The sequence below is a fragment of the uncultured Lactobacillus sp. genome, from assembly GCF_946477725.1.
Classification (GTDB): Bacteria; Bacillota; Bacilli; order Lactobacillales; family Lactobacillaceae; genus Lactobacillus.
In genome coordinates, this window is the sequence record NZ_CAMKZC010000001.1 from 172,374 (window position 1) to 230,044 (window position 57,671).

The following is a 57,671-nucleotide window of genomic DNA, read 5'->3' on the forward strand; positions in this document are numbered from 1 at the left end:
TCACAATCTTATGTTGCTAACAAGTTGCGCCTTTTAAAGTTAACACCGAAGGTACAAAGTTATTTGGCCAGTGGTGAAATTTCGCCACGTCATGGTCGCTGTTTGGTGGGACTAAGTGAGAAAGATCAGGGCCGTGTCTTAGATGAAATACTTGCAAATAACCTGAATGTTAGCGATACCGAAAAAATCGTTAAAAATGTTGAGCAGTATTTTGCAGGCAAAAAAGTTAAGGATAAAGAAAAAGAGCAGGCAGAACAAACAAGACGAGCAGCCAATCGTATCCCTAAAGATTTAAAAGTACAAATTAATACAATTAAAAAGGCAATTAAACTTGCTCAACAGTCTGGCATCAAGGTTAAGTTCAAAGAAAATAATGATCCTGATGATTATATGATTACGATTGAATTGAAAAGAAAGTAGGAAGGCATGGAAAATATGGTGAGTGTAATTTCAGTTGCTAACCAAAAAGGTGGCGTCGGTAAAACGACAACAACTATAAATTTAGCGGCTTCGATTGCGGAACGCGGTTATCAAGTCTTAATTGTCGATATTGATCCGCAGGGTAATGCGACCTCTGGCCTGGGGATTGAAAAATCTGCTATTGATCAAGATATTTACAGCGTTTTGATTAATGATGTTCCCCTTAAAGATACGATTTTCCATACTTCAACTAAGCGGCTGGATTTAGTTCCGGCGACTATCAATTTGTCTGGAGCCGAAACAGAACTAATCAGTATGATGGCCAGAGAAACACGCTTGAAGTCAGCTTTAGATTCAATTAGCGACAATTATGATTTTATTTTTATTGATTGTCCGCCTTCATTAGGACAATTATCTATCAATGCTTTTACGGCATCTGATTCAATTTTAATTCCCGTTCAAAGTGAGTACTATGCTATGGAGGGGCTTAGTCAGCTGCTTAATACCATCCGCTTAGTGCAAAAACACTTTAATAAAGATTTAGGTGTTGAGGGCGTTTTGCTGACCATGCTGGATGCGCGGACTAATTTAGGTGCAGAAGTAGTAAAAGAAGTACGTTCTTATTTTTCTGATAAGGTTTATAAAACTATTATTCCGAGAATTACTAAGCTAGCTGAAGCACCTAGTTATGGAGAAGCAATTACTGAATATGCTCCTAATTCACGTGGTGCTGAAGTTTATGATGATTTAGCTAAGGAGGTGTTAAAGAATCATGGTAAGAAACTCAAGAAATAAAGATACTAAAAAACATGGTGGTTTAGGTCGGGGAATTGAAGCCTTGTTTGAAGACGAACCGCAAATTGAAGATAATGAAGAAGAAATTCAGGATTTAAATTTAAGCGATATCAGACCTAATCCTTATCAACCACGTAAAAACTTTGATGACAAGTCTCTTAAAGAATTGGCTGATTCGATTAAAGAAAATGGTGTTTTTCAGCCAATTATTGTGCGTAAGTCGGTGAAAGGCTATGAAATTATTGCTGGTGAGCGCAGATTTCGTGCTTCAAAACTAGCAAAAAAGACTACTATACCTGCCATTGTCCGTGACTTTAGCGAAAGCCAGATGATGGAAGTTGCCGTTTTAGAGAATCTGCAACGTGAGGACTTAACGCCTCTTGAAGAAGCTCAGGCATACGAAATGTTGCAAAAAAACCTGGGCTTGACCCAAGAAGAAGTTTCAAAAAGAATGGGTAAGTCCCGTCCTTATATTGCTAATTACTTGCGTCTTCTGACACTTCCTAATAAAACTAAGCACTTGTTACAGCACGGTGAACTGTCAATGGGACAAGCCAGAACGCTTTTAGGCTTAAAGAATAAGGACAAAATTGATGAAGTAGCTAAGCAGGTCGTTAAGGAAGGGATGCCGGTACGCAAAGTTGAGGCACTGGTAGCCAACCTTAATTCTAAGAAGCCGCGCAAAAAAGCAGTGCACAAATCGCCCTTTATTCGTGCTACTGAACATCAATTAGCTGATAAGCTGGGTTCAACTGTTAATATTTCCGCCAGCAAAAAAGGTAGTGGTCATTTGTCAATTGGCTTCTCTTCAACAGAAGAGCTGAACAGAATACTCGATGTGCTGGGAGTCGACCTTGATGAATAAAGAAATTGCTTATGGTTTGGCAGATACGGTATTGATGAAAAAACCACATGCTTGTAAAACTAATGACTGGGAAGTTCTGCGTTTAGGAGCTGATATCAGGTTAAAGTGCATGGGGTGTGGCCATATCGTAATGATGCCGCGTTCAAAGTTCGCGCATAACTTAAAAAAAGTTTTAACTAAGGCTAATGATCCGGTTAATATTAAAAATACGCTTTATGTGCCTAAAAAAGAAATAGCACGGCCGGATATTAATCAAGAAAATAACTGATTTTGTTAAAGAAAGAGGATAAAAATGTCATTAACTGCTGGGATTGTTGGATTGCCTAACGTTGGCAAGTCAACTTTGTTTAACGCAATTACTAAAGCGGGTGCGGAAATGGCCAACTACCCGTTTGCAACGATTGAGCCTAATGTCGGAATGGTTGAAGTTCCGGACAAGAGACTGGCTCGAATTCAGGAACTGATTCCGGCTAAGAAAATTGTTCACACTACTTTTGAGTTTACCGATATTGCTGGATTAGTTAAGGGCGCTTCAAAAGGTGAAGGTCTGGGTAATAAATTCTTGGAAAATATTAGGCAAACGGATGCAATTATCCATGTTGTTAGGGCCTTTGAAGATGATAATATTACTTCCGTCACTGGTAAAGTAGATCCGGAAGAAGATATCAACACTATCAACTTGGAATTGGCAATTGCGGATCTTGATGCCGTTAATCGCCGCATTAATAAGGTAAAAAAGATTGCTCAGCAAAATGACAAAGAGGCTAAAGCAGAGTTCAATGTTTTGCAAAAAATCAAGCCGGTTTTAGAAGAAGGCAAAGCTGTCCGTTCAATCAGTTTTAATGACGATGAGCAAAAAATTGTTAAGGGCTTGTTCTTGTTAACGGATAAGCCCGTCATCTATGTAGCTAACATCGCTGAAAGTTCAATGGCTGATCCGGAAAAAGACCAGTACTATCAAATAGTTAAAAAACATGCGGAAAGTGAAAATGCGGAATGTTTAGGTATATCTGCTGCAACTGAAGAAGAGATTGCCGGCTTGGATGATGATGAAAAAGCTGAGTTCTTAGAAGCAGAAGGTGTAACAGAGTCAGGTCTTGACCGTTTAATCCGTGCAGCCTACCACATTTTAGGCTTGAGGACTTTCTTTACGGCTGGTGGCCCTGAAACACGGGCATGGACTTTTCATAAGGGAATGAAGGCTCCGCAAGTTGCGGGAGTTATTCACTCTGATTTTGAGCGGGGATTTATTCGCGCTGAGGTAGTTTCATTTACTGACCTTGATCAATATGAAACTATGCAAAAGGTTAAAGAAGCTGGGAAGCTACGTCTTGAAGGCAAGGATTATGAAGTTCAAGATGGGGACATTATTGAATTTAGATTTAACGTTTAGGAAAAAATAATGGCAGAAAAGAAAACTGAAGAACAAGCTAAGATAGATACTAATAAGCAGGAAAAGTTAAAAGAAAAAGTAATTAATCAGAATAAGGATGATGAAGTCAAGCAAATGCAGCCTGCTGAGTTGCGTAAGCAACTCAGTAACAAGAACTCTGACTATGTTTTTCGTTTGCAAAAAGAACTAGAAACACAGGGTAAAATGAGTCATGAAGATGCACAAAAAAGAGTGGATGAGCTTTTAAATGACTTGGTAATTGCACAACGTCATGGTCAACCAGCCAGCACGTATTATAATATGTCGCCTAAGCTTAAGGCTGCTGACATGTTAAAGCCCAAAAAGAAAAAGGCTTCAGATATTCCATTTTGGCAATACGCTACGGATAATGCCTTGTTTTATGTTGCTATTTTCTTTGGTCTCTTTGGACTAATTGGTTTGTTCCAAAAGAATGACAAATATAATTCACAGATGGGTGTATTAACATTATTAATTGTCGGTGCTTCACTAGGCGTTTTCATGACTAAATATAATGATTGGGTTTTACCTAATGGCAGTAAAAATCGTAAAATTCCGTGGTCAAAATTAATCTGGGGTTTTGTTTTACTGATGGGAATGCTCTTTATCTGCTTTGGCGTATTAGGTCTTCCTGCATTACAAGTGATCAACCCGGCTTTGCCAGGAGTATATAACTTAATTATTGCTGCGGTAGCGTATGGCATTCGCTGGTTGTTCCGCCGGCATTATGAAATTATTGGTTCCGCCTTTTCGCCAGCTGATAAGAGCAAATAGATGCTTTTTGTCAAGAAAAGCGCTATACTTAGATAACTATATGTTTTAAAGGATAAATAGATTTATTATGAATCTATTTATCCTTTTTAAACTGAATACACGTAAAAGAACGCATTAATAAATTAGAAAGAGGTATTTAATGATTAACACTCTGCGAAAGTCAATCAGGCAGTATAAAAAACTGTCTTTGCTGTCGCCATTATTTGTTACTGGTGAAGTTATCATTGAAATGTTAATACCGTATTTAGTTGGTATATTAATAGACAATGGCATTATGAAGGGAAATATGTCATATATCACTAAAACTGGTGTTATTTTACTGGTGTTAACAGTTGTTTCACTTGTTTTAGGTTCTGGTGCCAGTTATGCCTCTGCTCACGCTGCTTCTGGTTTTGCAGCTAACTTGCGTAAAGATATGTTCTATCATGTGCAAGATTATTCATTTGAAAATATTGACAGGTTTTCCAGTGCAAGTCTAGTTACGAGGATGACTACTGATGTTAATAACATTCAAATGTCCTATCAAATGCTGATTAGAATAGCAGTCCGGGCACCAATGATGTTGCTAGTCTCAATTATCATGTCAATAATAGTTAGTCCACAATTGTCACTTGTTTTTGTCGTGATTGCACCAGTTTTCGTAATCCTTTTAGGCTTGGTAATTAAAAGTGCCAGCAAATATTTTCCTAAAATCTTCCGCGGTTATGACCGCATGAACCAGGTTGTGAGGGAAAATGTTCGCGGCATTCGCGAAGTTAAGACTTATGTGCAAGAAGAAGCGCAAACTGTCAAGTTTAAAAAATCAGCTGGTTTTATTTATAGACTTTTTGCTACAGCTCAGAAGATCATGTCTCTTAACTCAATGATTGTCATGGCTGTTTTGAATATTTCTAATTTAGCTATTTGCTGGTTTGGTGCTAAGGAAATTGTGGGTGGCAGTTTACAGACTGGTCAATTAATTTCAATGTTCTCTTATTCCAATTCTGTCTTAGGCAGCTTGAATATGCTGGCTATGATCATTACTCAGCTGGTAGTTTCAGGAGCCAGTGGTCACAGGGTTGCTGCGGTTATTAATGAAAAGCCCTCAATTGAGAATCCACGTAAACCGTTAAAGCATGTGAATAATGGAGAAGTAATTTTTGATCATGTCAACTTTAAGTATGACCCAGATGATAAGGAACTGGCTTTAAGTGATATTAACTTAAATATCAGGCCAGGTGAAACAATCGGCATAATTGGTCGTACGGGGTCATCAAAATCTACATTAGTTTCTATGATTCCGCGGCTTTACGATACCGATTCCGGAGCGGTGCGTGTATCGGGACATAACGTTAAGTCCTATGACTTAAAGACGTTGCGTGATAATGTTGCCATGGTTTTACAAAATAATGTCCTGTTTTCAGGCACTATCAAGGAAAACCTCAAATGGGGCAATGAAAATGCAACAGATGAAGAAATTATCGCTGCCTCAAAAATTGCTCACGCTGATGACTTTATTCGTGAAATGCCAGATCAATACGACACCATGGTTGAACAGGGCGGAAATAACGTTTCTGGTGGGCAAAAGCAAAGGATCACTATTGCAAGGGCATTGCTCAAAAAGCCGAAAATCTTGATACTTGATGACTCTACTTCAGCAGTAGATACACAGACTGAGCGTCAAATTCGGGAAGCCTTGGCAAAGGATATGCCCGATACCACCAAAATTATTATTTCTCAAAGAATTGTGTCAATTAAAGATGCAGACAGGATAATTGTAATGGATGAAGGCAAAATTCAGGATATCGGGACACATGAAGAGCTATTGCAGCGTAATGATTTATACAACTCAATTGCTAAGTTTCAAGAAGAACAGAAGAAGTAGGTGATTAATTTGGATAAAGCAGTAGAAAATAAAAATAGCCAAAATACTGGTAAGCGTTCCACAATTTTATGGCGTCTGCTTAAATTAGTTGCCAGTACAAGTCCTTGGATGCTGATTGCTTCAACGGTTGCAATAATTTTAACAGCTGCAGCAAACGTTTTAGGTTCACTATTTATTGAACGTTTGATTAATGTTTACATTATTCCCTTAACTAAAGAAGCCCAGCCAAATTTTGGTCCGCTTTTACATGCAATTGCAGTTATGTTTGGTTGCTATGCCATAGGCTTTATTTCTAATTATCTTTTTGCTGTGTTAATGGCAGTTTTAGCCCAGAAAGTACAATATAGAGTGCGGCTTGAAATGTTTGAGCATATGGAAAAGCTGCCAATTTCCTATTTTGACGAAAATGATTATGGCGACATCATGAGTTGCTATACTAATGATATTGATACCTTGCAACAAATGATTTCACAATCAATTCCGCAGTTTATGAATTCTGCGTTGAACCTCATTTTTGTTTTGGGTGCCATGCTGGCTTTAAGTTGGCAATTAACTATCTTTACCTTGATTGTTTTTGCACTCTCTATTATAATCGTCCGTTTTTTAACCGTTCGCTCCGCTCATTATTTTCAATTGCAACAAAAAGAATTGGGTCAAGTTAATGGTTACAATGAAGAAATGCTTAATGGTCTTAAGGTAATAAAGGTCTTTAGCCATGAACCTGAAGTTGAAGAAGACTTTGATGCCTATAATGAATCTTTAAAAGTAGCCTCTGGTAAAGCTCATACGTATGCCACAATTTTGTTCCCTATTATGGGTAACATGGGCAATTTGCTATACGTCTTAATTGCTATTTTAGGTGGAGCAGTTGCTATTAACCGTATTGCCCCACTTTCATTAGGTGTCATTGGTGCTTTCTTGCAATTATCTAAGCAATTTGCAATGCCAATAGCCCAGATTTCACAACAATTAAATTCTATTGTAATGGCTTTAGCGGGCGCAGAAAGAATCTTTAAGTTAGAGGATCAACCCGTTGAAATTGATGATGGTGATGTCACTATTACCAAGGATGAAAATGTTAAGGGTGCCTGGCATTGGAACGTACCACAAAAAGATGGCTCTGTTAAGAAAGTCACAGTTAAAGGACATATCGTCTTTGATCATGTTAATTTTGGCTATACGCCGAATAAACAAATTTTGTACGACATTTCTATTGACGCTAAGCCAGGTATGAAAGTAGCCTTAGTTGGTGAAACCGGTGCTGGTAAAACGACGATTTCTAATATGATTAATCGTTTTTACGAAATTAATTCTGGTACGATTACTTATGATGGTATTCCCATTAGTAGAATTAAGAAGGATGATTTGCGTCAGTCTCTGTCAATTGTTTTACAAGACACGCATATGTTTACCGGTACGGTGATGGACAATATTCGTTTTGGCAATACCGATGCCAGTGATGATGATGTATATCAGGCAGCACACTTATCTCATGCTGATGAATTTATTCATCATTTGGATGAAGGTTATAAAACAATCATTGATGGCAATGGCGGAGACTTATCTCAAGGACAAATGCAGCTGCTTAGTATTGCACGAGCAATGATAGCAGATGAACCAGTGATGATTTTGGATGAAGCCACTTCAAGTATTGATACCCAAACGGAAAAACTGGTACAAGCTGGTATGGATAACTTGCTTGCTGGTCGTACTAGCTTTGTCATAGCTCACCGCTTGTCTACGATTGTTAATTCAGACCTAATTCTGGTGCTTGATCATGGCCATATTATAGAGGCCGGCAATCACGAACAACTTCTAAAGAAGAAGGGTTATTACTACGAGTTATATACTGGTAAAAAAGAAATAGAATAGATGTACTTAAAATATTCCTGGTCCTATAGACTGGGAATTTTTTTGCTTTAAATAATGGTGTAAGCAATAATTACTTTTTAATCATTAGTTTGTGTTATGGTAAAATAAATGAATTTTATTAGGTTTAACACTATTAATATAATTTGGCTATAATTCAAATTTTAAAAGATAATAAAGGAATTAAGCTATGAATCAAATTATCCAGATTTTAAGCCAGCGCAAAGGTGATTTGGGAGTTGCTTTATTGCAACACCTGCAAATATCGTTAGTTTCGTTGCTGATTGCAATGGTGATTGCCATGCCTTTAGCCTTTTGGGCTGTAAAACACACTAAAATAGCAGAGGTATTATTGCAAGTTGCCAGCATTTTACAGACCATTCCGTCACTAGCACTGCTAGGTTTATTAATTCCACTCGTTGGGATTGGAACAGTGCCTGCCGTGATCGCTTTAGTGGTATATGCACTATTACCGATTTTTCAGAACACATACCTGGGATTAACTGAAATTGATCCGGCACTAGAAGAAGCTGCTGACGCATTCGGTATGTCACGCATGCAAAAATTACTTAAGGTGGAGTTGCCTTTAGCTATGCCGACAATTATTTCTGGTATTAGAACGGCCTTAGTTTTAATTATCGGTACTGCCACCATGGCAGCTTTAATTGGTGCTGGAGGCTTGGGCAGTTTTATCTTATTAGGAATTGACCGCAACAATACCGGACTAATTGTAATTGGTGCCGTTTGCTCTGGCGTTTTGGCGATTACGTTAAGCGCGCTCATTAAGTGGCTGGAACATGCATCAGTTAAAACAGCTTTGGGAATATTAGGAGTTAGTGTCATCTTCTTAGCAGGAAGTGGAATTTATCAAGCTGTTGCCAGTCAGAAAGAAACAGTTACAATTGCCGGCAAGTTAGGTTCTGAACCAGAAATTTTGATTAACATGTATAAAGAGTTAATTGAACAAGACGATCCACACGTTCAAGTGACGTTGAAACCTAATTTTGGTAAAACTACCTTTTTATATACTGCTTTGAAAAACAATAAAATAGATATTTATCCAGAATTTACGGGAACTGTTTTAGAAACCTTCGCGAAATCTCCGGTTAAAACTGCCGGTTTGTCTGAAAAAGAAACCTATGAAAAAGCAAAGAAATTAATGAATAAACAGGATAAGCTTACTTTGCTTAAGCCTATGACGTACGATAATACATATGCCCTAGCAGTTAAAACTTCGTTTAAAAAGAAAAATCGTTTAAGAAAAATCAGTGATTTGGCTAATATCACCAATCAGCTAAAAGGAGGAATGACATTAGAATTTATTGATCGTGGTGATGGGTTCAAGGGTATTAAGAAATTATACAAGATTGATTTCCCTGTTAAGTCAATGGAGCCGGCCTTGCGTTACCAGGCAATTAATCAGAATAAAGTTAACATTGTTGATGCCTATTCAACTGATAGTGAATTGCGCCAATATCATTTGACTATTTTAAAAGATGACAAGCATAATTTTCCCATTTATCAGGGCGCTCCTTTGATGACCAATGATTTTGCCCGCAAGCATCCGCAAATTATCCGCAGCTTGAATAAGCTGGCTGGCAAGATTTCCGAAAAGCAGATGCAGGAAATGAACTATGAAGTTAATATTAAAAATATGGATCCTGGACAAGTAGCACATCATTTTTTAGTAAAACAGCATTTGCTTAAGGAGAAGTAAGATGACTTCAGCGATTAAATTTGAGCATGTAAATAAAACTTTTGTTAATAAAGTAGTGGTTAACGATCTTAATTTGGATATTCAGCAAGGCGAACTTTTCGTTTTGGTAGGAAATTCAGGCAGTGGAAAAACTACCTCGATTAAAATGATTAACCGTTTGGAAGATCCTAGTACGGGCCAGATTTTTGTCAATGAGCGGCCTACGACTGATTATAACGTTCAAAAATTGCGCTGGAAAATTGGCTATGTTTTGCAACAAATTGCTCTTTTTCCCAACATGACTGTTGCTAAAAATATTACTTTGATTCCGGAAATTCAAGATGCTAAAGCTGATCTTACGGAAATGGCGGCAAATTTATTGGAAAAAGTGGGACTAAATCCCCAAGAGTATGCTCACCGTTATCCTCATGAACTGTCTGGTGGTGAACAACAAAGAATTGGCATTTTACGCGCGATTGCGTCAAAGCCTCCGATTGTTTTAATGGATGAACCCTTTAGCGCCCTGGATCCACTTTCCCGCGCAAATTTACAAGAACTAGTTATTAATTTGCACAAGCAGCTGCATAATACAATTTTATTTGTGACGCATGATATGAATGAAGCCCTGCACTTAGCTGACAGGATTGGCGTTATGAAGGATGGCAAATTATTACAGGTCGATCAGCCACAAGAAATCTTACGCCATCCGGCAAACAATTTTGTCAGGGACTTTTTTAAAGGCAGCTTAGGGAACAATTTATATGAAACACCATTAAAGCAAGCAGCCTTATTTAATGAATTTAAGCAAACTAGTTCTAATTCGCTGGCAGCAATGCCTGTAATTAATATTAATGAGAAAATTGCTGTTTTGCTGGAATTATTGAATCATCAAAATGAAGTTGCCGTACAAAATAATAATGGAGAATATTTAGGCTTCATTGATCGCCAGTGGCTGATTAAATATTTGAACAATATTAATAGTTTAAAATAGGAAATAAGCTGGGAACTGTCCAGCTTTTTTAATAAAACGATAAAATTATGCTTGAATATTAGTAGTTTATTACAAAATTGACTAAAATATTAGACATAGATTCTGCTAAACTATATTTAGTGGAATAATGAAATAAACCGAAAATAATCAATAGATAAAAGAAGGGAAATTAGCCCTATGAAAATTTTAGTTGTTGACGATGATAAAGAAATCGTCGAGCTGTTAAGTATTTATCTTAAAAATGAAGGTTATACTCCAGTTGTTGCCTATAGCGGCAAAGAAGCAATTACGAAATTAACTACGACGCCAGATATTGCATTAATGATCTTGGACATCATGATGCCTAATATGAGCGGAATTGATGTTATCAAAGAAGTACGCAAAGATTCTGATATCCCAATTATTATCGTATCAGCCAAGACTGGTGATATGGATAAAATTCAAGGCTTGATTACTGGAGCAGATGACTATGTTTCTAAGCCGTTTAATCCTTTAGAAGTAATGGCACGAGTTCGTTCACTTTTGCGTCGTAGTCAAAAGCAGGTTAAGGATGATGAACCAGATATTTTAGAAGTGGGACCACTGATTATTAACCGTGATTCACATGAAGTTAAGACAATTGATGGTAAAGACATTCAGTTGACTGCCTTAGAATTTGGCATTTTATACTTGCTTGCCAGTCACCCTAACCGGGTATTTTCAGCGGATGAGATTTTTGAACGGGTTTGGCAACAGGAATCCATAGTTTCTGCTAAAACCGTTATGGTTCATGTTTCACACCTGCGTGACAAAATTCAATCGGCAACGGGTGGTGAAGATGTTATTCAGACCGTCTGGGGAGTAGGCTATAAAGTTGAGGCTTAACTAGATGAAAAAAGAAAGGGTCAAGCTGACAGCCGCGGAAAAAAGTGAGCTGTTTGCTGAAGGCGTTATAACGGTAGTTTTAGAGCTACTATTGAACCTGTCAGTGATTATTTTGATCAACTTGACAATTTTACAAGATAAAAACCTGGTTAACGGGATTTATTTTCTAAAAAAGACCATTACTTTTGCTGGCGGCCGCCACTTATGGTCCTGGCAGAATACCTTTATTATTTTCATGGGTATTGGTGATTTAATCGTTCTGTACTGGCGCTTAATTCGGCGCTATCATCAAATGCAGTTAAGACATGTTATTTCTGAACTGCATTATATTGCTAAGGGACATTTTGACCATACAATTTCTTTTAAAGTCAAAACTGATTTGCAAAAAGTAATTGATTCAATTAATTCGTTAGTGGATAGTACAGTAAATGCGATTAATGAAGAAAAAGCGATTGAAAAGTCAAAGGACGAACTGATTAGCAATGTTTCTCATGATATCAGAACGCCTTTAACTTCTATCATCGGCTATTTGGGTTTACTGAAATCGGGGGTGTCAAATCCAGCAGATCAACAAAGATACCTTAATATTGCATATATGAAGGCTGAACAAATGAAATCGCTTGCTCATGATTTGCTTGAGTATACAACGTTAAAATCAACTAGTACCAAATTAAATTTGTCTTCTTTACATATTTTTTCTATGTTAGAGCAGGTTGCCGCGGGGTTTGAATTCGAGGGTCAGGAAAAAGGGATAGTATTTAATATAGAAGCAAGACCTAAGAATTTAACCATTCAAGCTGATGCGGAAAAGCTGGTACGTGTTTATAATAATCTCATCACTAATGCGCTCAAGTACGGTACAGGTGCAACACAAATTAATTTAATTGCTAATTTAGTTAATAACAATGAAGTTGAGTTACGAGTGGAAAACAACGGTGCTCAAATTCCCGAAGATTCGTTGAAAAAAATATTTGAACGTTTTTACAGAGTCGAAGGCTCCCGTAATACCCAAACGGGTGGTACGGGGCTAGGTCTATCAATTACCAAAAGTATTGTTGATCTTCATCAGGGCAAAATCCGCTGTGAATCTGACAAAGATTGGACCCGTTTCATTATTTGCCTGCCTTTAAACTTAAAGAGTGAAAAAACTCCAGCATAGCTGTGGTATAATTTTGACTGAGATAATAAATAGAGGAGTATAGCATGAGTATTTCTTTAAATACCTGTATTTTAATTTTAAAAGAACACCATCTGCTTAAATCGAGTGCTGTCCAAGATACTATATCTTCTAAGATGGAATATGTGTCGTATGACTCGCGTGACGTTCATACCAATACATTGTTCTTCTGTAAAGGTGCTGGTTTTCGCCCCACTTATTTGTCAATGGCAAAGGCGAATGGTGCTAATTGTTATGTAGCAGAGCAACCCTATCCGGAAGGTAAGGGAATGCATGCACTGATTGTGCGCAATGTTTCCAAAGCGATGGCGTTATTGTCTGCGGCATTTTTCCGTTTCCCGCAAGACGATTTATATTTAATAGCTATTACTGGTACTAAAGGCAAGACTACAACGGCCTACTTTTTAAAAGGGATGTTAGATCAGGTAAACGGTGGTAAAACGGCGTTAATTTCATCAGTCAACACAGTTGTGGGACCTAAAAAAGATGATACTTTTAAGTCAAGCTTGACTACACCTGAATCACTTGATTTGTTCCGTGATATGCGAATAGCTGTAGACAACGGAATGACGCATATGGTTATGGAAGTTTCCAGTCAGGCCTATAAGAAGAATAGGGTATTTGGACTGACCTATGATCTGGGCTTTTTCTTAAATATTACACCTGATCATATCGGACCCAATGAGCATCCCAATTTCGCTGATTATTTACATTGTAAGTTGCAGCTGCTGGTTAATGCCCGTAAATGTATTATTAACGCTCAGACTGATCATTTTCCTGAAGTTTATGCTGCGGCCATGACTACTACAGATCCAGACAGTATTTACTTATTTGCTGACGAGAAATTTACTAATCCGGATCTGAAGCAGACCATCGATTTTCGTTTTTCGACCCAAGAGCTTGATATGTCACGGACTAGGTTTCAGGTGTTGTGTGTTACCAGCAAAGCCAAGCAGCTCAAAATAGCTGGCGATTACCAGTTAAAGATGTTAGGTGATTTTAACGAATCTAACGGTACTGCCGCAGTAATTGGTGCAGGACTGGCCGGAATGAATTATGACGATGCTGCTAAAGGTATCAGTCAAGTTACCGTCCCTGGAAGAATGCAAACAGAAGTTACCAAGAAGCACGGAGTAGTGGTTGTAGACTTCGCACATAATGAAGCTTCAATGATGGCTCTTATGGGCTTTATGCAACGCGAATTTAATAATCCCAAAATTATTGTCGTTGTGGGGGCACCTGGTGACAAAGGAGTTTCTCGTCGTCCCGGTTTTAGTAACAGTCTAAATGCCTACGCTGCTAAAGCCTTTCTGACAACAGATGATCCTGGCTTTGAAGATCCCATGGATATAGCACAGGAAATTGATGCCGGCATTGATCATTCTAAAGTTGATGTCACAATAGAGTTGGACCGTAAGAAGGCTATCCATGATGCAATCGGTATGTCCAAGCAGGGTGATGTTGTTCTGATCTGTGGTAAAGGTGAAGATAGTTATCAAAAGATCCGGGGAGTAGATACTCCTTATCCGTCTGATATTACAGTTGCACAACAGGTAATTGATGAACTTGAAGGGCAAAAAGAACATTTTAACGGTTAGAAAAGCAGGTATTAATGAAACATTTTTTTAGTATTATTGGCGGTATGGGTACGATTGCAACGGAAAGCTATGTCCGCATGATTAATCACCGTCTAAAGATTACCAAAGATCAGGACTATCTGAATTATATTTTGGTTAATGATGCCCAAATTCCTGACCGCACGGCTTATATCAAAGACCATAGCCAACCTAATTTTTTCAATGCTTTGCGTGATGATGTGCTCCAGCAAGCAACGTTAAAGCCCGATTTTTTCGTGATGCCCTGTAATACTGCACATTATTTTTATGATGACTTGGCTAAACTAACTGATATTCCTTTTTTACATATGATGCGTATTGCTGTTCATAAATTTGCAAGTGACTTTCCGCAGGAAAAAAAGATCGGTTTGATTGCTACAGAAGGTTCGATTTATGATCATCTGTACGAAGACGAAATTGAACAAGTTGGTCGTGAGGTAGAATTGGGTGGTCCTGAGATTCAACCACTGGTTACTGAGCTGATTTATTCCAACATTAAAGAAAAAGGCGTAGTTGATGGCAAACTTTATCACCGGATATTACGCACCATGCATGATCAATATGGTTGTAATGTAATTTTACTTGGCTGCACTGAATTATCTTTAGCTCAGGAAAAGGCGCCAGAACATCCATATAATGTTATTGATCCGCAAGTTATTATTGCTGATGTGGCAATTGAATTAGAACTAAAAATTCGTGCAGGAATGGATCCTAAGACTGCTATAGAGAAATATATGTATTAAATAAAGCGTAGGTTTAATGCAAATTAAAATAGACTAGTAATCAATTTGAATTATTAGTCTATTTATTTTTCCAAAAAATATTGACAATGTTTCTATTTGGTAGTAGTGTATTAGAAAAGTAATACAGTTGAAAATGGGAGGGTTAAAATGTTATATCTTTTGTATATAGTTATTGGCATACTGATAATTCTGACTACTAATTTAGCAGTAACAGCAATTTTGAGCATTAGAGATGCTTATCGCAATCATCTTAAAGATCAGTTGTCATTTGGCACTGCCTTTAAGAAATATTTTGGTAAAAACAACAATATCCCTCTTCATCTGTCTGATTGGAGACTATAAAAAATTATTTTATTTAAGTTTCTGCTTATCGTATATATAATTTTATAAAACAACAAATTGCTATTGCCGATATAGGATATCTATATTATACTGGAATAAGTTGAATACGGTTTCTTCGGGGCAGGGTGTAATTCCCTACCGACGGTGACAATTAATAATTGAAGTCCGTGACCCGCGTTTTGCGGTGGAACTAGTGTGATTCTAGTACCGACAGTTAAAGTCTGGATGGGAGAAGAACAAACAAGATTAGACAGAAAACTCGCGTCGTTATTAAGCTTCGCTGAAATCTTATTTGATGAATATAAATTAAGCCTCGTTGATAAAAGCAACGAGGCTTTTTAATGCTTAGGAAGTGAAATTAGTGCAGGACAAGGATTATATGGAAATGGCAGTTCAAGAAGCCTTGAAAGCTCAGGGAATGACTTGGACAAATCCTTTAGTTGGCGCAGTTTTGGTTAAAGACAATCAGGTTTTAGCAACCGGCTACCACCATCAATTTGGTAAGGAACACGCAGAAGTAAATACACTCTCACACTTAGCTGATCCCCAGCAGGCGCAAGGAGCCACCTTGTACGTCACGCTAGAGCCTTGCAGCCATTATGGCAAGCAACCTCCTTGTTGCAAAAAGGTCGCTGAAGCCGGAATCAAAAAAGTTGTTATTGGTCAGGTTGACCCTCATCAAATTGTAGCTGGCAAGGGTATTGAATATCTAGAAAGCCATGGGGTGCAAACTGAGATCATCGGTGGTACAGAAAATTTAAACGTTGCTTATAGCTTTTTTTATCACAAAAAGAGGCCTTTTGTGACGCTTAAATATGCAATGTCCATTGATGGCAAAATTAATGCCGCCGGGAAAACTAGAACAATTTTGACTGGGGATGCAGCTCAGGTGGATGTGCAAAAGTTGCGCTTGCAAAACCAAGCAATTTTAATTGGGGCAAATACTTTGCGAATAGACAATCCACTTTTAACGGTCAGAATTAAGAACTTACCCCAGCCACCTATTCGAATAGTGCTGACTAAAGATGCTAATCAATTAGATTTTAACAGTCGCATTTTTAAGACGCATGGTGAAATCTGGCTATTAAGTAGAACTGAACTGACTCAAAAAGTAGCTGAAAATGTTCGCTGCTATACTGCAGCTAAATGGACACCTTCAAAAATTGTGCAGCTTTTAGCCGACCACGAAATTCAATCATTATTAGTTGAGGGCGGCAGCAATGTCCAGAGTCAATTTGTAGCAGCAAATTTGGCTGACGAAATAGTGACATACATTGCTCCTTTAGTTTTAGGCGGTACTGCATTACCTGCTGTGTTTGGCCAGACTTTAGCAGAAAAGAGTGATTATCAACTTTTAGATGTTAAGAGATTCAATCAAGATGTCAGAATTCGCGTGAGGAGAAAAGAATGTTTACAGGAATAATTCAGACTACGGGAACGATAACTCGTTTGGAAATTAGTGAGCAACATGCAAGACTGGGTATTTGCGCTCCTAAATTAGTGCAAAAAGATTTGCCTTTAGGGGCAAGCATTGCCGTTAATGGTATTTGTTTAACCGTTACCGCTTGGAGCGATAATGACTTTGCAGTAGACGTGATGCCGGAAACAATGAAAAGAACTAATTTGGGCAATTTGCAAAAAGGTAGTTTAGTAAATTTAGAGCCTTCATTGTCTTTAAACGGAAAGCTTGATGGTCATATTGTTGCGGGGCATGTTGATACTACAGCAGAATTAATAAAACGGGATGAAAATGAGAATTCTCTAGAATTAGAATTTGCAGTACCACATAAGTATGATCCTTTTATTGTTGAAAAAGGCTCAATTGCCATTGATGGCATTAGTTTAACCGTGACAATGGCGCAAAATGATCATTTTGGAGTGAGCTTAATACCTTATACCATACAAAATACTACTTTGGCTCACTATCAAGTGCATGACAAAGTCAATATTGAAGTGGATATGATTGGTCGGTACGCTGTCAAACAAATTCAAGCTTGGAAAAAGGAATTTTAATGGAGGAAAAAAATGACGGAACAACTGAATGAAAAAATGCAAAAGGTGTTACAACATATGTTGACTGGAGGGTTGGTCATTGTGGCTGATTCGCCGCAACGTGAGTCTGAGGGGGATATGATTGGTTTGGCTGAAAAGGTAACGCCTCAAGCAGTTAATATGATGATTACTAAGGCACGCGGACTATTATGTGTGCCGATGAGTAAGGCATACGCTGACCGCTTGCAACTAAAACCAATTGAAACTGGTTCGAACGATACTTTTGGCACGGCTTTTACCCTTAGTGTTGACTCCACTGAAACCACTACGGGAATTTCAGCTTTTGACCGTGCTAAAACTATTAAAAAATTGGCTGATCCTAATAGCCAGTGGGCTGACTTTTATCATCCAGGTCATGTTTTTCCTTTGGTAGCTAAAGAAGGCGGTGTACTAGAACGGACAGGTCATACTGAAGCTGCTTTGGATCTGGCTAGATTGGCAGGAGTTGCACCTGTAGGCTTTATTTGCGAGTGCATTAAAAAAGACGGAACGATGGCCAGACGTAAAGACCTAAAGGCTTTAGCAGAAGGACTTGGTATTCCTTATTTAACTATTGAAGAGTTAATTGCATACCGCAAGAATATGGCAAATAAAGATTTGGCGATTGAATCATTTACAAAGGTTGATTTTCCTACCAAGTACGGTCACTTCCAGCTTGAAGGCTTCAGGGATAAAAAGCATCCTGAAAAGCAACCGACTTTGTTAATTAGTAAGGGTGAAGTAAAAAAAGGTGAGCCTCTTTTATTGCGACTTCACAGTGAATGTTTGACTGGGGATGTTTTTGGTTCTAAACGCTGTGATTGTGGCGCTCAGCTTGCCACAGCGTTAACTAAAATTGAAGAAAATGGTTCAGGAGCGGTTTTATACTTGCGTCAAGAAGGTAGGGGAATTGGTCTAGAAAACAAGTTACGTGCTTATAAGCTGCAAGACGAAGGTATGAATACAGTTGAAGCTAACCAGCACCTTGGTTTGCCGGTTGACGCACGCCGCTATAATGTTGCTGCTGAAATTTTAAGGCAAAAAGGCGTGAGCGAAGTTGAATTAATGACTAATAATCCGGATAAAGTAACGCAACTAGAAAACTATGGTATTAAAGTTGTCAAAAGAATACCTGTTGAAGTAGGCATGACCGCCGAAAATAAGAATTACTTGGCAACTAAAAAGCATGAAATGAATCATATTTTAAACGAGGTAGATTAACATGAAAGAAATTATTGGCAACATTGCTCAGGGACAGGATAAAAAGATTGGTATTGTCGTTGCTCAGTTTAATGGTGTGGTAACCGATCGTCTCCTTTCTGGAGCAGTGGCACAATTAAAAAAATCGGGCGTGAAAGATGAAAATATTGTGATTGTGAGAGTACCCGGTGCCTTTGAAATTGCTCGTACAGTCAACTGCCTGGCAAAGAGTGGCAAAGTCGATGGCATTATTGCTTTAGGAGCTGTAATTAGAGGCGAAACGGCTCACTTTACCTATGTTTGTGAAGGTACTACTTCTCAGCTAGCAGCTGCATCAGCCAATGGACCAGTTCCAGTCATGTTTGGTGTACTTATGACCGATACGGTTGCACAAGCAACTGATCGTGCCGGAGGTAAAGCAGGCAATAAAGGAGCTGAGTGTGCTACAGATGTCTTAGAAGTATTAAATATAGAAGAACAGATAAAGCAGCTATAATTTTTTAAGTGCACAATCCTAAATAAAGAAATAGCAAGTCATTTTTAGAAATAGAAGTGGCTTGTTTTTGGTCTTAGTAGTTTTAGCGGCCTGCTGTTTGCTTTTATTATTAGTTGATTGATCTTAAAATTATTAAGTCTAATTTTAAAAACATATATGCATATATTATCCGATAACAGTAAAATTGTTATTTTAATTTATTATTAATGTTGATTTTATGGCTATTTTAAGCACTCTTATGAAAATAATTCTATTTGCAATGTTATTAAATGAAGTATATACTGAAATTGTAATAATATACATACTTTTTTAGTAGCAAAATTAGATTGATTTTATCATTGGGGTGGAAAATGAATAAAGGATTGAACCATAACAAGAGAACTGAAGCGCTGCTTTTTAGCAGTTTAACGGCTGCGGCGCTGGGTTTAACAATTTTAAATACTAATGTGGTTAAGGCTGATAGCAATTCAGGGACACAAGACACTGCACAAAACTTTGATAAGAATGATAGTCGTGTTAAAACTCGAATAGCAAACAATACTGTCTCTCAAGGAAGTAATCAGGGCGTTACTACTGATAATGCGAATACCACTGCACCAGAAGGAAATGCCAATGGTGCTACAGATAATGCAGATGAAACTCAAAATGGGAGTGTAGACTCGCTGCAGGGTACCAATAAAGAATCAAATTCTCAAACTTCTGCTGGTAATGATCAACCAGAGACAGACAGCACTAAGAATGAAAATAAAATTAGTACAAAAACTACAAAAGAAGGTAAGTGGGGTAATGCTGACGAAAGTTATGATAGTGAAACTAACGTATTAACTGTGAGTGGGAGTCATGATAAGAAAAACCCGACCATTGTAAGTAATGCTGGTCTCGTAGCTGGATTTCTAGGTCAAGATGGACAAGACCCTGAGTGTGCGCATGTAAAAAAGGTAATCTTTGACGGTTACTTTAAAGTTGTTGGCAATACCAGGTCAGTTTTTCTTCGTCTTAGAGGCCTAACTGATATTGAAGGTTTAGAAAACGTTGATACTTCGGAAGCAACCACCATGTATGCCTGGTTTGCCCAATGCAGTAGTCTTAAACACGTAGATCTTTCTCATTTTAATACCTCAAATGTTAAAAACATGAATTCTATGTTTGAAGCCTGTACCAATCTCGAAGATCTTGACCTAAGTAAATTTAATACTTCCCAAGTCACAGATATGTCATATATGTTTGCTGGTTGTGAAAGTCTCAAAGAATTGGATTTGCAGAGTTTTGATACTTCCCAAGTCACAGATATGTCATTTATGTTTGCAGAGTGTAAGGGTCTTGAAAAATTAAATGTTACCAGCTTTGACACCTCTAAGGTTAAAAATATGGAGTATATGTTTAATTGTTGTGCAAGTTTACCTACCGTTGACGTACATAATTTTAATACCAGTAATGTGACAAATATGGCGGCAATGTTCTGTATGTATTATTTTCATATTAGCGGTACTGGCCAAGTCTTTGGTTGGGATTCTAAACTTACGTCCCTTGATCTTTCCAACTTTGATACTAGTAATGTGACCGATATGGGTGGAATGTTTTTCAAATGTACAAAGCTAAAAGACCTAAACATTTCTAACTTTGATACCTCTAAAGTTACAACTATGAATAGTATGTTCCAAGCATGTAATAAGTTAACATCCTTAGATCTTAGCAACTTTAATACCGCAAATGTTAAGGACATGTATGGCATGTTTCGAGATACGAATAGTTTAATCAGTTTGAACGTGTCAAGTTTTGATACAAAAAATGTAACTAATATGGGGGAAATGTTCTATCTCTACGCTGATACTTACCATGGCGAGAAGTATCCTGAACTTTCGAACTTACGGACTCTAGATATCAGCAATTTTAGAATTAGCGATAAAACTAATGTTGGCTACATGTTAAATGGTCAAGTAGGATTGCTAGTTTTGAAATTAGGAGACAATGTCAAAAACTTTTCACAAATGGGTCTTGATACACCAGGAATTTGGCTCAATGTTGGTGGTGGATCATTGCAAAAACCTGACGCCTCAGATCATTGGCCATCAGATGAATTGATGAAAAATTGGAATGGTAAAAAAGAAACATATGTGCGCCAAGCTACAATAACAGCTCACTATCAAGATGAAAACGGCAAGAAGCTTGCAGATGATGAGTCTTTCACTGGTACATACAGCACTAATTACGAGTTTAAAAAAGATTTTACAGGATATACTTTAATAGCCACGCAGGGGAAAGTTTCAGGAACCATTGGAAAAGACCTGGATGACGTTACATTTGTCTACAAAAAGGATGATTCCGGCTCAAACGGTTCCGGCTCAAACGGTTCCGGCTCAAACAGTTCAGGTTCAAACGGTTCCGGTTCAAACAGTTCCGGCTCAAACAGTTCAGGTTCAAATGGTTCCGGCTCAAACGGTTCCGGCTCAAACAATTCAGGTTCAAATAATTCCGGCTCAAACGGTCATGGAACAAATTCAGGGATAAATGATAATAATACTGTAGCAAGAGTTGAAGTTCATTATCAGGATGAGAACGACAATGAAATTGCTCCGTCTAAGATTTTAACTGGCGTTGTTGGTGAAGGCTACATTACTAAGGCTTTGAATATTACAGGTTATACTCTTAAACTTAGACCTGTTAATGCTACCGGCTTCTTTAGCAGCCAGCCACAAACTGTTACTTATGTTTATTCGAGAAATGGTGTTATTCGAACTGTTCGTCATAATTCCTATCTATATGACCAAAATGGTGGCCGTAAAGCTGGCGAATACTTTATTGGCAAGAAAATTAAAACCTATGGCAGTAGGCTTATTCAGAATAAGAAATATTACGAACTTGGAAACGATACTTTTGTGAAGGCTAATAATGTTACAGGTATCAAACGCAAACTTAAGCACAATGCTTATATCTACACCAAGAAAGCTAATAAGAAAGTAAAGCGTTCTGGTCGTAAAGTATTGAAAAAGAAACAAACGATCAGAACATATGGTGGAGCTATTAAAATGCATCATAAGTTGTACTACATTGTTGGTAAGAATCGTTATATTAAAAAAGCTAATTTTTAGCAATTGAAAAATAATAATTAGAAAAGTTCTATCATCGTAAAATGACTTGATAGAACTTTTTTATATTTTGCTAAATTGCTGTATAAGGAAGAAAAAATTTAATTAAAGCTGTTGCTTTTGCCTATGCGGTACTTTTGCACGTTAATACCAAGAGTGATAAAAACTAGTAATAACGAAATTCCGCTAGCAAGGAGCGTAAGAGCAGGTCGCTGTAGCATATTGGCAATTGCCGAAACTCCGACTGTAAAAAAGATATTTAGCAGTGAACTGCCTAACTGCAAAAAACTTGATTGAGCAGACTGGACATTTTTACTGGTCCGTTTAATTCTAACTTTGCTGCACCAATTACCGATTGGTAAAGTTTCTGCATAAATTAACACTGTACTAATGAACATGGTAGCGATTGTTTGTTTTAAAAAGAAAATGCCTAATGCTATTGTGGTGGTTAGAGTTAAGGTGCAAAGTAACCAGAAGTAGTTGTCAAAGCGAATAAGCACAGCTCCTAATAAGAGGCCACTGACTACAGCAAGTAGCAGCCAGTATACTTGACTGTATGTAGGATCAATTGCTTTCCAGAAGTAAATCATCAGTCCGTTAAATACAGATTGGAGAGCACCATTAAACATGGCCACAATAATTGTTGCGCGTAAGCCTTTATTAGTAATAATATTGTGCCAAACTTTGACCAAATGAGTTATGGTTTTAAAATTGTTTTTATCTTTAATAAAATGCCTTTGGTGCAAAGCTAGAGCTAGGAAAATGTTAATGAAAAAGCTGCTGCTTGCTACCAAGAAAAAATATAAATAATTGCGTGTAGTCAAAATCAATACTGCTATTGCAGCTACACTGGCTATATTACCGATCAGACCAGCAATAGAATTGTGGTTAATAGTTTTTTCGAGCAAATTATCAGTCAGAAGAGATTTTAAATTTCCCGTAAATGATAGTCCTTCAACTAAACTGAACATTGTAATGCAAAGGTCAACCAGAATATATAAGGGGACAAAGTATTTTTGGGGAAAAGTAAACGGCAGTAATAAAAATAAACACAGAAAGATATATACCCAAATTAACATGCGGCGCTTGTCGACATTATCAAGTTTTGATCCGATAAATAAGACGCTCAAAATAAGTGCTAAGGAACTAATACTTGATATCAAGCCATTCACAACGATATTATCTGAACATTCGCGGATAATTAGTGCGCCGCCTATTCCAACTAGAATACTGCCAAAATTCGATAGCAGATTGATTAGTGGTAATAATATTTGATTGCGCTTGAGAAATTTATTACTGTCCATTTTTATCACGCTTTCATGTAATATAATAAAAAGCGTAACATGTAGCACTTTTGCCAGTAGCAGAAGTGACACAAAAGGTCATTTTCATTAGTTAAAATGGCCTTTTTCACTATACAAATTCATAGACCTAAATTTAATTGTTAACTTTATTAAGGCCATTAAGATTAATGCGCTTTATACTGTCAAAGCCATAAAATACATAGTGTTGTTCAACTTTTTAGAGTAATATATAAATATTAAGAAAAATAATAACGGATATGATAAGAATTTTTATATGGTTACTATTACTGGCTTGCAAGGTGTGCCCATGATATCTGAAACTTGTGACTTGTCCCGAATATTAGCTGAAACGGTCAAAAAAGAACATTTCAAGATTGCTGCTGGCGACATTATTTGTGTAGCGTCTAAAATTTGCTCAATGGCGGAGGGCAATATTGTGGATTTAAGCCACGTAGCACCAACTTCTGTGGCAAAAAGAATTCATCAACGCATACCCAGAAAGGATGCCAGATTAATTCAAGTGATTATTGACCAAACCGCTGACCCATCTGGCAGTAAATTAGAAGTAAGTGGAAATCATATTGGTGCTTGGCTTCCCAACGGTTTGTTTTTAACTAGTGGCGGTGTTGACAAGGGTAAAAATAATACAGCGATAACTTTACCTAAGAATTGTGATTTAACAGCTAAACGCATCAGCAATACTTTTTACCAAGAATTAGGTGTAAAAACTAGTGTAATCATTACTGACAGTGACGGTAGGGCAGATAAAAAAGGTGCTAATCAGGTAGCAGTTGGCTTATACGGATTAAATGGCTTAAGGATAAATAAAGAAGCTGGTACAGCTGAAACGCTTTGTGATTTGCTGGCAGCTGCTGCTGGTTTAGTAATGGGTCAACGAGATGTCAATATGCCTTTAGTTTGTATTCATGGACTTGAATATGACCAAAATACTGATTCTGGTATTGGCGATGTTGTGAATTATAGTTTATAAGACTTTTTAGTTCATAAATATTAATGTAAATATGCCAGTTTGAATTAAGAGTAGGAGAAAAAATAAATGAAGATTATTTGCTACGGCGTAATCAAAATGGAAGAATCCCGGATTGAAAATTGGGCTCAAAAAAATAATGTTGAAGTAAAAATTGTCCATGCGGATTTATGTGCTGAAAATGCGGAACTGGCTGAAGGTTTTGACGGCGTAAGCTCTGAAGGCAATCTTCCTGTAGGTGCTAGTGTATATGAAAAATTTAAGCAGTATGGCATTACGCAACTAGCCATTCGGCAAGTTGGGGTTGATAACCAGGATTTAGCTGCAGCAAAAAAGAATGGCATTAAGATTACTAACGTTGCAGCTTATTCACCAAGAGCTATTGCAGAGCTTGGCGTAACTGACGCAATGTACTTATTGCGTAAAATTGGTATTTACCAAGACAGAATGGCACATGGTGATTTCACTTATGATGAAAGTACAATTAGCACAGAAATTTTCAACTGTACTGTTGGCATAATTGGAGCTGGTCACATTGGTGGTGCCAGTGCCCATCTTTATAGCGCATTAGGAGCTAAAGTTTTAGCTTGTGATCCGGTTTATGACGCATCTTTAGAACCATATCTTACTTATACTGACTTTGATACGATTCTTGCTGAATCCGATATTATTTCTTTGCATACCCCGTTATTAGCAAGTACCGAAAACATGATTGACAAAACTGCTTTTGATAAAATGAAGAAAAAGCCTATTTTGGTTAACGTAGCTCGTGGGGGCTTGGTTGACACACAAGCTTTAATTGTGGCACTAAAAAATGGACAAATTTCTGCCGCTGCTCTTGATACCTTAGCCGATGAAACTGATTTTTATAATAAGAAGGATATGTTGAACTCATTGCCGGCAGATTACAAGGAATTAAAAGCAATGCCTCAAGTTTTGATTACACCGCACATTGCCTTTTTCACTAAACTAGCCGTTAAAAACAGTATTGAGATTGCTTTGAACGATGCCAAAACAATTATTTCCGGTGGAGAAGTAAAGAGCGTGGTTAACTTGTAAAGACAAAAGTTAATTTAGGACAAAATACTCCAATAAATAGTTAATAATAGGTTAGAAATATATAAAAAGCTTTGGGAATGCAATTCTCAAAGCTTTTTATATTTTATTTGCTTTTGTCAGGTAAATGGCAATAAATACAGCAACTAAAATTTAGCAGGTACAATAAGAGGCTCATGTTTTTTACTAGTATCCTCACCGCTTAAACTCTTAAGTAAAATTTCTGCAGCACTTGCTCCCATTAAATATGGATTTTGTGAAATTAGCCTTGCTTCGGGCAAAATAGTTTGTACTAATTTAGTATCTGAGAATCCCGTAATTAAAACCTCGTCACTATTTAAAAAGCCATCAGCGAAAAGCATTGGTAAAAAGGCAAGCAACCAACGCTCCTTGAAACTAAAAATCAAGGTTTTCTTGTTTTGAGCTTTTTGCTTCAACAAGAAAGATTCAATTTTATTTTTAATCGCCATATAATTATATGATTCTTCGTCAAGCTCAATTAAATGAATTTGATCAGGATCTGCAATTGAGCACACACCACTGTACCTGTCTCTTCTAGTAGAAGCGATTTTAACTTCAGAAGACAAAATTAAGATGTCATCGCAGCCTTGCTTCAAAAAATATTTAGTCGCGTCCTTTGAAACTGTAATATTATTGGAAATAACCTGTGGCCAACGTTTAGTAGCCAGTCGTCTGTCTAAAATTACTGTAGGGATGTTGTGAATAAATTCGGATTGAATTGTTTTGATATTACTACCCAAGGGTTGAAACAGCAGCCCATCAAAGAAACTACTGCTGACGGTTTTAATTAATTCTCGTTCCCGCTGCTGTTCGGCATTAGTGTCTAATAAAAAGGCTTCATAACCTTTAACTCTGAGAATGTTAGATGCCCCTTTAAACAATTCAGTTGAAAAATAATCGTCTATATTGGAAACAACTACGGCAATTGTCTTACTTTGATTGGTAGCCATTTGACGAGCTGCCAGATTAGGAATGTAATTTAAGTCTTTAATTGCTTGCTCTATCGCTTTTGCTTTTTCTTCAGAGAGCCTGCCTTTAGCCTTGTTATTTAAATATCTTGATACGGATGCAACGGAAACCTGTGCTAATTCAGCTACGTTACGAATTGTTGCTTTTTTCATAATCACTATTCTTTTTTCTTGTTTTAAAAGTAGTATATCATTTTACTGCCATTAAAATGAAATATTGCATAAATTATTGCGTATATAATTTTATTTGAAAAGCGCTTGCAAAGATAAACTAAATGTTTTATATTAAGAGGGTAACCGGTTACCTTAAAAAGTAATAAGCTGATATTATTTAGATGAAATAATCAGTTAGTAAAGGGGTAAGTGTAATGAGTTCTACAGTAATAGCAATCTTGCTATTAATAACTTTTGCTCTATTTATATGGTACATCTTAAAAGGTGGGAACTTGATGATTGGCTTCTTCGTGATGGCAATCTTATGGTGCATCATTGGTTTAGTACCATTTAATGAAGCAATCAATAAAGTTTTCGCGCAACCAGCGCTCAGTTATGGTCCAACTATTATTTATATCGTATTTGGTTCATGGTTTGGTCGCGTACTGGTTGATAGTGGGATTGCGCCTGCAATATCAGAAGCTACTAAGTCAATTGGTAAAAAGAAACCACTTCTGGCAGCAATTTTAGTTGTTTTAGTTACAGCGTTTATTTTTGTAAGTGCATACGGTGTTGGTTCAGTAATAGCAATCGGTGTTATTCTGTTACCAATTCTATTATCATTGGGGTTGCCGCGAGATGTTGCCTTGGCAGCATTCTCTATGGCTATTGGGGCACCAATGTATATCAACGTTGTTCTTTATAACCAGATGAAGGCCTTCGTGCCAAAAGCAGCTTATGATAGTAAGTACCTTACTTTTGGTATATGTGCTGCAATAGTACAACTGCTAGCAATCATTGTCTTTTTATTCTTTAATCGTAAAAAGATTGATCCAGCAATAGCAGATGATAATCTTAAATTAATTGGTGCTGAAAATAATGAAACTGGTACTGTTAAAGTGCCTAAAATAGCGTACATTGTTCCTATTATTCCAGTCTTAATGAACATGGCATTTAAATGGGATGCAGTACCTGCATTAACTTTAGCAAGTATTATTGCTATTTTCTTAACAGGTCAATTTAAAGATTACAAGAAGGGTCTTAAGTTTTTAAATGATTCAATTTCTCATGCAATCAGTGATATTGCAGGATTGATTATGTTTTTAATGGCTCTGGAAAGTTTTACTGGCGCAGCAACTATTAATGCCGAAAGATTTCGCCCAATATTGGCAGCTGTTTTGCCTCATCAACACTTAATCCTTTGTCTTGCTTTGGGTATTTTGGCTCCACTGGCTTTGTTCCGCGGTCCTTTACATGTCTGGGGAGCCGGAGCTGCCACTGCTGCAGTTTTGTACAGCACTGGATTATTCAGTGATGCCTTCTTATTACCACTTTTATATGTTCCAACTTTGATGGCAGTATCAGTAGATATTACCCAATCCTGGAATGTTTGGGGCTTGGACTACATGAAGGTAAAATCAAAGGACTTCTTAAAATATGGTGTACCTGTGATGTGGGTAGTATCAATTATAAATGAAGTTCTTGTTTATCACTTTTTCGGATGAGTTTGAAAAACAAAGAGAGGAAATATTATGTCTGAAGTAATAACTATTGGTGAACCACTTGTTATACTGTGTTCAAAAGATGCAGATGTTTCTTTAGTAGACACTGAAAATTTTCACAAAGTAATGGGTGGAGCTGAATTAAATGTTGCTATTGGCGTGAGAAGATTGGGACACTCTGTTGAGTATGTTACACGCGTAGGAGAAGATCCTTTTGGCAAATACGTTCAAAAAACTATTGCTGCTCACAATGTGGGGACTAAGTATGTTAGTTATGACGATAAGTATTTTACAGGACATCAATTAAAGCAGTTAGTAACACATGGTGATCCTGCGACTTTTAATTACCGCCGTGATTCTGCTGCTTGTCACCTGGAAGCCAGCCAAATTGCTGATATCGATTTAAGCGATGTTAAAATTGCTCATATGTCTGGAATTTTTCCCGCAATCTCTGATACTGCAGAAGAAACTTTCCGTGCTTTTTATAAAAAGCTAATTGCCGCTAAAAAATTAATTACCTTTGATCCTAATTTGCGTCCCCCTTTATGGAAGAGCAAAGAGTATATGATCAAGACAATCAATGAACTGGCGGGCATGGCTGATATTGTTTTACCGGGTATCAGTGAAGGCAAGACATTAATGGGCTCGGAAGATCCTGAAGAAATAGCTGACTTTTACTTGAAAGGTGAAAGAACTACAACGGTAATGGTTAAGCTTGGGGATAAAGGTGTTTTCGTTAAAAATGCTAAAGGCGAAAAATACACTGTTCCTAGTTTTAAGCCTGATAAAGTTCTTGATACTGTCGGTGCTGGAGATGGATTTGCTCTAGGTTTGATTACTGCTTTACTTGAAGGAAAAAGCTTGAAGGCAGGAGCTATTCGCGGTAATGCTGTAGGCTGTTTGCAGGTGCAAACCTTAGGTGATAATGACGGTTATCCAACAAAGGAACAATTACAAGAATTTTATCAAAAACAGGGTGTTTCTGAAGATGAAGCTGCAAGTCGCAATTGATCGAGTCTCTTTAACCACAGCAGTTCAATTGGCGCGAAAACTTGATGGTATTGCTGATATTGTTGAATTTGGTACCTCAATAATAAAAGATTACGGCTTTTATGAGATTAAAGCTGCAAATGTAAATTTAAAACACAGTTTACTTTTATTAGATACTAAAACAAACGATGAAGGTCAATACGAATTTGAACAAGGATTTAAAGCAGGGGCGGATATTCTAACTGTAATGGGAACGGCTGGTCCGGAAACTCTTGCCAGCGTTTATGAAATTGCAGAGCAAAAAAATAGGGAAGTGCTTATTGATTTAATGGGCATGAGCAATAATTCTATCTTAGAGATTGCCAAATTTCCTAATGCAATTTATAACTTGCATAATTCTCATGATGCTGGTAAAAACGCAAATTTGCTTAATTTAGTCTCTGATTTTAGGAAAAAATTCCCGCCAGTTAAAAACATAGCAGTTGCCGGTAGTATTGATTTAGAGCAAGCAAAAAAATTAGCCATGCAAAATGAAGTACAAGAGGTTATTGTAGGAAGTAAGATTGTTCAATCTAATAATCCCGTTAATGAGGCCAGCAAGTTTAAGGAGATTATCAATTTATGTTAGATTCTAAACATTTAATTAAACCCGTTTTAGCAGAGATAAGCACAGTCCTGGATAAGATTAACGAGGCAGAAATTGATCAAGCCGCAACTTTAATTACTAAGGATAAAAGAATATTTGTTTTAGGTTCAGGCCGCTCCGGTTTTATGGCCAAAAGTTTTGCCATGAGATTAATGCATATTGGTTACCAGGTTTTTGTCATCGGAGAAACAATTACGCCTTCAATTCAACCACACGATGTTTTGGTTTCTGTCTCTGGTTCTGGAAAGACCAGCAGTGTGCTGGAATTAGCAGAAAAAGCAGCTAAAAATGGAGTTGAAGTAATTGCTGTGTCGAGTAATGCTAGCTCACCTCTGGCAAAATTAGCGAAGCAGGTGATAGTAGTGCCTGGAGCAACTAAAAATGGGGATGGGGTTGAATCTATTCAACTTTTAAGTTCCCTGTTTGATCAAAGTGTGCACATTGTGCTAGATATTCTTTGTCTTAAGTTGAGTATCAGGGATAAAGTTTCTAATGGCGCTGCTAAAAAACAGCACAGTAATATGGAATGATAGGAGAGATAAAATGCTTTTAAAATATGAATCAATAAAAAGAATTCAAGAAGCCAGAGTCGTAGCAGTAGTTAGAGGTAATAATGAAGAAAATTCCTACCAAACTGCTAAAGCATGTATAAAAGGACATATTACTGCTATTGAATTAGCATTTACTTCTCCTAGTGCAGATATAACAATCAAAAGGTTGACAGAGGAATACGGCAGTGACAAAGATGTGATTATTGGTGCAGGTACGGTGCTGGACCCAGCAACAGCAAGGCTAGCTATTATAGCAGGAGCTAAATTTGTGGTTAGTCCGTCTTTTAATAAAGATACGGCTAAGATGTGTAATTTATACCAAATTCCCTATATTCCTGGGTGTTTTACTTCAACTGAAATTCAAGAAGCTTTGACATATGGGGCAGACGTAATAAAAGTTTTCCCAGGTTCAGTTGCTGGCAAAACTATGATTAATGAAATCCACGGGCCATTTCCAAATGTGAATGTTATGCCAACGGGTGGTGTTTCATTAGCAAACATGAATGAATGGTTTGAAAAGGGAGCTTTCGTTATTGGAGTAGGCGGTAGTTTAGTCGGACCAGGTAAAAAGGATGATTACGAAGCCGTTACGGAAAATGCTAAAAAATTTAATGAGAAGTATGTAGATTTTAAGAACAAATAGGAGCAAATCATGACTTTAATAATTAATACATTGGTTTATGAAAAAGAGATTCAAAGTGGTATTAGCCAACTGGACTTAGTGGATAGAATTGCCGATTTAGGTGCAGACGGAATTGAACTTAGACGTGAATATTTCAAAGATGTAGATGCAGAAATTAAAGAACTGGCACCAGCTATTAAAGAAAAAGGCTTATTATTAAACTATAGTGTACCTGATAATATTTTTGATGATAATGGTAATTTCAATCAGAACTTAAACAAGTATTATAAAGAAGCCCAAGAGCTTGGTGCACAGAAAATCAAGTTTAGTACCGGCAATTTCTATAAATACCATGGCGATTTAGCAGAAGATCTTGCCACTTTACCTTTAGCTACTATTCAAACAACTATCGAGAATGACCAGACACCAATAAGTGGTAACCCAGATACAATATTTGATTTTCTGACTGCTGTCAGAAAAGCTGGTTTCAATTCAATTTTTGCTACATTTGATTTAGGTAATCTTGCCTTTACCGGCTTTGATCCAAATTTGGCCGCAAAGAAGCTCGCACCGTTTGTAGCTTATATTCACTTGAAGAATCCTATGCTTAATGCAGAAGGCAAAATGCAAAATACTGAGTCATTAGACCGTGGGATGTTTAACTGGAAAGCGGTTATTAGATACCTGCCTAAAGATGCACAATGTGCGTTTGAATTCGCAATGCCAGATGATGAAGTTATTGGCAAAGAAATGGAAAAGTTCCATGATTATTTCAATGGTAAAAGGTAACATTTAAGGATTTTGAAGTTAATTTAGCAGAATCTTTACCCCAAAATTTTAAAAGTTTATACATTCATTGATTATAAGTTTGAAAAAATATTTTTATAAATTGGTAAATCGTTGTTTTAATTCGAAACAAGATTTACCTTTTTTATTTGACTAATAACAAAGTGAAAATTGTTTTATATACATTCTTGCAGATTTAAACACACATACACAACAATATTTATATTTTGATTGATGCTCACAGAATAAAATTCTATGAGCATTTTTGTTGTTCAATTCTTTGCACTAACAGTGTTGAATTAATTTGGAGTTCTTTTTATAACACCGCTTTCATATAATTTAAATATAGAAAGGAGTAAGCAAAATGACTCTAATTTCTAGGCAAATTAACATTGCAACGAACTTATTAAATAACCCACAAACTTATAAAGTTAAGGATTTATCTGCTAGATATAAAGTTTCGATTAGAACTTTAAGAAACGATCTAAAGAAAATAGCAGAATGGATAAATAAGCAGCCTGGTTGTAAATATAATTCGAAGCCTGGTAAGGGAATATGGATAAGTTTTGCTAGTGATTTTAATCGAACAAATGCAATTAACTCATTGCAATCTTTTTCAAGTGAGGAAGTAATTTCGCAGTATTTAAGTCCAACCCAAAGAAAATGGAAGATTTTGACCAGTTTGGTTTTCGCTGAGAAATTTATAACCGGTAAAACAATGACTAAAATGCTTGGCGTGTCTGCTAATACCTTTTTAGCAGACATAAACAATGCCAAGTCAGAAGCTAAAAGATTTAATTTGCTTTTAGAAGGAAAAAATTATTACGGTTACTTCTTAACTGGAGATGAAATTAATATTCGTGCGTTAATGGAATATATCTTACAAAAGCAAATTGATAGATATTCATTTGGTGCCAATAATTTGATTGATTTGATTTCTAAAATAAGCACAAGTTCAGTTGGTAATACGAATTTACCTAAAAGCATAAATAAGTTAATTAATTATATTTCTTTAATATTGAGTGACATCTTAAACCTAAAAGATGCTTTTAATACTGGCATAGATTTGAGTATTGCCAAGTCAATGATTAACCGGTTAACAATCATTATTTTAGAAAATCATCGTCACCGGAGTTTAAAACTTCCAAGCTATGATAAAAGACTTAATCAGGCTCAAAAGCATTATGCTCAGATCTACAAATTTGTAAGTGAAATTTTTGGCATTAAGCCAACAAAAGACGAAGAAAAATACTTTATTTTTGGAGTAAAAGTCTTGGAAAAAGATGTGGAAACTAGTAAGGCTGTAAGGGAGATTATATCTTATGTATCACAAAAAATGGTTTTGCCTTTGGATGATGATATACAGTTACAAGACTCGTTAACTCAACATTTGATGAGTGAATTGAATAGTAATTATCAACATTTTAATGACTATACTCCTTTTACGGCAGAGGTAAAGAGTCGGTTTAGCACTTTGTTTGACACAGTTAAAGCAGCATTAGACAAATATATTTCTAAAAGTCCACTCATTAACAGTGATACTTTTGTTACTTTGGTTTCTCTTCATTTCTTGGTTTCAATTAGTGATATGCAAAAAGTACCACAAGTCAGTGCACTTTACGTTTGTTCGACTGGTTTAGGAGCAACAAAACTTTTAAAAAAAGTAATTCAAAGCAGAATTCCGTATATTACAAGTGCCGGCTTTGCTTCGGCGATAAATTACCGCACAAAAATATATGAAACAAAACCTGATCTGGTAATTAGTATTTTCCCTTTAAAAAAATAGCGTCAACTAAAATCATACAGGTTAATCCAATTCCTAATGAGCAGGATATGTTGAAAATTGAACGGGAAGTTTCTTTTTTGCTCAAACAAAACGCTGTTAAAAATGACAATGATTTGAAGAATGTTATTAAGGAAGAACAAAGTATTAATAATGTAGAGAAAATACTATCTTTAAGTATAGAAGCCTATATCAATGTTAGTGAATATTTAGGAGATCGCATCAGTAAAAAATATGAAAAAGCTTTTATGATTCATGTGCAATTAGCAACGGAACGGATTTACTTTGATAAGCAGTATGATTCTAAACCAACTGATAAACAAATAAATAAATTTTCAAAATCTGACATCAGCCGACTGCACAAAATTTACTTAGATTTGGGCTTACACATTAATATTAATGAAATAATAGCAATTTTACGTTATACGTTGTTGAAATAAAGAAACGGTAATTTAGATGAAAGTAGAGTTATATAAAGAATTCCAAAAATATATTGCAAAAAGTAATTATAAAGATGAATTAAGGCAGGTAATGGTATATGTAGTTTCGTTAATACATCAAAATAAACTGCATCCGAGCGACTTAGAAACCCAAATTTTAGGTAATCATTTATTTGAAATGGTTAATAGAGCAAAGAATGGGGAAAAATTAGAAAAAGTAGATAAGAAAATTTTTGCTAAGGTATCTCAGCAATCTTTGGAAATGTCTCAGCAAGTTATGGATTTTATTGATAATAACATCGGCAAAATAGCTGAATCAGAAAAGTATGTTTTATCAATTCATTTTGAGAATATGAAATTAGATTAAAGGAGAAATTAATATGTTGAAAATTGTAGTTGCTGACAGAATGGGAAAAGGAAGTAATGTTGCAAAAGGTATTGAAAAAGCGGGGGCCAAGGCTGTTTTAGTTCCTGGAATTGGTGCAGACATGAAATTAGGAGATGTCATGAATAAAGAGAAAGCTGATTTCGGCATTTCTTTTTGTGGTAGTGGCGGAGCCGGCGCTTTGATTGCCAATAATAAATACGGTTATCCAGAAAGACATGGTATGAGATCAATTACTCAAGGGGTTACTGCTATTAATGACGGTAAAAAGGTTCTTGGTTTTGGCTTTATGGATAAAGAAGAATTAGGAGAAAAACTTGTTGAGGCAATCAATAAAAAATATCCCAACAAGTTTTAGGTGTTCAAATGAAAAATATAATTCAAGCAGAGGATAGAAACATTGTAGTGAATGGAAAGGCTAAGAGTAAGAAAGAAGCATTTGCTAATGCAATAAACAAAATAGCCAGAAATTTAAGTGCAACAGAAGATAATTTGATTTTTAAGATAGAGCCAAAATCTTTTGAGGTGGAAAATTTTAAGGAAATTGATGAAAAAGAACATTTTTTGTTTTTCTTTTTCCCCAGAATACGCAAGTCCTATGAGGTTCAACTTAGAGTTTTGGTTCATGTAGAGTACGTTTGCGTTAATGAAGTAGCTTGTCAGAAAGTGGCAACGACTGATAACCCACTTTTTAACAGAGAAACTAAAGGAGTATAAAAATGCATTTTTTAATAATTTTAATTGAATCCTTAATCATTGGTACTCTTGTAGGGTTAGCGGTTGGAGTAGGGGCAGCCAGAATGTTTAATGCTCCAACTGTCCAAGCTTTAGGAGCATTTAGAACACTAGGTGAAATGAATGCCAGTGAAGGTGACCCCGCATCTCACTTTTCGTTTGGATTAGGTTTCTTCTTTAACGCCTGGGCTTCAACTGTGGCAGCAGGATCCTTTACACAGGATGTTACTCACCGAGTGATACCAAATTGGGCTGCTGCACTTTTAATGTTGAAAAACCACGATGAAAAACAGATGCATGATGCCAAAAAAATGGGTATAGCCGGTGCAATAGTGGGAGCTTTAATCGTTGCTTTTCTTAACCTAACGAGTTCTGCTTTGCCACAATCACTTCAAATTACGGCGGTAAAAGTTTTAGTTCCGGCTGCTACATTATTAATTAACACTGTTATGCCTGTTATCTTTTGGCTGGCAGCAATTGATGGTGGGAAAAGATCTGGAATTTTTGGAACAATCTTTGGTGGTATTGCCCAACTAATTATGGGTAATGCTGTCCCAGGAGTGGTTTTGGGAATTTTAGTCGGTAAAGGAGTAGATGAAAGTGGTTGGAATAAAATTACTAAAATTATTCTGATTACTACAATTGTCTTATTTATTTTGAGTGCATTTTTCAGAGGAATCGATTTGACATTGATCAAGCAACTGAATATGGGAGTTCCTGCTTGGTTAAAGCAGATTCACTCAGTTTTTGGCGGCTAAAGCTTAATTGAAAAGAGGCAAAGACATGGATAAAAGTGATGAAACTTTAAAAGAACAAGAATTAGATTTAAAGAATACCAAAAGTTTTTGGTATGCCGATTGGAGTTTCCCAATTATTGTTGGCTTGATGTCAGCTGGAGTATTCGCTGGGACTTCAATGTATTTTAACTATGGCACTGGTGCGTTTAATGAAGTTGCATTTGTTGCTATGCTGAAGGCAGGAATGACTGGCGGATCATATGGTGCCTGTGCAGCATTTGGAGCCAGCTTCCTTTTTGCCAGAGTTTTAGAAGGTTCGTTAGACGGAATCTTAGATTTAGGTGGCTCAATTTTAACTGGTGTTGGTTTAGGTATTCCAGCTATTTTACTCAGTATGAATATTAAAGAACCGATTAAGAGTTTCCCTTTGGCTTTATTAACAGGTGCAATTATTGGCGTTTTAATTGGTTTTGTTATTTATGCTATTAGACATTTTACCTTAAAACAATCTAATTCAACTTTTGGCGCTGACATTATGATGGGTGCAGGTAATGATACAGGAAGATTTTTAGGCCCATTAATCTTAATTTCTGCCTGTCAAGCATCAATTCCTATTGGTTTGGGAGCAGTTATTGGTGCGGTTATATTTTATGCGTGGAAGAAGCCAATCACTGGCGGTGCAATTATCGGAGCTATGATTGCCGGATTGTTCTTCCCTGTGAAAGTTTAGTTGAGGTGAAAGATGATAGATTTATATTTGAAAAATGGTAAAAGTGTTGCTGATGGTTCTCCAATCGAAATTGGCGTTTTAGGTAAAAAAATTGTTGCTGTCGGCCATTGCCTAGATGGAGTTGAAGCTGCTAAAGTAATTGATCTTCAAGGAAAGTATGTTTCTGCAGGGTGGATAGATGATCATGTTCATTGTTATGAAAAATTGACGCTTTATTATGATGATCCTGATGAAGACGGTTATAAATCTGGAGTTACTACTGTGATTGATGCCGGTTCTACCGGCGCAGAAAATATTGGTGATTTTTACAATATAACCCGAAATAAAATTACTAATGTTTATGCAATGATTAACGTCGGTCAAACAGGCATACTGGCACAGAATGAACTGGGCGACATTAATACTGTACAAAAAGACCCTTTGATGGAAGCAATTCAAAAATACAGTGATTTTATTGTTGGTATCAAAGTAAGAGAAAGTCATTCTGTAGTTATTGATAATGGTGTAGTGCCTTTACAAAAAGCTAAAACATTCCAAAAAAATTTAGGTGGCAATTTCCCGATTATGGTACACGTTGGTGCAAATCCACCACAATTAAAAGAAGTTTTAGACTTAATGGACGATAACGATATTTTAACTCATGGCTATAACGGTAAACCAAATGGGATACTTGATGAATCGGACAATATTCGTCAATTTGTCTGGGAAGCCTATCGCAGAGGCGTAACCTTTGATGTTGGTCATGGTACTGACAGCTTTAACTTCCATACTTTTGATATTGCAAATGCTGCTGGCTTAGTTCCATATTCTATTAGTACTGATATCTATAACCGCAACCGTGTAAATGGCCCCGTGTATAACATGGCCACTACTTTGGACAAGTTTTTAATGTATGGTTATTCACTTAACGATGTAATTAATAAAGTAACTGCGGCTCCGGCGAATAATTTTAACTTGATTAACAAAGGACAGTTGAAGCCGGGATATGATGCTGATCTGACGATTTTTAAATTAGAAAAAAATAAAGAGGTTACACTTACAGATTCAAATCATAATCACCGTCAATTTAAGCAACATATTTGTCCTAAAATGGTTGTCGTTATGGGTAAAACTTATCAGATTGGAGAATAAAATGGATTATTATCAGAAATTGAACTTAAAGCATGTAATAAATGCCAGCGGTAAGATGACAATTTTAGGCGTTTCAAAAACAAGTAATGCAGGGATTGAAGCCCAAGAATTTGGTGACAAACATTTTTTTGAAATGTCAGATTTAGTTAAAAAGAGCGGAAAATACGTGGCTAAATTGATTGGAGCAGAAGACGCAGTCATTGTGAACTCAGCATCTGCTGGGATCGCTTTAGCAATTGCAGGAGTTATTGGCCAGGGAAGCCAGTACCATGTTTATCATCCGTATTCAACTAGGTTTAAAGCCAGGAATATTGTCATACCCAAAGGACAAAATGTAGATTATGGTGCTCCAGAAGAAGAAATGATTACTTTGGGTGGAGGCAATGTAGTTGAAGCTGGCTACGCTAATATGTGCTCACCAGAACATGTGGAAATGATGATTGATGAAGATACTGCAGCTATTTTCTATGTGAAAAGTCATCACGCAGTACAAAAGAGCATGCTTACTGTTAAGCAGGCAGTTGAAATTGCTCATAAACATAACTTACCTTTAATTTTAGATGCTGCAGCAGAAGAAGATCTGAAAAAATATCTGGCACTAAACGTAGATATCATTCTTTTTAGTGGTGCAAAAGCAATTGAAGGACCAGCTTCAGGATTAGTATTTGGTAAAGCAAAATACATCGACTGGATTCGAATGCAAAGTTCAGGAATCGGTAGAGCGATGAAAATTGGTAAAGACAATCTTTTGGGATTGGTAGGAGCAATTGAAGAATATGTCAGCGCAGGCCCAGAGGTTGGCACACATATGCGTAAGCGTCTTGCACCATTTTTAAAAAAGTTGAGCGCAATTCCTGGACTTACGGTCAAAGAAGCACAAGATCAAGCAGGAAGAGAAATTTATCGTGCCGATATTAAAATGAATGCTGATGCATCAAAAAGTGCAATTCAAGTAGTTAAAGATTTGAAAAATAATGATCCCGCTATTTATACTCGAGAATATCGTGCCAACGAAGGAATAATTGAATTTGACATCAGAGCGCTTGATTCAGAGGAAATGGATTTAATAGTTGAAAGATTAAAGGAGATTATGAAATAAATGGAATTAGTACCAAATTATTATAAAGGAAGAGTAGCATTAAATGTTTTGGCCGGAAGTGTTGCCAATGCAAAGGATATATATGAAGCGGCTGACGGTCATGTTGTTTGTGGCGTTTTAACTAAAAACTATCCTGATAATGACAGCTGTATTGCTGATTTGAAAAAATATCAAATCGCAGTAAATAATGCAATTTCGGTTGGATTAGGAGCAGGTGACCCTAACCAAAGTAAAATGGTTAGTGAAGTATCGCAAGTAATTCAACCACAACATGTCAATCAGGTTTTTACGGGAGTTGGTTATTCACGAGCTATGTTAAGACAAAATCAAACTATTATTAATGGTTTAGTTTCACCAACAGGTAAAGTTGGCTACGTCAATATTGCAACAGGCCCGCTAAGCTCTAAAGAAATGGCAACAGAAGTGCCGGTTACCACGGCTATTGCCTTGTTAAAGGACATGGGCGGTAGTTCATTTAAGTTCTTTCCAATGAAAGGCTTAGCACATAAGGCAGAATATGAATATATTGCCAAAGCCTGTGCTGCAAATGATTTTAGTCTTGAGCCAACTGGTGGTATAGATTTGGAAAACTTTGAGGCCATCTTGGATATTGCTTTAGAAGCCGGAGTAACTAGAATATTACCACATGTATACTCATCAATTATTGACAAAGATACCGGACTTACTAAGCCAGATGATGTAACAAAATTGTTTGAAATTGTTAAAAGAAAACTTGCATAAAAGTAGGCACTAAGATGAAGCGAAAACTAGGAATATCGATATACCCAGATCATAGCGATTTCGCCAGTGATAAGGCCTATATCAAAAAAGCAAGTGAATTTGGATTTTCCAGAATTTTTATGAGTTTGCTTGAAATTACCGGCGAGAAGAAAGAAGTAATTGCTAAATATCAAAAGTTAACTAAGTTGGCAAAGGAACTTAATTATGAAGTGATTTTGGATGTTTCGCCAACAATATTTAACCTTTTGGGAATCTCATATGATGACCTTTCATTTTTTGTAGAACTTGGTGTAGATGGTTTACGTCTAGATGATGGATTTGATGGCAAAAAAGAGGCATTACTTAGTTATAATCCGCAAGGTTTAATCATTGAATTAAACATGAGTAATGATGTTGCCTATGTGGATAATATTCTGACTTATCAAGCTAATAAACCTTTTATTTATGGCTGTCACAATTTTTATCCTCAAAAAGGAACAGGTCTACCTTATGATTTCTTTGTGAAATGTAGTCAGCGTTTTAAAAGAAATAATCTCCATACAGCTGCTTTTATCAGTTCTCAATCAGGAAAGATTGGCCCCTGGAGCGTGAATAATGGCTTACCAACTTTAGAAGAAGATCGTGAATTGCCTATTGAAGTGCAAGCTAAAAAATGTTTGCGACCGGACTCATTGACGATGTAATTATCGGTAATTCCTATGCTAGTGACGAAGAATTAAAAAAACTTAGTTTAATAGATCGCTATCAAGTGGAATTAAAAATTGATTTTGTTTCAGATATAAATAAGGTTGAACATGATATCGTTCTTAAAAATCAACATGTTAGACGAGGGGATATTAATGAACAGGTAATCAGGTCAACAGAAGTTAGAAAAAAGTATCATAGTTTTTCCAATTCGCCCCATGACAATGAAATTGAGTTTCAAAAAGGGGATGTAGTCATAGGCAATAATGGGTTTGGAAAGTATAAGAATGAGCTACAGATTGTATTAAAGCCACATAAAGATAATCGTAAAAATCTCGTTGGACATATCAATACCGATGAACTTTTACTATTACCATTTATTAAGTCTTGGTCAAAATTTAAGTTTGTCTGTTAAAAATTCTATAATTAAAAAATAAATATGAGGTGAAAATAAATGAATAATTTTGTCAATTTTTTGGAAGCAAAAATTCTACCTGTAGCTAATAAAATGGGTCAGCAAAGACATATGACAGCTATTCGTAAAGGTATTATTGCTACCTTACCATTAACTATTGTTGGCTCTTTCTTTACCATTCTGAGTAATATGCCCATACCAGCAGTTGCTAATTTCTTAGCACCTTATCAGGCAATTCTAGATATTCCTTTTCGCTTTACGGTAGGAATTCTGTCGTTATATGCAACATTTGGTATTGCTTCTGCTCTTGCTGAAAGCTATAAAATGGATACTTTATCCAGTGGCATATTAGCTGTACTCGCATTTTTAGTAGCAACAGTACAGCCGGTTAAAGTAAATGCAGATGTTAAAAATGTGATTACGGCAGGGCGTTACATTAATATAGCCAATTTAAGTGCATCTTCGTTATTTGCTGCGATTGCAACTGCCTTGATTTCTGTTGAAATTTACCACTTTTTAGAAAAGAAAAACATCACAATTAAAATGCCCCAGGGTGTCCCACCTGAGGTTTCTAATTCTTTTGTAGCTCTTTTTCCAGCAGCGGTCATTTTAATATTATTTTGGGTTGTAAGAGATATATTTAATTTCAATATCGCTACTTTTATTTCTAATATTTTAATGCCGTTAAAAGGATTTTTAGTTGGCAACAGCTTGGCCGGTGGCTTGACTACTGTGTTCTTTATCTGTGGCTTCTGGACACTTGGTATTCATGGCGCTGCTATTATGGATCCAATTGTCAGACCATTTTGGGAAATGTCAATTGCTACCAATATGAATCAATTTCATGCTGGTGCAGCAGCAACTCACTTATCCACAATTTTTACTGAACAATTTTTGCAATGGTTTGTTTGGATTGGTGGAGCTGGCGGGACACTTGCTTTAGTAGTACTTTTTATGTTTTCTAAGTCTAAGTATCTAAAAGATTTAGGTAAATTATCAATTTTACCGGGTTTATTCAATATTAATGAGCCAATTATATTTGGTGCTCCAATTGTGTTAAATCCAATTCTCGGAATTCCATTTATACTGGCTCCACTGGTAACGACTACTATTTCTTATTTTGCTACTAACTCTCACCTGGTACCAATGATGATGGTCAGATTACCGTTTACTATTCCTGCACCAATTGCTGCAATTATGAGTACAAATTGGAGTTGGAATGCGTTGATACTATCAGTGGTTAACTTTATTATTTACATCATCATTTACTATCCATTTTTCAAGGTGTTTGAGAAACAGCAGTTGGAAAAGGAAAATGATCCTGAACAAAGCTGATTAACTAAGGATACGTGAAATAATAATGATATATATAATTTTATTAGCTGCTTATTTTATAGCTTGTCAGGTAATAGTTTTTAAAGCTACGCGCATTAGAAAGTTCATTAACCAATATAGTGCAGGAAAGATAGTTTTATATGGCATAATTGCTATTGGCCTGGGGGTAATTTTATGCATGACCTTAAAAGTAAGCTGGATATTGATTGCTTTAATTACTGTTTTTGAATGTTCAATTATTTCAGAAAAATATCGACTTGTTTTTAAAAACATGGAAAAGGGGAGAAAAATATAGAATAATAAAATCGTACATTACATATTAAAATAAATAATTTTTAAGGACTAATATCTGATAAGCTAGATAATTAGTCCTTTTTTATAAAAAGCTAACTCGTATTTTTAGTTGACCTTGTCATTTTTCAAGTTAACCATAAAAAGCCCAGGAATTCAGCTAAATTCCTGGGTTTTTAATAGCATTATTAAACATTATTTTGGTGCTATGCCAGCAAAATGGCATCGTCTTCAAGACCTGAGCCTACATGCTTTTGGAATAATTCCATTAACTTAGGCACAGTTAAATTTTGTTTATCTTCACCAGCCAGATCAATCGCTACACGACCTTGATGCAACATGATCAAACGGTTGCCGTAGCGGATAGCATCTTCCATATTATGAGTGACCATAAATGCTGTCAAATGCTGTTCAGATATCAACTTTTCAGTTAATTGCATGACTGTTATTGAAGTTTGTGGATCAAGAGCCGCAGTATGTTCATCCAGTAGAATCAAGTCTGGCCGTTGCAGCGTTGCCATCAAAAGTGTTATGGCTTGCCTTTGACCACCTGAAAGCAATCCTATTTCAGTTTCCAAGCGGTTTTCTAGATTCAAATTAAGTTGAGCAAGCTGCTTTTTGAAAAATTTTCTGTCTTGACTTTTAACACCAGGACGAAAGCCCCGGCGCTGTCCGCGCTTCATAGCTAAAGCCAAATTTTCTTCGACGGTTAATCTGACTGCTGTTCCCATTTTAGGATCTTGAAAAACGCGACTAATATTTTTTGCTCTTTTAGTAACAGGCAGTTTTGTAATATCGGTACCTTTTAGAATAATTTGTCCTTCTTGAATAGGTAACGTTCCGGCAATACTATTGAGCAGGGTAGACTTACCAGCACCATTACTACCAATGATAGTCACGAAATCTCCGGCTTCTAAACTAAGGTCAATTCCGCGTAAAACACGGTTTTCATTAACAGTTCCTTGTTCAAAAGTTTGATGTAAATTTTTAATCTTTAGTACTTCTGGCATTTTGCTTTCCTCCTTTAAGATTGCGTGGTAAATGGAAATTTGGCAAAGTTAAGCACACAACTAAAACTAAAGCTGAAGCTAATTTTGCATCAGACGGTTCTACATTCATCTGGAATACCAAAGCTAAAATCAGTCTATAAATGATGGCACCTACGACTAAAGTAAGTAAACGACCACCAATTGACAGATTGCGAATGAGTACTTCTGCGATAATAATTGAAGCTAGCCCGATAACAAGAGTACCCACACCAGAGTTAAGGTCGGCAAAGCCATTATTTTGTGCTAACAGTCCACCTGACAAGGCAATACAGCCATTAGAAATCATATAACCTAAAATTTTCATTCCTTGAGTTTTAATGCCGTTGGCAGCACTCATCTGCGGATTGTCCCCAGTAGCTCTCATAGCTAAACCAATTTCAGTTTTAAAGAAAACGACGAGTAGCATAATAACTAAAAGTGCAACTATCAGTCCCATTGCAATTACAGCATTGTTACGACTTAAGCCCCAATTTTGCGCAATTGTAAAGACCGTCTTTTTGCCTAGCAATGAAACGTTGGCAGCGTTTTGCATTACTCTGGAAGTAATGGAGTACAATCCAGTCATTGTAATAATTCCTGCTAATAATGAAGGAATACGCAATTTGGTGTTCAAAATACCAGTAACTAGTCCCGCAATCAACCCGCCAATAAATGCGGCAATTGTTGCCAATATCGGATTAATACCTTTAATAATGCACATCGTCGCAACAGCTCCCCCTAAGGGAAAACTGCCTTCAGCCGTCATGTCGGCTAAATCTAATATTCGAAAAGTTAAATAAACACCGATTGCCATTAATGACCAAAGTAGTCCTTGCGAAGTAGACGAAAGTAATAACTCCCAAAATGTATTTAACATAACTTTTATTTCACGCTGCCTTTCTTTAATTTACTTAGGTGCTTTAATTGAAGCAGGATCAATTCCAAGTGCCTTTGCCATTTTCTTGTTAACCACTAATTTCAAATCAGTTGCTCTTTCAACAGGCATATCTTTAGGTTTAGCTTTACCATCTAAAATCTTAGCGGCCATTTTACCGGTTTGTTTACCGAGTGCCTCATAATCTATTCCAATGGAAGCCAAGCCGCCAGTTTTAACTTGGTCCGTTGAACCGGCTACCAGCGGGATTTTCTTTTCCTTAACAACCTTACCAATAATTGAAGAAGCAGAGGCAAAAGTATTGTCTGTTGGTACGTAAATTCCCTGTACTTTTCCGGCCAAAGTTTCAGTGACTTGTTGAACATCATTTGTAGTGTTGGCCGTCTTAATTAAGACTTTGACTCCAGCTTTTTTAAGCGCCTTGACAGCTAAATCAGCTTGAATTTTAGAATTGGCTTCGCCCGCATTGTACATAATGCCAATTGTTTTCGCCTTAGGCACAATTGATAAAAGTAATTTGATTTGTTTATCAATTGAAACCATATCAGTAGTTCCTGTGACATTTCTGCCAGGTTTTGTATCTGAATTAACTAGTTTGGCAGCTTTCAGATCAGTCACGGCAGTCACCACAATCGGAATATCTTGGGTCGCATTAGCAACGCTTTGTGCAGCTGGGGTGGCAATACCTAAAATTAAATCTGATTTTTCGTTGACTAGTTTTTCACTCATGCTCTTCAGATTGTCTTGACTATTTTGCGCATTTTGGTAATCAATCTTTAAATTTTTGCCTTCAACGTAGCCTTTTTCCTTCAGTCCTTCTTTAAAGCCTTTGTTAGCTTCATCTAAAGAGGGATGTTGTACTACCTGCAGTATACCCACATGTTTGACAGTTGCTGTACTGCCTGATTTTTTGTTATTGCAACCACTTAGTAGTAACAAACCGGTTAAGGCCATTCCCATAACTAATTTCTTAATTCGCATTTTTCTTCCTCCGTAAATCTAATCTTCATTACGTAAAAACACCCACTTATTTCTAAGTGGGTGTACAAGTTATCATTTTTATTAATAATTATTTGTGATTAACCACTTAGAAAGCTATGTGGCTAACCGCAACTAAAGGACTCTAGCCATCATAGATAAATTCAAAACTTGAATCTGGTTTGAATTTATCTAGATGAACCCAAACCCTATCTAAAATAGCTAAAGTAGTAACGATTATTCAGTTGTGAGATGTGTTTAATATAATATTTCATTTAAGATCAACCTCCAACCTTAATGAGAAGATTATAAAAAATAAAGAAGAAAAAGTCAAGGAATAATAAAATTTGGTTGCAATTGATGTGCAACCTAAGGGAATTTGTCAAATTTATTTTGCCAAAATGTTTAAGCTAGTTTTTTTTACATAAAAAAACTGCCCTTGTGGCAGTCTGTTTCCCGTTTATTTTGGAGCTTTAATTGATTTAGGATCAATTCCAAGTGCTTTGGCCATACTTTTGTTCACCACTAATTTCATATCGTGTGCTTTTTCGACTGGCATGTTTGCAGGTTTAGCTTTGCCAGATAAAATTTTCGCAGCCATTTTCCCTGTTTGTTCTCCCAATAATTCGTAATCAATTCCGATTGAGGCTAAGCCGCCAGTTTTGACTTGATCAACTGAACTTGCTACTAGAGGAACTTTCTTTTCTTTAACTACTTTGCCAACTACTGAAGCTGCTGAATCAAAGGTATTATCTGTAGGAACGAAAATACCGTCAACTTTCGAGGCCAGTGTTTCAGTTACTTGCTGGACATCGTTAGTCGTATTTGCAGTTTTGATCAAAACTTTAACTCCTGCTTTTTTTAGTGCAGCTGTTGCTAAGTCAGCCTGTATTTTGGAGTTTGATTCACCAGCGTTGTACATGATACCGATAGTTTTAGCCTTGGGCACAATTGACAACAGCAACTTGATCTGGCGTTTAATTGAAACCATATCTGTTGTGCCCGTGATATTTCTACCCGGTTTCTCATCTGAATTAACTAATTTAGCGGCTTTTAAATCAGTTACAGCGGTGACAACGGTTGGGATTTTCTGCGTTGCATTCGCCACACTTTGCGCTGCCGGCGTAGCAATCCCTAAAATCAAATCTGACTTTTCGTTGACTAGTTTTTCACTCATACTTTTCAAATTATCTTGATTATTTTGAGCGTTCTGGTAATCAATCTTAAGATTTTTACCCTCTACAAAGCCACTTTCCTTCAAGCCCTTTTTAAAGCCCTTGTATGCTTTATCTAGAGAAGGGTGCTGCACTACTTGCAAAACGCCCACGTGTTTCACGTCTGGACTTTTACTGGCTTTTTTGCTGCTGCAGCCTCCTAAAGCCATTAAACCAACAATTGTAATTCCTGTAATTAATTTTCTAAAACGCATTTTGTGCCTCCATAAAAAATACCCACTTACTTCTAAGCGGGTACACAGAAATTAAATTGCCAACAAATAATTGGATTGTGGTTAGCCACTTAGAAAGCTATGTGGCTAACCGTACTAAAAGAGTCCTAGCCATCATAGATAAATTCAAACTTAGTTTCGTTTGAATTCACCTAGATGAACTCAAACTCTTATCTATAGTAGCTAAGATAATAACGATTATTTAGTTGCTTACTAAATGTAACCATTAGAATTACCTCCAACTTTGATAACAATATTATAAAAAAATAAAAAATTAAAGTCAAGGTGTAATTAAATTTTATTGTTAGTAATAAAAACTTTATGACTAACAATAATTTTTTAAAAATCTAATTTATGTAATGGTAATGATAAATAGGAAGCGCTTTGATTAACGGTTATAATACAGATAATGAAAGTAGGGGTAATAAAGGAAATGAGTAAAGCAAAAGAGCGAGTATTAAAAGAAGTTCAATTGTTACCGGATGGTATGGCAATTGATACGAGGGATCTAGCTCAAAAGTTAAGTTTGTCCAGATCAGTAGTCAGTCATTATCTTAACCAATTAGTTAAAGATAATAAAATTCAAAAAATTGCTGAACGTCCTGTCAAGTGGACTAAAGTTGCAATTAAAAGTCCAAATAAACATGTATCTTTTGAGGATGTGATAGGTAGTAACGGATCTCTGAGAAAAGCAGTTGAGCAGTTAAGTGCCGCCGCAGCCTATCCACCTAATGGATTGAATGTTCTAATCACGGGTAATTCCGGAGTGGGAAAGAGTTTTTTAGCCCACAAATTATTTTCTTATTCAAAAAAAATTGGTGTTATTTCTACTAAAGCACCTTATATAGTTTTAAATTGTGCTAATTATGCGAACAACCCTGAACTTATTTCTAGCATGCTTTTTGGCTATGTTCAAGGTGCATTTACTGGGGCCGATACTGCCAAAGATGGCTTGCTAAAAGAAGCAAATGGCGGTTATTTATTTTTAGATGAAGTACATCGGCTTAGTAGTGAAAACCAAGAAAAACTTTTTAGTTTTATTGATTCTGGTCGATTTTACAAGATGGGTGATAATGTACACCCTCAAAAGTCAAAAGTCAGACTAATTATGGCAACAACTGAAACACCTGAAAATGTTCTTTTAACCACTTTTTTACGACGGATTCCTGTCAGAATTAATTTACCAGATTATGTTGCTCGTCCTATTGATGAACGATTGGAACTGATTAATACATTATTTGTGAATGAAGCACATAAGATTAATAAAAAAATTATTGTAGATAAAGGTGTGGTTTCAACGCTTTTACAATTAAACCATACTGGGAACATTGGGTACCTTAAAAATACTATTAAAGTTTCATGTGCTGCTGCTTATCACGACTGTTATAATAGCACTACTATTAATCTTAAATTAAAGAATTTAGAATTGGAAGCCTTACCTGAGTTTAAGGATTATGGTGAAATAATTGTTGATCCAGCTAAAAAAGAACCATTTATACCTCAGATTAGTTTAGAACAAAAATTATGCAATATTACTGAATCTCTAAAAATTCTTGAAGACAACTATACGGATGAAAATTTGAATACTTGTCGGTTAAGAATACAGGCAATTAATAAATTTATTAATAAAGAATCATTGAAATCTGGTTTGCATGTTCAACATCAATACCTTTTTAAAAATATCATTATTAAACAATATGGTTTAAGTAAAACTGATTATTTAGAACCGATTATTTATTTATTATATGAACGTCACTTTAAACCAAATTGTGACATTCCAAAGTTGAAGGAAGTAATAACGAATTACTTGCCTCGTTCATTTCATGTTGCCAGCAAATTTTATGAACAATTACCTATTTTAGATTCTAAAAGTCATAAAAGCATAACACTAATACTTGCATTACTGCTAAGTGACCATGTGGATGAAAATATCCAGTTACGTGGCTTAATGGTAGCTCATGGTGAAAATACGGCCACCAGTATTCAGGCAGTTACTAACTATCTTTGTGGTAACTATGTTTTTGATGCAATCGATATGCCAATTGATGCTGATATAACTGCTGTTATCAAGGAAGCTAACAAGTTAATTAGTAGCTTTAATACCACCAATGGCTTCATCTTAATGATAGATATGGGTTCATTGAGTCAGCTTTATAGTCAAATTAGTGCCCAATTGGATGGCGATTTGTTGGTGGTTAATAATTTAACAACTTTAACTGCCTTAGACTTAGCGCTTAAAATGAAACAAAATTTGCCTTTCAAGCAAATAGCGGAAAAAGCTGAAAAAGATTATAGCATTGATGTTAAGTATTATGAGGGCTTTTCCCAATCAATGAATATTTTGGTTTCATGTATTTCTGGATTAGGAATAGCTGAAAAAATCAGTGATATCATGCGACAATATTTACCTGTCGGAATAAAGGTAATACCAATTGGTTATAATTCTTTAAAAGAAAAAATTGCTGGTAAGAAATGGTCCTATTTCAAACAAACACTTTTTGTATTGACTACAATTGATATTACAGAAAAAGTTAAGTTCAACCATATGAATTTATATGACATATTAGATTCACGTGGAGAAAACAAACTCAAGGAGTGGCTTTCTCCATATCTAACTCCTGAACAAATGGAAAGTTTTAATAATCAATTGCTGCGATTCTTTTCAAAGGAAGGGATTTCAGAAAGACTTAGTTTTTTAAATCCTGATGTAGTACTCAGTGAGGTAGAAACTATCAACAGGAAATACGAAGACTTTTATAATTTGAAGTTAGATGGCAAAGTTAAATTAAATCTTTATATGCATATTGCACTTATGATTGAACGGACAATGATGCGTAATACTTCAGAAGTAGTGGTTAAGCCAAAGTCAGAAAAAGAAAAAAGTTTTTACAAAATCACAAAAAGTATATTTCAACCTATTGAAATCAAGTATAATATTAAAGTTTCAACATACGAGATGTCCCTTTTATATGAATTGTTTAAACAGTTTATTTAAAAGAGTTTAAATTTCCAGTAAGAAGTGTTTATTGACTTAAACACTTCTTTTTCAATGCTTTTAAACAGCACTTGGCATTATACTTGCTAAATGTTAGTGAAATGGTAAATAACTAAAGGAGTGACAAGATGACAGATATATTGATTGCAAGTCATGGGCATTTTGCCAGTGGCTTAAAAAGCTCTATTGAAATCTTAATGGGTATGAGTAAGAACATTAAAGTTATTGACGCTTATGTTGATAAATCAGACTATATGAAACAAATAGATGATTTTATCACAAAGTCTAAACGACCAGCTGTGATTTTTACTGATCTAAAAGGGGGCAGTGTAAATCAAAAAGTAGTCTTAAGAGTTGCTAAGGAAAAAGATATATTTGTCGTTACGCAAACTAATCTTGCAGTTGTATTAGCTGTGCTTTTAGATACTGAAAAGTTAACCAAAAAGCATTTACAGGATTTGATAAAACAAAGTCAAGTAGAACTATTTCAAATTGACGACGATAATAATAGTTTGGCAAATCAAGAAGAAGAATTTTTTAAATAAGGAGAGAAAAGATGATTGCGGCACTAAGAGTAGATGAAAGATTGATTCACGGTCAGATTTCAATGTCATGGAGTAAGGCATTAAAACTGCAGGGAATTGTGGTAGCTAATGATAAAGCAGCATCAGATGATATGCAAAAAATGATGCTCAAAATGGCGGCACCGTCAGATATTAAGACGATCATTTCATCAGTAGACAATGCAATTAAGCTACTTAATGATGAACGTTCTCATAACATGCGTTTACTGGTTATTACTACTACTGTCAAGGATGCCCTTACTATTGCAAACAATGTTAATGAAAAACCGGAGCAGGTCAACATTGGTAATGCCGGTAAGATGGATGCAAAAGGTGATGAAGTCACACTCACAAAGGAAGTACGGCTGTCACCAGAAGAGATTGAATACTTAAAGAGATTAGTAGCAGAATACCCTGATACTTATTTCCAAGGTACACCAAATATGGAAAAACATTTGGGTAAAGATCTTTTAAAGAAACTAGAAAAATAGGAGGCAAAAAATGTTTTATGATGCTTTAATGACTGCTATTGCGGTTTTTGTGGGCACTGCGGGACATGAATTTTTTGGGAATGCCATGCTTAGTAGACCCATTGTGGTAGCACCATTACTGGGATTCTTATTAGGAGATATACACACAGGACTATTAGTGGGCGCTTCAGTTGAAACTATTTTTATGGGAGTTGTCAATATTGGTATTTCTAGCACTGCAGAGCCCGCATTAGCTGCGGCTTTGGCTACAGTGTTTACAATTCAGTCAGGAAATATGGGTGCTAATATTACGTTGGCATTTCCACTTGCAGTATTAGGCTTACAATTTTTAAACATGATTCTTTCATTTGTAATTGGGCCTTTTGCACCTTTATTCGCTAAATTTGCTAAGAAAGGCGAAGATAAAAAAATGGTGGCTCTACACTATGGCTTATGGTTCTTACACTATGGTTTATATTCGCTAATCCCATTTTTTGCTGTTCTTTTTGGCTCAAAGGCAGTGCAATTTGCTCTGCAAGCTATTCCTAAGTCAATTATGAATGGCCTAACGGTTGCAGGTAATTTGTTACCAGCAGTCGGAATGGCAATGTTACTACTACTGTTATGGGACAACAAGCTAGCACAATATTACTTTTTAGGGGTTGTATTAATGGCTTACTTAAAATTGCCATTAATGGCTATTGCGGTCATTGCAGCTATTGTAGCTGTTGCTATTGCAGAACGTGATATGAGTGAAATAAAACTTTCTAAGAATAAGGGAGTTACCGGTTCAGTATCGGATTCGAATCAAAAGGATGAGAAGAAATCATTTAGTCAAGAAGAGGAGGACTTTTTCGCATGAAATTAACACAAGGTTTATCTAAAGATGAAAAGAAAATGATTCGCAGTATGTTCTGGCGGTCCTCAACCATGTACATATCAGTTAACCCCGTCTTAATGGGTGGTGGCGGTTTCTGCTATTCACTAATGCCTTTCATTAATAAATATTATAAAAATGATGAGGCTGGCAGACGTAAAGCCTTGGAACGTGAAACTTCTTACTTTAGTACTACTGTACCAATGTCTACATTTGTTATGGGTATTGCCGCTTCAATGGAAAAGGAAAACAGTAAAGAACTTGATTTCAATGCTGATTCAATTAATGCTGTTAAGACCAGTTTGATGGGGCCTTTAGCTGGTATTGGTGACTCTTTGTTTTGGGGAGTTTGGCGTGCAGTTTGTGCCGCCTTGGCTATCAATTTTGCTCAAAGTGGCAACTTCTTAGCACCAATTATCTTTTTGATCATGTTTAACATCCCCAACTACGTCATTCGTTATTATGGTGGTTTCTTGGGCTACTCTCTAGGATCTAGTTATGTTAAAAAGCTCTATGAGAATGGTTTAATGAACGTATTAACTAAAGCTGCAAGCATTTTAGGTCTGGTAATGGTTGGAGCCATGACTGTGCAAATGGTAATTTTTAAGACCACAATCAAATGGACAATGGGTGGCAAAACGATAATGGATGTCCAATCGGTCCTTGATCAAATATTTAAAGGTTTGTTACCTGTGGTAATTACCTTAGTATGTTACAAGCTTTTAAAAGACAAGAAAATCGGTGTAATCAGCCTAATTTTTGCAATTGTTGTGCTATCGATTTTGGCGTCGCTGGTCGGAATAGTCTAATATGAATCCTTTAATTAAAAAAATTGTCGAAGAAGCTTGGCAAACACCACAAAACAATTTTTATAACATTACCTCTACCCAAAACAAAGAAGTAACTACTAATAAAGACAGTTATTATGGACATTTACTTCCAGATGAAGATTTTTCAATTGATATTAGTAATCAAAAAATGCTTGCTAGCTTAGATGAAAGAGGTACTATAAAAAATATCAGTTTTTTCAGAGACTCGTATTTTACTGAAGATAAACCTGGCACTTGGGTCTCTAATGGCTTTGTTCAAGAAGAGAATATTACTTCTGAAATTGAATTTAATAACCAAAGATTTTCTTTGTCAGAGGGAAATCACACAATAAGATATGATCTTTTGTTTAATTTGTTTCCCCGATATATTCATAATTTTAGCAATTTTAAAGTTTTACAACTATTTTTACCAATTTATTTGGAATCAGGCGTTTCTGTCAGTGGGCTAATTGAAGTTTGTGCTTTGACAGGCAATAATAAAGTACATTTAATCTTTCCCAGATGTTTTAATCAAAAGTTTTCCGATCGTCATAATGTAGAATTTAACTACTGTGCGGGAAAACGTTCGATGCATCAAGGTATTGGTTGGGTATGTATAACTGATCCCAACGCCACATTTAATGTATCTAAAAAAGCAATGGAAAATGTTATTATTTCTTCCTATAATCATATTGCGCAAAAGTATGGGCAATTGGAAATACCAGAAAAGCCTCAATTGGCAGCACTAATTATTAGGAAAGCAGATGGTGCCTTAAATAGTATTTCTTGCGCTACTGATGATAAAGTTGTTGGTGCGAATTGGGGCTCAAGTCCAGTAATAAATCGTACTTGGTTGCGGGATATGTATTATGCCAGTTTGCCCGCTATTTATTTTGATCATGATTTGGCTAAAAAAATTATTTTATGGTTTTCGCAGTATGAAATAAAGCCTCAAGGCGACAAGTTTGCTGGAGGAATTGAACACTCCGTAGTGAATTCATTGAATTGTGTAAACTTGTTATCGCTTTATTTGGCACAAACAAATGATTTTGAATTTATTAGAAATAATCCTCAAATGTGGCAACATGCTTTATATGTCGTTAACTATTTAATTGCTCATTTAGATCAAAAATACGGATTGATAAAATCACAGTGGATTTCTGATGGCTTGGCTTTGGGAGAATTTCATACTGGAGCGCAAATAACTCTATGGAGTGCTATAAATGGTATCAGTAATATTTATAGTAAAATTCTGGCTCAACCAAAAAAGGCAAAGTTTTACAAAGAAGTTGCTGATAAATTAAAGATGAATATTGATAAATATTGCTTAGTTGCAAATAAACAAGGTAGAAAAAAATATCTTGAAGGTGTAAATCTAAGTAATCACAAACTAAGTGTAGATTCCAAGCAATATGAAAAAGGACTGTTGAAACAGGGACTTGACTTTCTAACCAGAGTAAATCACCACGGACAAATTAGTTTGGAATTTCATGATGGTGAAGAATCCGATACAACGCTTGCACCATTTTATGGGTTTTGCGACACACTTGATGAACACTATCTTGCTACTTTGAAATTTGCTGCAAGTGAAAAAAATCCTAGCTATAGCCCATTGAGCAAAGGAATTTCGTGGGGAAATCAATCGGAAGCAACTTTTCCCGGATATGTTACTTTGCTGATGGGTACTGCTGATGATAATAATCAATTTAATAAGAGATTAGCTTTGCTTAATAAGCTTGCTGATCTAGATGGCAGTTGGTGGTGGTGGCCGTATGAGGTTGGTCACAGTCAAGAAGAAGTTAGTCGCTTTAATCATTGTGGTAAATGTGGTTGGAGCGATGGAACTTTTAGTGCTTTAATAATAAAAAATATATTAGGTATTCAGTTTAATGCACCAGAAAATAAATTATGTTTAAGACCACTAAAAATTACTCCTGATTTTACTTGGCAGCAATTTCCGTTAGCTCAAGGATTGAAAGTAAACCTAACTTATCAAAAAAATGAAATGGAGAAAAAAATCACAGTATCTTTAACTGGATCTCTAAAGAAAGAAATAGAGGTTATTTTTCAACCACAGAATTGTGACCATTTAATAAAGAAGAGTTTAAACACTAACAATAGTATTAAACTTGAAGAAAGGAATGACTAAATGTTTAGCAGTTTAACGGAATACAATTCTTTTGCTACCAGAGCTATAACACCAGAGAATCCAACAGGAGCCAAGGGCAAAGCAGCAATGACGGCAAGCGAGCTGGGGCCAAGTCGTAAGGGCAAAGCCAGCATCACTTTACCTAAAAATGAGGAAACTACCATTGCCGATATTAATGGTTCTGGCGAAATAAAACACATGTGGTTTACTATTCGTGATCATACTGAGCAAGGTAGTTTTATCATGCGTAATACAATTTTAAGAATCTATTGGGATGATGAAACAATTCCAGCAGTGAGCTGCCCTTTGGGAGACTTCTTTTGTAATGGGTTTGGGGAACGATATGATGTTAACTCTATGCCAATTGTTGTTGCTCCAACTGGTGGTATGAACTCCTATTTTGAAATGCCTTTTAAAACACATGCGCGTATAACGATTACAAACTTGTTTAGGCAAGATATCAGATCATTTTTCTATACTATTAATTACGAGTTGCATGATCAAAATGAAGAAGCTCGTAAATTGTATTTTCATGCATTCTGGAACAGGGAAAGACAAACCAAAGTACAGCAAGACTATACATTATTGCCTAAAATCTCTGATCATGGCTATTATATAGGAACTTTTATTGCGCTAACTGCTTTAGAGCGCTATTGGTGGGGTGAAGGTGAATTTAAATTTTATCTTGATGATGACCAAAAGTATCCTACAATTACTTCAACAGGAATGGAAGATTATTTTGGCGGAGCTTGGGCTTTTCATAAGTACCATGAAGATGGTACAACTTACCCAGCTACTTTTTGTACACCGTATCTTGGATTTCCTTATCATAGTAACATAGACCATTCACGTGAACATTTTAGTACTGGTAAACCTAATTCTCCTCATGCTTTTGGTAATGATGGCTTACCGCAAAACGCTTTATACCGCTGGCATTTACTAGATCCTATTTCTTTCAATGACGATATTCACGTTACTCTACAACAAATTGGTAACGATGATGTAGGATTATTTGAAAGAAGTGATGATTTATCTTCAGTAGCTTATTGGTATGGTGCGAATCCAACTGGAGTTACAAGTAAGTTACCTACAAGAGAAAATTTACGACCCCGTTAAGAAATATTTTCATGCCAAAAATCCAATTTGGTATAATTATTCTGAAAGTGAGAAATGGGAGGAAAAGCCGATGACACGATTGCAAAAGATGGTATTAAAACCGAAAGAGCAGTTAGTAACACGGCTTTTCTTGTCGCCTAAATTAAAGCAAAATCTAACTGTGCTCTCATACAGTACCTATGACTTAATTAACGCCATGAAGGAGTTGAGCCTAAGCAACCCGTTTGTATCTTTGCGTGAACCCAAAGGCGAAATGCAAAATTTGGAGTGGTTGCGCTCGCCTGAAGGAGAAAATTTAATAGACCATTTATTGTTGCAAGTAGATTTAAGTAACTGGCACACTTGGGAAAAAAGTGCGGTTAAAGTTTTAATTTATCTGCTTGATAAAGATGGCTATTTAAGGGTAGACTTAGCTAAAATTGCCGAACAAACAGAGTTTTCACTGGAGAAGTTGACAAGGGCTAAAAATTTACTGCAAAGTCTTGATCCCTGTGGTATCGGTGCCGCGGATCTAACTGAATGCCTGTTGCAACAAGCAAAGCAAAAAGCAGATTTTAATCCTGTAGCTCTTGAAATTTTACTTGATAATCAGCTGGAAATGCTGGCCGATCCCAATCAATGGCCTCACTCCAAGTTTTCAGTATCCGAATTAAATGATGCACTGGCCAGCATCCAAACACTGGATCCTACTCCAGCTAGTGATTATGTTGTTGAAAATAATACACAGTATTTATTTCCGGATTTAATTTATCGGGTGACGGACGGAAGCCTAACAGTTGAAAGTTATCAGTCCCAAATACCGGAAATGGTTTTTGACGAAAAAGGATATCATAAGTTAAAAGAGCAATCTGCTGAAACCAAATATTTTTCTGAACAAAAGCAACGTTTTCTTGAACTGAAAAATGCGATTGCTGAACGGCAGAAAACCATCATGCGGCTGGGTGAATATGTGGGCCACTTCCAACATCAGTTTTTAACTACAATGCAAAGACGCGAATTAAAGCCATTGGGATTAAAGGAAACAGCACAGGCCTTGAATCTGGCACCTAGTACAATCAGCAGAGCCATTAAAGACAAATATATCCAGTGTCAGAACAAGATTTTTAGTTTAAAAATGCTTTTTCCGCGTGAAGTTACGACAGACTTATCCCAAGCGCGTATAGAATATGACCTGCAACAGATTATAAAAAAAGAAGATGTCCGCGCTCCTTTAAGTGATCAGCAGCTGGTAGAAATATTTGCCAAACATGATGTGACTTTAAGTCGGCGCGTAATTGCCAAATATCGTAAAAAACTCAATATACCTAATAGCTACAGCAGAAAAGCCAAGCCAACAGATTAAATTTTGTAAACAACTTCAATTTTCAAAGCGGTCGAATATTTAGTGATGAAAAAGTGCTCCTAATAGCCAGATTAATGTCTAACTATTATGGAGCACTTTATTTACGTCAGGATTTTTAAAATTTATAAATTACTTTTACGGTAAATCATTCCCTGCAGCCAGGTAAATGTCATACCACTCTTGAGCAGTAAGTGAGATATCTGCTCCTTTAGCACTGTCAATAATATGGGCTGGCGTCATAGTTCCAATAATAACCTGGGTATTTGCTGGGTGTCTTAAAATCCAGGCAGCTGCAACCGCATTTTTAGAAACGCCTTTTTGGTCAGCTACTTTTTGTAAAGCTTCGTTGACTTCTGGAAACTTAGGGTTACCAATAAAGTTGCCCGCAATTTGACCGTATTGGAAAGGTGACCATGCCTGAACAGTCATGTTGTGTAAGCGTGAGTAGTCTAAAACGCCCCGATCGTGGTCAATGCTACGTGCATCCGTCATGTTGGTGTGAATATTAAAATCAATTGGCCCCGTATGCATCACACTTAATTGCAATTGATTAATCAGCAATCTTTGACTGACTCCACTTTGCAGTAAGTCAACTTGCATCGGATTAAAGTTTGAAACTCCAAAGTGGCGCACTTTGCCGTCTCTTTGTAATTCATCAAAGGCAGCGCC

General features: G+C 36.2%; 55 protein-coding genes, 1 pseudogene and 1 riboswitch (2 of these 57 cut by a window edge). Of the genes and pseudogenes, 49 read left to right on the forward strand and 7 right to left on the reverse strand.

Going from position 1 to position 57,671, the window contains the following annotated elements:
- The 20 genes from noc to Q0R51_RS00965 form a co-directional block, all read left to right on the forward strand.
- Positions 1 to 420, forward strand: the end of a protein-coding gene (gene noc, locus Q0R51_RS00870; protein WP_198202303.1) for a nucleoid occlusion protein. Its footprint begins 429 nt before the window's first position; the window shows 420 of its 849 coding nt (coding positions 430-849); its start codon lies beyond the left edge, outside the window; its stop codon occupies positions 418 to 420.
- A 15-nt stretch (positions 421 to 435) separates the two neighbouring features.
- Positions 436 to 1,215, forward strand: coding sequence for a ParA family protein (locus Q0R51_RS00875; protein WP_110445546.1), 780 nt, complete (start codon positions 436 to 438; stop codon positions 1,213 to 1,215).
- The gene (locus Q0R51_RS00880) at positions 1,193 to 2,080 is read left to right on the forward strand and encodes a ParB/RepB/Spo0J family partition protein (RefSeq protein ID WP_110445547.1); all 888 of its coding nucleotides are present in this window, start codon (positions 1,193 to 1,195) and stop codon (positions 2,078 to 2,080) included. The genes Q0R51_RS00875 and Q0R51_RS00880 overlap by 23 nt, the downstream gene beginning before the upstream one ends.
- A complete protein-coding gene (locus Q0R51_RS00885) occupies positions 2,073 to 2,348 on the forward strand; it encodes a DUF951 domain-containing protein (protein WP_046324238.1) in 276 nt (91 codons plus the stop codon). The genes Q0R51_RS00880 and Q0R51_RS00885 overlap by 8 nt, the downstream gene beginning before the upstream one ends.
- 24 nt (positions 2,349 to 2,372) lie before the next feature.
- Positions 2,373 to 3,473, forward strand: a complete 1,101-nt coding sequence (gene ychF, locus Q0R51_RS00890; protein ID WP_294756036.1) for a redox-regulated ATPase YchF — start codon at positions 2,373 to 2,375, stop codon at positions 3,471 to 3,473.
- Positions 3,474 to 3,482: 9 nt separating this feature from the next.
- The gene (locus Q0R51_RS00895) at positions 3,483 to 4,265 is read left to right on the forward strand and encodes a DUF1129 family protein (RefSeq protein WP_110445548.1); all 783 of its coding nucleotides are present in this window, start codon (positions 3,483 to 3,485) and stop codon (positions 4,263 to 4,265) included.
- 139 nt (positions 4,266 to 4,404) lie between these two features.
- Positions 4,405 to 6,129: an ABC transporter ATP-binding protein gene (locus tag Q0R51_RS00900; RefSeq protein ID WP_294756039.1), complete on the forward strand. Its 1,725-nt coding sequence runs from the start codon at positions 4,405 to 4,407 to the stop codon at positions 6,127 to 6,129.
- 9 nt (positions 6,130 to 6,138) lie between these two features.
- A complete protein-coding gene (locus tag Q0R51_RS00905; protein ID WP_294756041.1) occupies positions 6,139 to 8,001 on the forward strand; it encodes an ABC transporter ATP-binding protein in 1,863 nt (620 codons plus the stop codon).
- Positions 8,002 to 8,188: 187 nt separating this feature from the next.
- Complete coding sequence (locus tag Q0R51_RS00910; protein ID WP_294756043.1) at positions 8,189 to 9,715, forward strand: ABC transporter permease/substrate-binding protein; 1,527 nt, start codon at positions 8,189 to 8,191, stop codon at positions 9,713 to 9,715.
- Between the two features lies 1 nt (position 9,716).
- Positions 9,717 to 10,685: an ABC transporter ATP-binding protein gene (locus tag Q0R51_RS00915; protein WP_294756044.1), complete on the forward strand. Its 969-nt coding sequence runs from the start codon at positions 9,717 to 9,719 to the stop codon at positions 10,683 to 10,685.
- Between the two features lie 177 nt (positions 10,686 to 10,862).
- Positions 10,863 to 11,549: a response regulator transcription factor gene (locus tag Q0R51_RS00920; protein ID WP_046324244.1), complete on the forward strand. Its 687-nt coding sequence runs from the start codon at positions 10,863 to 10,865 to the stop codon at positions 11,547 to 11,549.
- A 4-nt stretch (positions 11,550 to 11,553) separates the two neighbouring features.
- Positions 11,554 to 12,708: a cell wall metabolism sensor histidine kinase WalK gene (locus Q0R51_RS00925; RefSeq protein WP_046324245.1), complete on the forward strand. Its 1,155-nt coding sequence runs from the start codon at positions 11,554 to 11,556 to the stop codon at positions 12,706 to 12,708.
- A gap of 44 nt (positions 12,709 to 12,752) precedes the next feature.
- Positions 12,753 to 14,324 (forward strand): UDP-N-acetylmuramoyl-L-alanyl-D-glutamate--2,6-diaminopimelate ligase, encoded by a 1,572-nt coding sequence (locus Q0R51_RS00930; RefSeq protein WP_294756048.1) that lies wholly within the window; start codon positions 12,753 to 12,755, stop codon positions 14,322 to 14,324.
- Between the two features lie 14 nt (positions 14,325 to 14,338).
- Positions 14,339 to 15,085, forward strand: a complete 747-nt coding sequence (locus Q0R51_RS00935) for an aspartate/glutamate racemase family protein (RefSeq protein WP_294756051.1) — start codon at positions 14,339 to 14,341, stop codon at positions 15,083 to 15,085.
- A 147-nt stretch (positions 15,086 to 15,232) separates the two neighbouring features.
- A complete protein-coding gene (locus Q0R51_RS00940) occupies positions 15,233 to 15,427 on the forward strand; it encodes a hypothetical protein (RefSeq protein ID WP_294756053.1) in 195 nt (64 codons plus the stop codon).
- 107 nt (positions 15,428 to 15,534) lie between these two features.
- Positions 15,535 to 15,668: riboswitch (FMN riboswitch) on the forward strand.
- Positions 15,669 to 15,788: 120 nt separating this feature from the next.
- Positions 15,789 to 16,850 (forward strand): bifunctional diaminohydroxyphosphoribosylaminopyrimidine deaminase/5-amino-6-(5-phosphoribosylamino)uracil reductase RibD, encoded by a 1,062-nt coding sequence (gene ribD, locus Q0R51_RS00945; protein ID WP_294756054.1) that lies wholly within the window; start codon positions 15,789 to 15,791, stop codon positions 16,848 to 16,850.
- A complete protein-coding gene (locus Q0R51_RS00950) occupies positions 16,835 to 17,440 on the forward strand; it encodes a riboflavin synthase (protein ID WP_294756056.1) in 606 nt (201 codons plus the stop codon). Before ribD ends, Q0R51_RS00950 begins: the two co-directional genes overlap by 16 nt.
- Before the next feature lie 12 nt (positions 17,441 to 17,452).
- Positions 17,453 to 18,679, forward strand: a complete 1,227-nt coding sequence (ribA, locus tag Q0R51_RS00955) for a GTP cyclohydrolase II (RefSeq protein ID WP_294756059.1) — start codon at positions 17,453 to 17,455, stop codon at positions 18,677 to 18,679.
- A gap of 1 nt (position 18,680) precedes the next feature.
- Positions 18,681 to 19,154 carry a 6,7-dimethyl-8-ribityllumazine synthase gene (ribH, locus tag Q0R51_RS00960; RefSeq protein WP_174794869.1) on the forward strand — a complete coding sequence of 158 codons (474 nt, stop codon included), beginning with the start codon at positions 18,681 to 18,683 and terminating at the stop codon, positions 19,152 to 19,154.
- 350 nt (positions 19,155 to 19,504) lie between these two features.
- Entirely contained in the window at positions 19,505 to 22,243 is a 2,739-nt protein-coding gene (locus Q0R51_RS00965; protein WP_294756061.1) for a BspA family leucine-rich repeat surface protein, read from the forward strand.
- 98 nt (positions 22,244 to 22,341) lie between these two features.
- Here Q0R51_RS00965 and Q0R51_RS00970 read toward each other — a convergent pair whose 3' ends face one another.
- Positions 22,342 to 23,544 carry a hypothetical protein gene (locus Q0R51_RS00970; protein WP_294756063.1) on the reverse strand — a complete coding sequence of 401 codons (1,203 nt, stop codon included), beginning with the start codon at positions 23,542 to 23,544 and terminating at the stop codon, positions 22,342 to 22,344.
- A gap of 274 nt (positions 23,545 to 23,818) precedes the next feature.
- On the opposite strand from Q0R51_RS00970, the gene Q0R51_RS00975 reads away from it, so the two are divergent.
- Positions 23,819 to 24,535: a coenzyme F420-0:L-glutamate ligase gene (locus tag Q0R51_RS00975; protein WP_294756065.1), complete on the forward strand. Its 717-nt coding sequence runs from the start codon at positions 23,819 to 23,821 to the stop codon at positions 24,533 to 24,535.
- Between the two features lie 66 nt (positions 24,536 to 24,601).
- A complete protein-coding gene (locus Q0R51_RS00980; RefSeq protein WP_294756067.1) occupies positions 24,602 to 25,591 on the forward strand; it encodes a D-2-hydroxyacid dehydrogenase in 990 nt (329 codons plus the stop codon).
- Between the two features lie 143 nt (positions 25,592 to 25,734).
- Here the strand turns inward: Q0R51_RS00980 and Q0R51_RS00985 are convergent, their stop codons facing one another.
- Positions 25,735 to 26,730, reverse strand: a complete 996-nt coding sequence (locus tag Q0R51_RS00985; protein WP_265667080.1) for a LacI family DNA-binding transcriptional regulator — start codon at positions 26,728 to 26,730, stop codon at positions 25,735 to 25,737.
- 215 nt (positions 26,731 to 26,945) lie between these two features.
- On the opposite strand from Q0R51_RS00985, the gene Q0R51_RS00990 reads away from it, so the two are divergent.
- The 19 genes and pseudogenes from Q0R51_RS00990 (at position 26,946) to Q0R51_RS01080 (ending at position 42,337) form a co-directional block, all read left to right on the forward strand.
- Positions 26,946 to 28,235: a gluconate:proton symporter gene (locus Q0R51_RS00990; RefSeq protein WP_294756070.1), complete on the forward strand. Its 1,290-nt coding sequence runs from the start codon at positions 26,946 to 26,948 to the stop codon at positions 28,233 to 28,235.
- A 27-nt stretch (positions 28,236 to 28,262) separates the two neighbouring features.
- Complete coding sequence (locus Q0R51_RS00995) at positions 28,263 to 29,243, forward strand: sugar kinase (protein ID WP_294756072.1); 981 nt, start codon at positions 28,263 to 28,265, stop codon at positions 29,241 to 29,243.
- On the forward strand, positions 29,221 to 29,850 hold the full coding sequence (locus Q0R51_RS01000; protein ID WP_294756073.1) for an orotidine 5'-phosphate decarboxylase / HUMPS family protein: 630 nt from the start codon (positions 29,221 to 29,223) through the stop codon (positions 29,848 to 29,850). The genes Q0R51_RS00995 and Q0R51_RS01000 overlap by 23 nt, the downstream gene beginning before the upstream one ends.
- A complete protein-coding gene (gene hxlB / locus Q0R51_RS01005) occupies positions 29,844 to 30,398 on the forward strand; it encodes a 6-phospho-3-hexuloisomerase (RefSeq protein WP_294756074.1) in 555 nt (184 codons plus the stop codon). The genes Q0R51_RS01000 and hxlB overlap by 7 nt, the downstream gene beginning before the upstream one ends.
- Before the next feature lie 13 nt (positions 30,399 to 30,411).
- Positions 30,412 to 31,062 carry a bifunctional 2-keto-4-hydroxyglutarate aldolase/2-keto-3-deoxy-6-phosphogluconate aldolase gene (locus tag Q0R51_RS01010; RefSeq protein WP_294756076.1) on the forward strand — a complete coding sequence of 217 codons (651 nt, stop codon included), beginning with the start codon at positions 30,412 to 30,414 and terminating at the stop codon, positions 31,060 to 31,062.
- A gap of 9 nt (positions 31,063 to 31,071) precedes the next feature.
- Positions 31,072 to 31,830, forward strand: coding sequence for a sugar phosphate isomerase/epimerase (locus Q0R51_RS01015; protein ID WP_294756078.1), 759 nt, complete (start codon positions 31,072 to 31,074; stop codon positions 31,828 to 31,830).
- 361 nt (positions 31,831 to 32,191) lie between these two features.
- On the forward strand, positions 32,192 to 33,613 hold the full coding sequence (locus Q0R51_RS01020; protein WP_294756079.1) for a helix-turn-helix domain-containing protein: 1,422 nt from the start codon (positions 32,192 to 32,194) through the stop codon (positions 33,611 to 33,613).
- Between the two features lie 47 nt (positions 33,614 to 33,660).
- On the forward strand, positions 33,661 to 34,050 hold the full coding sequence (locus Q0R51_RS01025; protein ID WP_294756081.1) for a hypothetical protein: 390 nt from the start codon (positions 33,661 to 33,663) through the stop codon (positions 34,048 to 34,050).
- Between the two features lie 16 nt (positions 34,051 to 34,066).
- Positions 34,067 to 34,417, forward strand: coding sequence for a PRD domain-containing protein (locus Q0R51_RS01030; protein ID WP_294756082.1), 351 nt, complete (start codon positions 34,067 to 34,069; stop codon positions 34,415 to 34,417).
- A 13-nt stretch (positions 34,418 to 34,430) separates the two neighbouring features.
- Positions 34,431 to 34,793 carry an SFCGS family glycine-rich protein gene (locus tag Q0R51_RS01035; RefSeq protein WP_110445581.1) on the forward strand — a complete coding sequence of 121 codons (363 nt, stop codon included), beginning with the start codon at positions 34,431 to 34,433 and terminating at the stop codon, positions 34,791 to 34,793.
- An 8-nt stretch (positions 34,794 to 34,801) separates the two neighbouring features.
- A complete protein-coding gene (locus Q0R51_RS01040) occupies positions 34,802 to 35,152 on the forward strand; it encodes a DUF4312 family protein (protein WP_110445582.1) in 351 nt (116 codons plus the stop codon).
- A gap of 2 nt (positions 35,153 to 35,154) precedes the next feature.
- A complete protein-coding gene (locus Q0R51_RS01045) occupies positions 35,155 to 35,928 on the forward strand; it encodes a DUF4311 domain-containing protein (protein WP_294756084.1) in 774 nt (257 codons plus the stop codon).
- Between the two features lie 25 nt (positions 35,929 to 35,953).
- Positions 35,954 to 36,637, forward strand: a complete 684-nt coding sequence (locus Q0R51_RS01050) for a DUF4310 family protein (RefSeq protein ID WP_294756085.1) — start codon at positions 35,954 to 35,956, stop codon at positions 36,635 to 36,637.
- Between the two features lie 12 nt (positions 36,638 to 36,649).
- The gene (locus Q0R51_RS01055) at positions 36,650 to 37,768 is read left to right on the forward strand and encodes an amidohydrolase/deacetylase family metallohydrolase (RefSeq protein ID WP_294756086.1); all 1,119 of its coding nucleotides are present in this window, start codon (positions 36,650 to 36,652) and stop codon (positions 37,766 to 37,768) included.
- Position 37,769: 1 nt separating this feature from the next.
- Positions 37,770 to 38,867 carry a DgaE family pyridoxal phosphate-dependent ammonia lyase gene (locus tag Q0R51_RS01060; RefSeq protein ID WP_294756087.1) on the forward strand — a complete coding sequence of 366 codons (1,098 nt, stop codon included), beginning with the start codon at positions 37,770 to 37,772 and terminating at the stop codon, positions 38,865 to 38,867.
- Positions 38,868 to 39,608, forward strand: coding sequence for a 2-dehydro-3-deoxy-phosphogluconate aldolase (locus tag Q0R51_RS01065; protein WP_294756088.1), 741 nt, complete (start codon positions 38,868 to 38,870; stop codon positions 39,606 to 39,608).
- A 14-nt stretch (positions 39,609 to 39,622) separates the two neighbouring features.
- A pseudogene (locus Q0R51_RS01070) lies at positions 39,623 to 40,707 on the forward strand (DUF871 domain-containing protein).
- A gap of 39 nt (positions 40,708 to 40,746) precedes the next feature.
- On the forward strand, positions 40,747 to 42,042 hold the full coding sequence (locus Q0R51_RS01075) for a PTS sugar transporter subunit IIC (RefSeq protein WP_294756089.1): 1,296 nt from the start codon (positions 40,747 to 40,749) through the stop codon (positions 42,040 to 42,042).
- 25 nt (positions 42,043 to 42,067) lie between these two features.
- Entirely contained in the window at positions 42,068 to 42,337 is a 270-nt protein-coding gene (locus Q0R51_RS01080) for a hypothetical protein (RefSeq protein WP_294756091.1), read from the forward strand.
- Between the two features lie 202 nt (positions 42,338 to 42,539).
- On the opposite strand, the gene Q0R51_RS01085 is transcribed toward Q0R51_RS01080, so the two are convergent.
- The 4 genes from Q0R51_RS01085 to Q0R51_RS01100 all read right to left on the reverse strand — a co-directional run bounded on the left by Q0R51_RS01085 (position 42,540) and on the right by Q0R51_RS01100 (position 46,663).
- Complete coding sequence (locus Q0R51_RS01085; RefSeq protein ID WP_294756092.1) at positions 42,540 to 43,343, reverse strand: ABC transporter ATP-binding protein; 804 nt, start codon at positions 43,341 to 43,343, stop codon at positions 42,540 to 42,542.
- The gene (locus tag Q0R51_RS01090) at positions 43,321 to 44,238 is read right to left on the reverse strand and encodes an ABC transporter permease (RefSeq protein WP_110445591.1); all 918 of its coding nucleotides are present in this window, start codon (positions 44,236 to 44,238) and stop codon (positions 43,321 to 43,323) included. The genes Q0R51_RS01085 and Q0R51_RS01090 overlap by 23 nt, the downstream gene beginning before the upstream one ends.
- Positions 44,239 to 44,268: 30 nt before the next feature.
- Entirely contained in the window at positions 44,269 to 45,237 is a 969-nt protein-coding gene (locus Q0R51_RS01095) for an ABC transporter substrate-binding protein (protein ID WP_110445592.1), read from the reverse strand.
- Positions 45,238 to 45,694: 457 nt separating this feature from the next.
- Entirely contained in the window at positions 45,695 to 46,663 is a 969-nt protein-coding gene (locus Q0R51_RS01100) for an ABC transporter substrate-binding protein (protein ID WP_046324292.1), read from the reverse strand.
- Positions 46,664 to 47,114: 451 nt separating this feature from the next.
- On the opposite strand from Q0R51_RS01100, the gene Q0R51_RS01105 reads away from it, so the two are divergent.
- The 8 genes from Q0R51_RS01105 to rpoN all read left to right on the forward strand — a co-directional run bounded on the left by Q0R51_RS01105 (position 47,115) and on the right by rpoN (position 57,002).
- Positions 47,115 to 49,676 carry a sigma 54-interacting transcriptional regulator gene (locus Q0R51_RS01105; protein ID WP_294756094.1) on the forward strand — a complete coding sequence of 854 codons (2,562 nt, stop codon included), beginning with the start codon at positions 47,115 to 47,117 and terminating at the stop codon, positions 49,674 to 49,676.
- Positions 49,677 to 49,804: 128 nt separating this feature from the next.
- Entirely contained in the window at positions 49,805 to 50,221 is a 417-nt protein-coding gene (locus Q0R51_RS01110) for a PTS sugar transporter subunit IIA (RefSeq protein WP_110445593.1), read from the forward strand.
- Between the two features lie 11 nt (positions 50,222 to 50,232).
- Positions 50,233 to 50,730: a PTS sugar transporter subunit IIB gene (locus Q0R51_RS01115; protein ID WP_110445594.1), complete on the forward strand. Its 498-nt coding sequence runs from the start codon at positions 50,233 to 50,235 to the stop codon at positions 50,728 to 50,730.
- A 10-nt stretch (positions 50,731 to 50,740) separates the two neighbouring features.
- Positions 50,741 to 51,571, forward strand: coding sequence for a PTS sugar transporter subunit IIC (locus Q0R51_RS01120; RefSeq protein WP_122025648.1), 831 nt, complete (start codon positions 50,741 to 50,743; stop codon positions 51,569 to 51,571).
- Positions 51,568 to 52,395 (forward strand): PTS system mannose/fructose/sorbose family transporter subunit IID, encoded by an 828-nt coding sequence (locus Q0R51_RS01125; protein WP_110445596.1) that lies wholly within the window; start codon positions 51,568 to 51,570, stop codon positions 52,393 to 52,395. Before Q0R51_RS01120 ends, Q0R51_RS01125 begins: the two co-directional genes overlap by 4 nt.
- A 1-nt stretch (position 52,396) precedes the next feature.
- Complete coding sequence (locus Q0R51_RS01130) at positions 52,397 to 54,544, forward strand: hypothetical protein (RefSeq protein WP_294756096.1); 2,148 nt, start codon at positions 52,397 to 52,399, stop codon at positions 54,542 to 54,544.
- Positions 54,545 to 55,660 carry a glycoside hydrolase family 172 protein gene (locus Q0R51_RS01135; protein ID WP_294756097.1) on the forward strand — a complete coding sequence of 372 codons (1,116 nt, stop codon included), beginning with the start codon at positions 54,545 to 54,547 and terminating at the stop codon, positions 55,658 to 55,660. It begins immediately after the preceding gene.
- 70 nt (positions 55,661 to 55,730) lie between these two features.
- Positions 55,731 to 57,002 carry an RNA polymerase factor sigma-54 gene (gene rpoN, locus Q0R51_RS01140; protein WP_294756098.1) on the forward strand — a complete coding sequence of 424 codons (1,272 nt, stop codon included), beginning with the start codon at positions 55,731 to 55,733 and terminating at the stop codon, positions 57,000 to 57,002.
- Between the two features lie 135 nt (positions 57,003 to 57,137).
- On the opposite strand, the gene Q0R51_RS01145 is transcribed toward rpoN, so the two are convergent.
- A protein-coding gene (locus tag Q0R51_RS01145) for an aldo/keto reductase family oxidoreductase (RefSeq protein ID WP_294756100.1) crosses the window boundary here: on the reverse strand, positions 57,138 to 57,671 show its 3' portion. It continues 408 nt past the right edge of the window; only the last 534 of its 942 coding nucleotides appear in the window; its start codon lies off the right edge, out of view — the gene reads right to left on this strand; it ends in the stop codon at positions 57,138 to 57,140.

Bases quoted from the DNA above. Each gene is read 5' to 3' on its own strand.
- Q0R51_RS01135 (WP_294756097.1), top strand. From the start codon at position 54,545: ATGTTTAGCAGTTTAACGGAATACAATTCTTTTGCTACCAGAGCTATA.
- Q0R51_RS00935 (WP_294756051.1), top strand. From the start codon at position 14,339: ATGAAACATTTTTTTAGTATTATTGGCGGTATGGGTACGATTGCAACG.
- Q0R51_RS01000 (WP_294756073.1), top strand. From the start codon at position 29,221: ATGAAGCTGCAAGTCGCAATTGATCGAGTCTCTTTAACCACAGCAGTT.
- Q0R51_RS01050 (WP_294756085.1), top strand. From the start codon at position 35,954: ATGGATAAAAGTGATGAAACTTTAAAAGAACAAGAATTAGATTTAAAG.
- Q0R51_RS00995 (WP_294756072.1), top strand. From the start codon at position 28,263: ATGTCTGAAGTAATAACTATTGGTGAACCACTTGTTATACTGTGTTCA.
- Q0R51_RS01100 (WP_046324292.1), bottom strand. From the start codon at position 46,663: ATGCGTTTTAGAAAATTAATTACAGGAATTACAATTGTTGGTTTAATG.
- Q0R51_RS00985 (WP_265667080.1), bottom strand. From the start codon at position 26,730: ATGAAAAAAGCAACAATTCGTAACGTAGCTGAATTAGCACAGGTTTCC.
- Q0R51_RS01010 (WP_294756076.1), top strand. From the start codon at position 30,412: ATGCTTTTAAAATATGAATCAATAAAAAGAATTCAAGAAGCCAGAGTC.
- Q0R51_RS01035 (WP_110445581.1), top strand. From the start codon at position 34,431: ATGTTGAAAATTGTAGTTGCTGACAGAATGGGAAAAGGAAGTAATGTT.
- Q0R51_RS00895 (WP_110445548.1), top strand. From the start codon at position 3,483: ATGGCAGAAAAGAAAACTGAAGAACAAGCTAAGATAGATACTAATAAG.
- Q0R51_RS01020 (WP_294756079.1), top strand. From the start codon at position 32,192: ATGACTCTAATTTCTAGGCAAATTAACATTGCAACGAACTTATTAAAT.
- Q0R51_RS01130 (WP_294756096.1), top strand. From the start codon at position 52,397: ATGAATCCTTTAATTAAAAAAATTGTCGAAGAAGCTTGGCAAACACCA.
- Q0R51_RS00975 (WP_294756065.1), top strand. From the start codon at position 23,819: ATGGTTACTATTACTGGCTTGCAAGGTGTGCCCATGATATCTGAAACT.
- Q0R51_RS01060 (WP_294756087.1), top strand. From the start codon at position 37,770: ATGGATTATTATCAGAAATTGAACTTAAAGCATGTAATAAATGCCAGC.
- Q0R51_RS00950 (WP_294756056.1), top strand. From the start codon at position 16,835: ATGTTTACAGGAATAATTCAGACTACGGGAACGATAACTCGTTTGGAA.
- Q0R51_RS00900 (WP_294756039.1), top strand. From the start codon at position 4,405: ATGATTAACACTCTGCGAAAGTCAATCAGGCAGTATAAAAAACTGTCT.
- Q0R51_RS01030 (WP_294756082.1), top strand. From the start codon at position 34,067: ATGAAAGTAGAGTTATATAAAGAATTCCAAAAATATATTGCAAAAAGT.
- ribH (WP_174794869.1), top strand. From the start codon at position 18,681: ATGAAAGAAATTATTGGCAACATTGCTCAGGGACAGGATAAAAAGATT.
- Q0R51_RS01120 (WP_122025648.1), top strand. From the start codon at position 50,741: ATGTTTTATGATGCTTTAATGACTGCTATTGCGGTTTTTGTGGGCACT.
- Q0R51_RS01045 (WP_294756084.1), top strand. From the start codon at position 35,155: ATGCATTTTTTAATAATTTTAATTGAATCCTTAATCATTGGTACTCTT.
- Q0R51_RS00910 (WP_294756043.1), top strand. From the start codon at position 8,189: ATGAATCAAATTATCCAGATTTTAAGCCAGCGCAAAGGTGATTTGGGA.
- Q0R51_RS00930 (WP_294756048.1), top strand. From the start codon at position 12,753: ATGAGTATTTCTTTAAATACCTGTATTTTAATTTTAAAAGAACACCAT.
- Q0R51_RS00915 (WP_294756044.1), top strand. From the start codon at position 9,717: ATGACTTCAGCGATTAAATTTGAGCATGTAAATAAAACTTTTGTTAAT.
- Q0R51_RS00965 (WP_294756061.1), top strand. From the start codon at position 19,505: ATGAATAAAGGATTGAACCATAACAAGAGAACTGAAGCGCTGCTTTTT.
- Q0R51_RS00875 (WP_110445546.1), top strand. From the start codon at position 436: ATGGTGAGTGTAATTTCAGTTGCTAACCAAAAAGGTGGCGTCGGTAAA.
- Q0R51_RS01015 (WP_294756078.1), top strand. From the start codon at position 31,072: ATGACTTTAATAATTAATACATTGGTTTATGAAAAAGAGATTCAAAGT.
- Q0R51_RS00990 (WP_294756070.1), top strand. From the start codon at position 26,946: ATGAGTTCTACAGTAATAGCAATCTTGCTATTAATAACTTTTGCTCTA.
- Q0R51_RS01090 (WP_110445591.1), bottom strand. From the start codon at position 44,238: ATGTTAAATACATTTTGGGAGTTATTACTTTCGTCTACTTCGCAAGGA.
- Q0R51_RS01025 (WP_294756081.1), top strand. From the start codon at position 33,661: ATGTTGAAAATTGAACGGGAAGTTTCTTTTTTGCTCAAACAAAACGCT.
- Q0R51_RS00940 (WP_294756053.1), top strand. From the start codon at position 15,233: ATGTTATATCTTTTGTATATAGTTATTGGCATACTGATAATTCTGACT.
- ychF (WP_294756036.1), top strand. From the start codon at position 2,373: ATGTCATTAACTGCTGGGATTGTTGGATTGCCTAACGTTGGCAAGTCA.
- Q0R51_RS01125 (WP_110445596.1), top strand. From the start codon at position 51,568: ATGAAATTAACACAAGGTTTATCTAAAGATGAAAAGAAAATGATTCGC.
- Q0R51_RS01105 (WP_294756094.1), top strand. From the start codon at position 47,115: ATGAGTAAAGCAAAAGAGCGAGTATTAAAAGAAGTTCAATTGTTACCG.
- ribA (WP_294756059.1), top strand. From the start codon at position 17,453: ATGACGGAACAACTGAATGAAAAAATGCAAAAGGTGTTACAACATATG.
- Q0R51_RS00920 (WP_046324244.1), top strand. From the start codon at position 10,863: ATGAAAATTTTAGTTGTTGACGATGATAAAGAAATCGTCGAGCTGTTA.
- Q0R51_RS00925 (WP_046324245.1), top strand. From the start codon at position 11,554: ATGAAAAAAGAAAGGGTCAAGCTGACAGCCGCGGAAAAAAGTGAGCTG.
- Q0R51_RS01115 (WP_110445594.1), top strand. From the start codon at position 50,233: ATGATTGCGGCACTAAGAGTAGATGAAAGATTGATTCACGGTCAGATT.
- rpoN (WP_294756098.1), top strand. From the start codon at position 55,731: ATGACACGATTGCAAAAGATGGTATTAAAACCGAAAGAGCAGTTAGTA.
- Q0R51_RS01080 (WP_294756091.1), top strand. From the start codon at position 42,068: ATGATATATATAATTTTATTAGCTGCTTATTTTATAGCTTGTCAGGTA.
- Q0R51_RS00880 (WP_110445547.1), top strand. From the start codon at position 1,193: ATGGTAAGAAACTCAAGAAATAAAGATACTAAAAAACATGGTGGTTTA.
- Q0R51_RS01110 (WP_110445593.1), top strand. From the start codon at position 49,805: ATGACAGATATATTGATTGCAAGTCATGGGCATTTTGCCAGTGGCTTA.
- Q0R51_RS00970 (WP_294756063.1), bottom strand. From the start codon at position 23,544: ATGGACAGTAATAAATTTCTCAAGCGCAATCAAATATTATTACCACTA.
- Q0R51_RS00980 (WP_294756067.1), top strand. From the start codon at position 24,602: ATGAAGATTATTTGCTACGGCGTAATCAAAATGGAAGAATCCCGGATT.
- Q0R51_RS01055 (WP_294756086.1), top strand. From the start codon at position 36,650: ATGATAGATTTATATTTGAAAAATGGTAAAAGTGTTGCTGATGGTTCT.
- Q0R51_RS01085 (WP_294756092.1), bottom strand. From the start codon at position 43,343: ATGCCAGAAGTACTAAAGATTAAAAATTTACATCAAACTTTTGAACAA.
- Q0R51_RS01065 (WP_294756088.1), top strand. From the start codon at position 38,868: ATGGAATTAGTACCAAATTATTATAAAGGAAGAGTAGCATTAAATGTT.
- Q0R51_RS01095 (WP_110445592.1), bottom strand. From the start codon at position 45,237: ATGCGAATTAAGAAATTAGTTATGGGAATGGCCTTAACCGGTTTGTTA.
- Q0R51_RS01040 (WP_110445582.1), top strand. From the start codon at position 34,802: ATGAAAAATATAATTCAAGCAGAGGATAGAAACATTGTAGTGAATGGA.
- Q0R51_RS01075 (WP_294756089.1), top strand. From the start codon at position 40,747: ATGAATAATTTTGTCAATTTTTTGGAAGCAAAAATTCTACCTGTAGCT.
- Q0R51_RS00885 (WP_046324238.1), top strand. From the start codon at position 2,073: ATGAATAAAGAAATTGCTTATGGTTTGGCAGATACGGTATTGATGAAA.
- hxlB (WP_294756074.1), top strand. From the start codon at position 29,844: ATGTTAGATTCTAAACATTTAATTAAACCCGTTTTAGCAGAGATAAGC.